We start from the raw sequence: 57,671 nt of genomic DNA, 5'->3' as shown, positions 1-57,671 counted from the left end.
CTCATGTCCCTCACCGTGTCGTCCCCCACTGTCTGCTCCCCCGTTCTCACCACTGGACCAGTGCCGTCTCGAGCGTGGAACCCGGTCCCATGGTCATCAGCACGCCGTAGTCGCCGGGCCGGGTGACCTGCTCGTCGAGCAGCCTTTCGTACGAGAAGATGAACGATCCGCTGGACACGTTGCCGTAGTCCCGCAGCACGCCGACGGTGTGCCGCAGGTCGTGGCGGGTCAGGCCCAGGTTGACGATGACCGCGTCGATGACCTTCTTGCCGCCGGAGTGCACCAGCCAGTGGCGGATGTCGCTGCGGCGCAGTCCGGTGTCGCCCAGCAGGCGGTCCACCACGACCTCGGCGTGCGCGCCGACGACGTACGGGATCTGCGGGTCGAGGTAGAAGCTGAAGCGGTCCAGTTCGCGGTCCCAGTCGTAGCGCATCGCGTCGACCGCTTCGGGAATGATGCAACTGGCCAGCTTGAGGATGGTCGGGCCCTCCGTGGTGCCGGACGCCTCGTCGCCGGGCCCGGACATCAGGGCGATGGCGCCGGCGCCGTCGCCGAAGAGGCTGTTGACGACCGCGGTCCGCATCGAGGAGTCCATCGCGTACGCGGCGGAGCACGCCTCCGTGCAGAGCACCACGGCGAGTTCGCCCGGGTGGGCGGCGGACCAGCCGGAGACGACGTTCACCGCGTTGAGCCCGGCGTTGCAGCCCATGCCGACGATGTCGCTGCGGCTGCAGTGCCGGTCGATGCCCAGCTCGCGGATCATCAGGGCGCTCAGCCCGGGGGTGAGGAAGCCGGTGGAGGTGACGCAGCACAGGTGCCGCAGGTCGGACAGTTCGGCGCCGGCCTGCTTCAGGCAGGCGTTCAGGGCGTCGACGCCCATCCGCACGGCCATGGACTTGTGCTTGTCCAGCAGGTCGCCCTGCGGCTCGGGGCTGCGCACCCCGTCGGCGTCCGGGTCGGGCAGGGTCAGGTGGCGCGTGTCGATGGCGCTGTTGACGAAGACGGAACGGATCTTCGGGTCGGTTATCCCGAAGGCGTCCAGCACTTCCGTCTGGGTGTAGATCGTGTCGGACGCCGCCGTGCCCACCCCGACGATCCGGGGCCGGTACGGCGTCTTGAGCGCGCCGTCACCGGTCAGGACCGGTGTCTCGGCTCGGTCCAGGATGATGGTCATCTGTAGGTCCACCCCCACATGCGCGGCCTGCTGCGCGGTTTTGTCGCATTGATGCTGCCGGTCACTTGCTTCGCCTTTCCGATCGTTTTCCCGATCGCTTTTTCCGGAGAGATCCGGAAGGAATTCCGGATGTCATTCTTCGCGGCTCTGCGCCTCGATGAACCGCGCGAGCCGCGCGGTTCCCTCTTCGATCTCCGCGGTCGTCAGATAACTCGTGGAGAGGCGGAGGGCGTGCTGCCCGCCGCCCTGCGGATAGAAGTAACGCATCGGCGTCCAGATGACGCCGAAGTCCTGTGCGGAACGGGTCAGCGCCGCCTCGTCCGCCCGGAAGGGGACGTGCACGCTGAGGAAGAATCCGCCCGCGGGTTCGTTCCAGCGCACGCCCAGCGCCTCGCGGCGGCCGGCCGGGATGCGGGCGTCCAGGGCGCGGAGCGTGGTGCGCATGGCGTCGCCGTAGTAGGCGGCCGCGTCGGCGTTCAGGGCGGAGATCCGGCCGTCGGCGGCCAGCAGGGCGCCCGCCACCGCGGCCTGGCTCAGGGACGAGGTGTTCACCGTCACCATGCTCTTGATCTTGACGAGTTCGGCGGCGAGCAGTCCGGTCCGCCCCTCGTCGTCCACCACCCGCTGGTCGGCCACGGCGAAGCCGACCCGGGCGCCGGGGAAGACGGTCTTGGCGAAGGAGCCGAGGTGGACGACCGACCGCGAGGTGTCCAGGGACTTCAGCGTCGGCAGCGGCGTACCCGGGCTCACCCGGCGGTAGGGGCTGTCCTCGATGAGGAGGATGCCGTAGCGCTCCGCCAGGGCCAGCAGTTCCCGGCGGGTCGCCTCGTCCAGGGTGGCGCCGGAGGGGTTGGAGTGGTCGGGGATGACGTAGAAGGCGCGGGGGCGGCGGCCGCGGGCGTGCTCGCGCAGGATCGCCGCCTCCAGGTCGGCGCTGTGGAAGCCGTCCGCGCGCTCCTCCACCGCGGTCACCGGCACGTCCAGCAGCTTCGCCGCGCCGGTGATGCCGACGTAGCAGGGGCTCGCCGCGAGCAGGACGTCGCCGGGGCCGGCGCAGAGGGCGCGCAGCACGAGCAGCATGGCCTCCTGCGCGCCGACCGTGATGACGATCGACTCGGGGGGTACGTCGATGTCCTCGTCCACGCGCAGCGAGTCGGCGACGATCTCGCGGATCTGCCCGGCGGTGGGGCCGTACTGGTACATCGCGGTACGGATGTCCTGCGGCGTCCGGCCCTGGGCGGCCAGGTGGTCGAGGTAGCCGCGGACGTAGGTGAAGATCCGCTCGGTCTCGAAGAACCCGTCGTAGGGCCGTCCCGGGGCGAAGGAGATCGCGTCCGGGTAGCGGTGGGTGATCTCGTTGAGGAAGTTCATGGTGTCCAGCACCGGGTCGGACACGCTGGCGTGCAGATCGGCCCTGCGCAGGGGGCGGTCGGGGGACGCGGGGGCGGCGGTGGGCGGGGGCGTGACCGTCACCGGGCGGGGGGCGGTGCGCAGCACGGAAGGGCGGGCCTCGGTGACCGTGGGGGTGCCGGTGAAGGCCATCGCGGCCGCCAGCTCGCCGGCCAGGCCGGTCAGCGCCGCGGCGACGCCGGCCTCGCCGCCGCTGAGCAGGGCGTCCAGGACCGGGCGGCCGAGGAGGACGGCGTCGGCGCCCGAGGCGAGGGCGGTCAGGACGTCGGCGCCCCGGCGGACGCCGCCCTCCAGCAGGACGGGGCGGCCCCCGGTGGTGGCGGCCGCGACGACGGGCAGCGCTTCCAGGCGGTCGGTGACGAGGCCGTCGGCCCCGGCGTCGATGGCCCGGACGGCGTCCGCCGCGGTACGCACGCCGGCCACCAGCAGCGGCAGCCCGCTAGCCGCGCGCAGCCGCTCCAGGTCGGCCCAGTCGGCGCGGTCGCGGAGCCCGGGGAGCCCGGTCCCGGCGGCCGGAGCGGGGGCGGCTCCGTCCTGGGGGCCGAGCGCGAGGACGAGGGCGGTGTACCCGGCGTCCTCGGCGCCGGCGGCGGTCCGCCGCGCGGTGCCGTCGTCCTGGAAGGCGTACGTCCGCAGCCACAGCGGCGTCTCCGGGACCGCCGGGCCGGGGACGGGGGTGAGGGCGCTGACCACGGCGGGCAGTCCCGCCCGGCCCGCCGCGCCGAGCACGGCGGGCAGCGCTTCCGGCCGGACCAGCCCGGCGAGCGGGCCGACGGCCAGCGGCGCCGCCCAGTTGCGGCCGAGGATCTTCGCGGCGGTCTCAGGCGGGCCGGAGTGACTCGGCCCGCCCTGCTTCAGCCCCGCGCGGTCGAACGCCGCGCGGTTCGCGGCCGAGGCGTTTTCCACCCGTGCCAGGAAATCCACGAGAACGGGATCGAGGTCCTCCCGCGCATTGTCTTCCGGACGGCTTCCGGTCATGGATTTCCCCCCGTACGGAACGGTTATGGCAGGGTGATTTCGGCGGCCAGGATCACACGTTCCCGACCACGGTCACAACGCTGTCCAACAGCGCGGTATCCACGGTTGGACGGGCGCCTTCCTCATCGTCCGTTCGGTGAGCAGGAGGCTTCCCCGAGACGGGCGAGCGACGCCGGAAGTTCACCGCGGCTGCGCACGTTCAACTTCCGGTAGATTTTGGTCAGATGCTGTTCCACGGTGCTGACCGTGATGAAAAGGCGGTCGGCGATCTCCCGGTTGGTGCAGCCGGCCGCGGCCAGGGCGGCCACCCGCCGTTCGGCCTCGGTCAGTCCGGTCGGCGGCGCCAGCGCCTCGTCCGGGGCGGACCGGCGTCCCGGGTGTCCGCCGCGCGAGCGCCGCGCCGGGGCGGCCGGTACGTGCGGAGTGTCCCGCGCCGCGTCCAGGTACGTCCACAGCGAGGCGACGGGGCGGGGCAGTTCGGGCGGGAGGTCCCGGCGTACCACGGCGGTCCGCGCGGCCTCCAGCTCCTCCAGCGCCCGGCCCGTCTCCAGCCGGTCGCCGCAGGCTCTGAGTATCCGCACCGCCTCGCGCAGCAGCGGCAGCCGGTCCCGGGGCGGGCTGACCGCCGCGAGGTGGCGCAGCGCGACGCCCCGGGCGTGGCCGGGGCCCTCGCCGAGCCGGGCCAGGTGCTCCACGGTCATGGCGCGGGCCTTGTGCGGGTCGCCCAGGGTGAGCAGGGCGGCGGTCACGTCGTTGCGCCAGTCCACGAACTCCGGCGCGTCCAGCTTCCACTTGACCATGAGTTCCCCGCAGGACTCGAAGTTGCGCAGGGCCGCCCGCGGGCGGGCGATGGCCAACTGGTAGCGGCCGAACGCCTGGAGGTACGGCAGGGTGAACGGCGTCCCGAACATGGCCACCGGCACCGGCAGATCGAGGTACGACCGCGCGGTCTCCAGGTCGCCGAGTTCGGTGGCGGCCCGGACCGCCAGGGACAGCGGCAGCCCGATCGCGATGCCCCACGCCTCGGGGGTGGCCAGGCTCAGGGCGGTGCGCGCGGCCTCGCTCGCGGTGGCCGCGTCCCCGCGCCGCAGGGCGAGGGCCGCGCGGGCCGTCTCCAGCAGCGCCCGGCGCATCGGCACGCCCCGGTTCCAGGGCTCCCGCAGCAGCTTCTCCGCCCAGTCACCGGCCTCCTCCAGGCGGTAGGTGTGGGCCAGCAGGACCAGCGCGGCCAGCACCGAGGCGACGGAGGTGTCGGCCCGCGCGGCCCCCAGCACCCGGTCGGCGAGCCGGTCCCCGTCGTCCCCGGTGAGCCCGGCGGAGAGGGCGAGGAAGGTGCGCGGCGAGAGGGGGGCGGGCTCGGGGGGCTCGGCACCGGGCGGGGGGAGCGGTGCGGGGCCTGCCGCGGGGCGGGGCGGGGTGGTTCCGCCGGTGAAGGTGTCCGGGGTGGCGGACGTGGCCGGGTCGGCCGGGGCTGCCCAGGTGGCGGGCGCCGTCCCGGGCGGCGTGAGCGAGCCGGGCGGGGGTGTCACGCCGAAGGGTGCCGCCGCGCCGGGAGGGCCGACCGGGCCCAGGGGTGCCGCCGCGCCCGACGGGGTGACCGACCCCAGCGATGTCACCGCGCCGGACGGGGTGACCGGGCCGGGCGGGGTCATGCCGGGGCGCAGGCCCGGACAGCAGAAGGAGAGGCCGAGGCGGACCAGGGCGAGGTCGGGGCGGACCGTGGAGGAGGGCCGTCCGGTGCCGTCCCAGACGTCCGCCCCCGAGGCGGCGGCCTGCCGTTCGACGGTCCGCAGCAGCGCGTCGGCCCGGCCGAACTCGCCCCGCCAGATGAGCTGGCGGACCGGCACCAGCGCCTCGGGGCCGGTGAGCAGCCCGGCCCGCACCATGCGGCTGAGCTGGGGCAGGTACCGGGACGCCTTCGCGGGGTCGATGAGCCACTGGGCCTCGGCCAGGGCGGCGGTCACCTCCGCCTCCTGCACGGCGTCCGCGCAGATGCCGGAGGCGTGCCGCAGATACTCGACGCAGGCGGTGATGTCACCGGCGTTGAGGGCCTCGCGGGCGGCCTCGATGAGGATGCCGGGCTGCCAGGGGGCACCGGCCGGGTCACCGGCGGCGAGCAACTGGTCGGCGACCGCGGCGGCGGCGGCACCGCTCTCCAGGAGCAGTTCGGCGGCCCGCGCACGCAGCGCGCCGAGCTGCTGGGCCGGGATGTCGCCGAGCACGGCCGGCCGGACGTGCTCGTGCCGGAACCTCAGGTCCTCCAGGAGTCCGGCGGCGCGCAGGTCGGCCAGGCTCCGGCGGACGGAGGTGGCGTGGTCGCCGAGGAGCCCGGCGATCAGGGACGGGGTGGCCGATTCGCCGAGCACCGCGATCGCGCGGGCCACCGCGAGCAGCGCGGGTTCGCAGCGGTGCAGACAGCGCAGGACGGCCCGGCGGAAGGAGCTGCCGGGCACCGGGGCGCCGGCCGCGTGGGGTTCCGGTGTCCGACCGCCCGTTCCCGGTGCGCCGGGCCGGGTCCCGCGTTCGGTGACGTCCTCGATCAGCGCGTGCAGGAGCAGTGGGTTGCCGCCACTGGTCCGGGCCCACGTTTCGGCGTTCTCCCGTGCCGCCGAACCGATGCCCGGGTGCAGCGCCAGTTGCCCGGCGACCCCGTCGGGGGTGAGCGGGCCCAGACGCATCCGGTGCGCGTGGGGAAGGTGCAGTATCTCCGCGTGGAAGTCGGCGAGCGCCCGTTCGTGGCAGGACGCTTCGGTGAGGACGATCAGGACGGCCGCCGAGTCGATACGCCGTATCAGGTATCTGAGACATCGCAGTGACGCCTCGTCCGCGAAGTGCGCGTCGTCCACGCTGATGACGAGCGGCCGGCGCCGGGCGACACCGGTGACGGCGCGGTGGATGCACTGCATCAGGGTGAGCAGCGCCCGGCTGTCGTCGCCGCCCGGCACGGCCGGGGCCGGGGCGGTGCCGCCGCCCGGCGGGAACTGCTCGCCGATCATGCCGATGGCGCGGATCGCGTCGATCAACTGGTCGACGAGGCCGAGCCGGTCGAGCCGTTCCCCGGCCGAGGCGGTCAGCGGCAGGAAGTAGCCGCCCTGCTGGGTGACCCAGTCGGCGAAGGGACGGATCAGTGCCGTCTTGCCGCACCCCACCGGTCCGTCGGCGACGACGACCGCGCCCCGGCCCTTGGTGGACTCCGCGTAGCGACGCTTCAGCAGTCGCAGTTCTGCATCTCGGTCACTGAGATTCACAGGCACCCCCGTACCTTCCGCACGCCTCGCGGCGTGGAGTTCACGCCCGTCGGCGCCGTTCGACCGGTGCCGTCGGCTTGCAAAGTGTCCAGCAATTGAGAAGAAAAGCGATAGTGGCTGCTGACCTGCGGTGATATCGGAGGTGGGGGGCGGTCTCCGATATCGATCCGAAGAGCCGGACTCGGCCAAAAAATATAGCATCCAATTCGAGCTGGTGCGGGCACTTCTTAACTGCCCCGATCGGATGCGATCGGCCCGCCTTCGGCAGGAGAATGTCCTGATCCCTCACCTTGACCGGGGAGCGGAATTGGCCGTGCCTGGCACCCTGACCCGGCACCCGGCCCAGTCCCCCCAGGCCAACCGGCCGGTTCCCAACGCCCGGAGCCGCCCGCGCTTACCGTGGGAAACAGATAAGACGTTCGATTGGGACGATACTTTTCGGCCATCCTGTGTGTTTCCTGTGAAACGCGGCGGGCCCTCCGCGCGACATCCGCGGCACCGAAGTTCGCATGCGTACTACCGGACCGGTCCGACCGGAACAGGAATGATCAGCTCCGTCCGTGAATGGGCCCATGGAAAAACCGCCGCGAGAAAATTTCTCTCACGGCGGTCGGTGCCCGGCGGTGAGCCGGGCTCAGCTAATCTGTGCGACCTCCTCCTCGACCCGGACGGCGAACTCCGACCAGAGATCGGCGAACTGCCGCGCCAGATCGGCGATGATGTTGCTGCAGTGCGGCGGAACGTTGTCGATGATGGCTTCCCACTCGTCCTTGCTCAGCGAGTGCAGCGCCAGTATCCGGAGCAGATTCCGGCCGGTGTCGGTGAACCGGAGCGCCGGATCGTCCTTCAGCCGTTTCACGAGCGCCGCCCGGTCCGGGACCGCCCTCGGCTGTCCCCGGCCGGCCGGCCGCGCGAGTCCGAGGGCCCTGAATCCCTTGCGGACCACGACGTCCCGCCCCTGCTCGGGGTCCTTCCGGCGACGGTGCTGCCGGGGCAGCGGGTCCTCGCCGTTGCGCAGCCGGTTGCGTACGTCACGGGCCGTCTCCGGCGAGATGCCCGCCGCGCGGGCCACCTGACGGAGCGACAGCTCCGGGTTCTCCGTGAGGAGTTCCCCCGCGATGATGCGGCCGGCGCTGCCGTCGACGGGACGCAGCCGGCCGTCCTGACCCAGCCGGCGACTCACCGCCTCCGGCTCCCGGCCGCCCCGCCTGCGGATATCGCCCACGGTTCCCGGGGAGATCCCGGTGACCGAGGCGACCTTGCGGTCCGACCACTGCGGCCGCGAGGTGATGATGCGCTCCGCGGCGCGCTTGCGGTCCGCGAGCGTCAGCGGCAGACCGTGTGTGACGTTGAGCTTGACCGCCAGGACGAACGCCGCGGCCTCGTCCCCGTCGAAGAACCGGGCGGCGATCGTGCCGTCCCCCCGCGACTGGGCCGCCTTCAGCCTGTGGAAACCGTCGATGACCCGCATGGTCGGCCGGTGCACCGTGATCGGCGGCAGCGGCTCCTGGGCCGCGGCCAGCGCCTCGATGTGCTCCGCCGACTCCCCTGCCGACCGTGGCGATCCTGCCAGGCTCAGCGAGCTGATCTCGATCTCCACGAGCGGTTGCTGATTGATTTCCTCCTCTTCGGGTTCCACCCCGGCTCCTCACTCACCCCGTTGGTGCGGCCGACGATCGCCGTCCGCGAGAGATACTTCTGCCCCACCATGCCTTCCGCAGCGAATCAACGCTCTCTCCCCAAGAGTTGCGGAATTCATTCGGTAAACGACGTGCTGTACAGCGGAATTGCGCTCTCCGAAGACACGCCCGAAATTATCAGGCCGGTTTCCTGGCCGAAACCCCTGTCTGCCGCGGCGACCCCTAAGGGGTTGACGCCGGCCGCGGCGTCCCCACGGCCTGCGGCGGAACGGGAGGGGCCGCCGTGCGGGGACCTCACCTGTGACGGTGTTGTGACCAAAGTGTTGTTAGAACCGGTTCCGGTACATCGAACGTCTCCCTCCACCTTCTCCGACTTGGAGTAGCAGCGGATGACCTACCGTTCCCACACTCTGACCGTCCTGGCGACGACCGCCCTGCTGGCCGTCGCCTCCACCTCCTCCAGAACAGTGCCGGACGCACGGGCCACGCCCGTCGTCATCAGCTCCCCCATCGTCTCCGAGGCCGCCGCCGGCGCCCTGCAGCCCGGCGACCTCGCCGGCACCGGAGTGACCGAACCGCCCGCCCCCGACATACAGGTCCGCCGCCCGGGACTGGCCCGGGGGGACCTCTTCATCGCACCGCAGGCCCTGACGGACGACCCCCGCGGCCCGCAGATCATCGACGACCACGGCCGCCCCATCTGGTTCCGCGAACTGCCCACGACCGCCTTCGCCACCAACTTCCGGGTCCAGGAGTACCGCGGCGAGAAGGTGCTGACCTGGTGGGAGGGCGAGGCCACCAACACCGGCAAGGGCAACGGCATCGGCTACATCGCCAACGAGAACTACGAGATCATCGCCACGGTCCAGACCCCGGACACCGGCGAGGTGCTGGACCTGCACGAGTTCCTGCTGACCCCCCAGGGCACCGCGCTGGTCATCAGCTACCAGGAGAAGCCGCTCGACCTGAGCAGCGTGGGCGGCGACAAGGACGGCACGGTCCTGGACAGCGTCGTCCAGGAGATCGACATCGCCACCGGCAAGAAACTGCTGGACTGGAGCGCCTCCGAGCACGTGCCGCTCACCGACTCCGACAGCCGGGCCCGGGTCGGCGCCCCGATGGCCTTCGACTTCCTGCACGTGAACTCCGTCGGCATCGACACCGACGGCAACCTGCTCATCTCCGGTTACGCGGCCAGCACGGTCTACAAGGTCGACCGGCACACGGGCGAGATCATCTGGCGTCTGGGCGGCCGCAACAGCGACTTCCGGCTCGGGGTGGGCGCCCGCTTCAACTGGCAGCACGACGTACGGGCCGTGGGCGCGAACACGTACCGCATCTTCGACAACGCCACCTTCAACGGACTGAAGGGATACGAGTCGCGGGTGGCCTGGATCAAGATCGACCCCAAGCGCGGCACCGCCTCGCTGGTGCGCCAGCTCACCCACCCGGACCTGATGTCCACCCTCCGCGAGGGCGGCGCCGAGAGCCTGCCCAACGGGAACACCCTCGTCAACTGGGCGGCCGCCACGCCCGGCCGGATCTCGGAGTTCTCCCCCGACGGCAAGCTGCTGTTCGACGCCACCTTCCCGTTCGACGAGACGAGCAGCAGCTACCGCGCCTACCGCCTCGACTGGGACGGCAAGCCGCTGACCAAGCCCAAGCTGCTCACCGAGGACGTCGCCGACGGAAAGGTCCGGGCCAACTGGAACGGCGCCACGGACGTGTCCCGCTGGCGCTTGCTGGCCGGCGGCGCCTCCGGCTCCCTGAAGCCGGTCGCGACCGCGGCCTGGGACGGGTTCGACACCCCGATCACCGTGCCCGCCCGTGCCCGCGACGCCGACCGCCTCCAGGTGCAGGCCCTCGACGCCCGCGGCAAGGTGATCGGCACCTCGGCCGTCACCCCGGCCGGCGCGGACCAGGACGGATGACCGCCATGCCGCACGCGCGCATCACGGACATCGCCTTCCGCACCCCGCCGCTGGTGAGCATGGCGGACCTCGTCGACCATGTCGCGGGCGACACCGGCGGTGACGCCGTCGCCCGGGTCGTCGAGAACTCCGCCATCACCACCAAGGGCATGGCGGTCGACCCGCGGACCGAGGACCCCCGGCAGTGGTCCACCCGGCAGCGGATGGACCGCAGTCTCACCGAGGCCACCCGACTGGGCGCGGCGACGGTACGGGAGGCCCTCGGCGCGGCCGGGCTGCGTCCGCAGGACGTCGGCATGCTGGCCACCGTCACCACCACCACCCACTCCGCTCCCGGCCTGGACGCCCTCGCGCCGGCGCTCGGCATGCGGGAGAACACGGAGATCCTCTCCCTCGGCCCGATGGGCTGTTACGCCGCCGTACCGGCCCTGACCACCTGCGCCAACTGGGTCGCGGCGCGCGGCCGGCCCGCCGTGCTGCTGGCGGTCGACCTGTTCTCGCCGCACCTCCAGCCACCGCCGTACGACAAGGAGGCGGCGGTCGTGCTGACCCTGTTCGGCGACGGTGCCGCGGCGGTCGTGCTGCGGCCGGACGCGCCGGGCGCACCCGGATCGCGGGTGGTCGACGCCGAGCAACTGACCGTCCCCGCGCACGCCGAGGACCTCCAGGTGCACCTCGGTGACCTGGGGCTGCGTATCCGGCTGGCGCCGACCATGCCCGACGTGGTCGCCTCCGCGGTCGGCCTGCCGGCCAAGGAACTGCTCGCCAGGAACGGCCTGGCCTGGGAGGACGTCGCCTGGTGGGCGGTGCACCCGGGCGGGCGGCGCATCCTGGACCGGGTTGAGGAGGCCATCGGCCTGCCGGCGGACTCGGTGGCCGTGGCCCGGTCGGTGATGCGCGAGTACGGCAATACCGCGGCTCCGGCCGTGCTCGGTGTACTCGGACGACTGCAGTGCACCCGGCCGCTGGGCCCCGGCGAGTACGGCGTGGTCCTGGCCTTCGGTCCGGGCGCCACGATCTGGGCGGTCCTGCTGTGCGGCTCCTGAGCCGCCGGCCGCCGCACCCGCACTCCCACCCGCACCCACCACCGCACTCCCGTCCCTACGAGGAGGAACCATGCTGGAGATCTTCGGCGCAGGATTCGGCCGTACCGGAACCCTGTCACTGAGAACCGCACTCGAACGGCTCGGTTACGGGCCCTGTCATCACATGCTGCGTCTCCTGGAGTGTCCGGACGCCCTCGTGCTGTGGCGGGCCGCCGCCCGGGGCGAGTCGGTGGACTGGACGCAGGCGTACGACGGGTACCGGTCGAGCGTCGACTGGCCCGGCGCCGCGTTCTGGCGCGAGATCACCGAGGCGTACCCGGAGGCCAAGGTGATCCTCACCGTGCGGGACCCGGAGTCCTGGTACGCCAGCGCCGCGAGCAGCATCCACGCCGCTGCCACCGCCCCGCTGCCCGAGGACGCCGATCCGGTCTTCGCCGAGGTACGGCAGATGTCGCTGGACGTCGTCTGGAACGGCGTCTTCGACGGCCGGTTCAGCGACAAGGAGTACGCCATCGAGGTGTTCGAGCGGCACATCGCCGCGGTGCGGCGGGAGATCGACCCGAAGCGGCTGCTGGTCTTCGAGGTCGGCCAGGGCTGGGAGCCGCTGTGCGAGTTCCTCGACGTGCCGGTGCCCGACGAACCGTTCCCGCGCAGCAATGACCAGGCCGCGTTCGCCCGGCTCATGGAGGACCGCCGGGCGGCCCACTGAGTGACCTGAACGCAAGACGTCCCCGGCGGGAGATTCCCGCCGGGGACGTTTTACGTCCGGTGGTGCTACGAGGGGTGCTGGCCCGGCTCCCCCGGGCCGCGGCGCACCGGGCCGGGTCCGCCCGGACCACCGGGGCCGGGGCCGTGGAACACCGGGCCGGGACCGCCCGGACCGCCGGGCCCGCCGGGTCCGGGACCGTGGTAGACGGGACCGGGGCCGCCGGGACCGCCGGGGCCGGGGCCGTGGAACACCGGGCCCGGACCGCCGGGACCGCCCGGACCGGGGCCGTGGAACACCGGGCCGGGACCGCCCGGTCCGGCCATGAAGTGGCCCGGGGCGCCCGCCGGTTCGGGGACCCGCTCGGGCTCCGGCTCGTCGCCGTTCAGGGCGGGCCGGCGGGAGAACTGGGTGCGGTACAGCTCGGCGTAGAGACCGTCGAGGGCGATCAGCTCCTCGTGGGTGCCGCTCTCCACGATCCGGCCCTCGTCGACGACGAGGATCTGGTCCGCGTCCCGGATCGTGGACAGCCGGTGCGCGATGACCAGCGAGGTCCGTCCGGCGAGGGCGGTCTTCAGGGCCCGCTGGAGCGCGGCCTCCGACTCGGAGTCGAGGTGCGCGGTGGCCTCGTCGAGGACGACGACCGGCGGCGCCTTCAGCAGCAGCCGGGCCATCGCGATGCGCTGCTTCTCACCGCCGGACAGGCGGTAGCCGCGGTCACCGACCATGGTGTCCAGGCCGTTGGGCAGCGACTCGACCAGCTTCCAGATCTGCGCCGCCCGGCACGCCTCGATCAGTTGCTGCTCGGTGGCGTCGGGGCGGGCGTACAGCAGGTTCTCGCGGATGGTGGTGTGGTACAGGTGCGAGTCCTGGGTGACCATGCCGACCGTGTTGTTCAGCGACTCCAGCGTCAGGTCCCGCAGGTCGTGGCCGTCGATGCGCACCACGCCCTCGTTCGGGTCGTAGAGCCGGGGCACCAGGTGGGTCAGCGTGGTCTTGCCCGCGCCGGACGGGCCGACCAGTGCGGTCAGCTTGCCGGCGGGCGCGGTGAAGCTGAGGTCGCGCAGCGTCCAGTCGTTGTCCGTGTCGCGGTCGTGCGAGGGCATCGCGATGGACTCCAGGGAGGCCAGCGAGACGTCGGCGGCCTTCGGGTAGCGGAAGGACACGCCCTGGAACTCGATCTCGGGTGCCTGCACGTGCTCGCCCTGGGCCCTCGGCAGCGCGACGGCGCCGGGCTTCTCGGCGATCAGCGGCTTGAGGTCGAGCACCTCGAAGAGCCGGTCGAAGCTGACGAGCGCCGTCATCGCGTCGGCCTGGGCGTTGGACAACTGCCCGACCGGGCCCATCAGCCGGGTGAGCAGCGTCGCGAGGGCGACCAGGGTGCCGATCTGGAAGGAACCGTCGATCGACAGCACACCGCCGATGCCGTACACCGCCGCGGTGGCCATCGAGCTGACCAGCATGGTGGCGAGGAACATCATCTTCATGGAGACGGAGTTGCGTACGCCCACGTCCCGTCCCCGGGCCGCCAGCTTGGCGTAGGCGCGGGTCTCCTTGTCGGGCCGGCCGTAGAGCTTGGCCAGCAGCGCGCCGCTGACGTTGAAGCGCTCGTGCATCATCGAGCCCATGTCGGCGTTGGCCTGCATGTGCTGGCGGACGAGCCCCTGGATGCGGCGTCCGATGAGCCTGCCGGGCAGGACGAAGAAGGGCACCAGGACCAGGGAGATCAGCGTGACCGACCAGGACAGGTAGAACATGGTGACCAGGATGAACAGCATCGTCAGGCCGGCGGACACCACAGTGGACAGCAACTGCGTGACCGCCTGCTGGGCGCCGATGACGTCGGTGTTCAACCTGCTGACCAGGGCGCCGGTCTGGGCGCGGGTGAAGAAGGCCAGCGGCTGGCGCTGTACGTGGTCGTACACCTTGGTGCGCAGGTCGTAGATGAGCCCTTCGCTGACCTGGGCCGAGTACCAGGCCTCGCCGAGTCCGACGATGGCGGCGACCAGGGCGACGATCCCGACCGTCACGGAGAGCCAGATGACGACCGAGGTGTCCCCGGCCAGGATTCCGTCGTCGATCAGGTACTTGAGCAGCAGTGGCGGAGCCACCGCGCAGCCGGCGTTGAGCGTGGTGAGGATCAGGAGGAAGCCGATGCTGCGGCGGTGCGCCCGGGTGTAGGGAATGACCCGTTTCGCGGTGCCCGGCTTGGCTCTCTGGTTCTTCACTGAGGAGTCGGGCCCGTCTCCGGTGATGATCATCGGCCCCGGGCCACCCATCATGGCCACAGATACCACCTCTGTTTCGTCGTCACTGTCGGGTGGCCTTTGTCAGTGGGCCGCTTCGATACGGTCGATGAGACTCTGCGGACGCATGTCCGTCCAGTTCTCCTCGATGTATTCCATGCATTCCTTGCGCGAGTTCTCCCCGAATACCACTCGCCAACCCGCCGGAACTTCGGCGAAAGCAGGCCAGAGGGAGTGCTGGTTCTCGTTGTTGACCAGAACCAGGAAAGTGCCGTTTTCATCGTCGAACGGGTTCGCCATGACTGCTCCCGCCAATCGGTTTTCACGTCGATGCGTGAAACACGGTATCCGACCGCCCAAAGGGCGAACAAGGACAGGGCATTCGGATCAGGAATGGCAAAGAAATGGACGATGCGCGGAATTTGACGATCCGATTTCTCGGCGAGGAAGATCCGGTGCCGCTGGGGGTTTCCCGGGGCCCAGAATCACACAGCTCCGGCGGACCCGGCATCTGTCCAACCGGCCGGTCCGGGCACTTGGACGGGCCGGCCGGCCCCTCGACGCACAGAGCGGTGCCCCCGTCGGCGGGGGATTGCGACGGAGGCACCGCGGTTCTGAGGGCTGGTCACGTGGTGGCCAGGGCCTCCGTGGGAGGCAGCCGGGCGGCCCGGACGGCGGGGTAGAAGCCGGCCAGTCCGCCGATGATGAGAGTGGCGCCGATGCCGCCGGCCATGGCCCACAGCGGAACCACCGTCGCCCAGCCCTGGTAGGTGGCGTACGAGATGGTGACGCCGATACCGAGCAGGACTCCGCCGAGCCCGCCGAGGGCGGACAGCAGCAGCGCCTCGGCGAGGAACTGGGTGCGGATCTGGCCGCGGGTGGCTCCCAGCGAACGGCGCAGACCGATCTCGGCCCGGCGTTCCAGCACCGAGATGACCATGGTGTTGGCGACGCCGACCCCGCCGACCAGCAGGGCGACTCCGCCGAGGCCCAGCAGCAGACCGCTCAGCGCGTCGTCGGTGGCCTCCTTGGCGGCCAGTACGTCGGACGGCCGGGAGACGTCCGCCTCGCTGGGGTTCTCCGGGTTGGCGGTGGCGCCCAGGATCGTCTGGACGTCCTCGACCGCCGACTCCTCGGCCCGGGTGTAGATCGTCGTGGGGTATCCCTCGAAGCCCAGCTCGTCCTCCGCGACGGTCCAGCCGACGAACGCGCAGGAGTCCAGGTCCGGGACGAGTTCGTTGGGGGCCAGCAGACCGACCACGGTGAACCACTGGTCGCCGATCCAGACCCGCGAGTCGGGCCCCGCGGCGTGGATGCCGAGGTGCTTGGCGGCCACCGAACCGAGCACGACCGCCGGGTACTTGCTGTTGGCGGCGTTCAGCCACTGCCCGTCGACGACCTCGGAGCCCACGGACCGGGGCAGGTCGGTGCGGGCCGCGTTGACGGTGAGACCGCCCGACTCCGCCTCCGGGATGTGGTCGTTGCGGTAGATCTTGGCATCGGTGCCGCCGATGGCGGAGACCGACTCCACGTCCGGGATGTTGCCGATCATCGAGACGGATGCCTTGGGCAGGTGGGCGGTGTCCCCCGCGAAGGACGTACCGGGGCTGACCGTGAGCAGGTTGGTGCCCAGCGCGGACAGCCGGCGGTTGAGGTCCTCGGTGGAGGAGGTGGAGATACCGACCACGCCGATCATCGCCGCGATGCCGATGGCGATGCCGAGCGCCGACAGGAACACCCTCATCGGGCGCGAACGCAGTCCCCAGCCGCCCACGCGGATCACGTCGGCGGCGCTCATCCGGGCCGCCCGGGGCCGCGGCGGCGGGGGCAGCGCCGGCTCCGGGACCGGGGACATCTCCGTGGTGGCGTGCGGTGCGCTCACTGTGCGGCCCCCTCGGGCATCAGCGCGGTGGAGCCCGCGCCGACGGCGGTGTCGTGCTCGATCAGTCCGTCCCTGACCCGGACCTCGCGGGGCAGTGCGCTCGCGATGTCCCGGTCGTGGGTGATGACGACCACGGTGGTGCCGGCATCGTGCAGTTCGTGGAGCAGTTCCATCACGACCGCGCCGGAGCGGGAGTCCAGTGCGCCGGTGGGCTCGTCGGCCAGCAGCAGCGGAGGATCGCCCACCACCGCGCGGGCGATGGCGACACGCTGTTTCTCGCCGCCGGACAGTTGGTGCGGCTCGTGGTGGAGCCGCTTGCCCAGGCCCACCCGGCGCAGCGCGCGCTCGGCGACCTGCCGCCGCTCGCGCCGCGGCCGGCCGCTGTAGAGCAGTCCGTCCGCGACGCTGTCCAGCGCGGGGACGCCCCGCGCCAGGTGGAACTGCTGGAAGACGAAGCCGATCGTGGTGGCGCGCAGCGCGGACAGTTCACGGTCGGTCAGCGACTCCACGTCGTGACCGGCGATGCGTACCCGGCCGGCCGTCGGGCGGTCGAGGGTGCCCATGATGTTGAGCATCGTGGACTTGCCCGAGCCCGACGGGCCCACCACCGCGAGGAGTTCGCCGCGCTGGATGACCAGGTCCGCCGACCTCAGGGCGGTCACGTCTCCGTAGGTCTTGGAGACCCCGGTGAGTTCGACGACGGGGTGGGCGAGGCCGGTCACTCCGGGACCCCCACGACCAGTCCCTCGGTGATGCCCTTGCCGGACACCTCGACCATGTTGTCGGCGAACATGCCGAGTTCCACCGGGCGGTACTCGGTGCCGTCGGCCGTGACCACCTCGATGACGTAGCCGCCCTTGCTGTTGGCCAGCAGGGCGTTGATCGGCACCGCGAGGACGTCCTTGCGGGTCTCGTCCTTCAGCTCGACGTCGACCGAGGCGGCCTGGTAGCGGCCCAGCTTCTTCTGGTCCTTCACCGTCAGCTCCACGGGGAGCGTGGCCGTCTTGGACTCCTTGTCGGAGGAGTCGTCGCTCGGGGTGGAGGGCGTCCCGACATCCGACACCACGGCGGTGACCGAGGTGTCGTCGGGCAGGGTGACCGTGGCGGTGGTGCCCTCCTTGACGGAGTCCTCGTACTGCACGTCCAGGTCGACGGTGATGAGCCGTTCGGTGCCGGTCCAGGTGAGGATGTCCCCGCTGAGGCCGTCGCCGGGCGACAGCAGGGTCTTGTCGACGCGGCGGGCCCCGTCGGCGACGACGGCGTCCCCGGCCTCGACCTTGCCGGTCTCCTCCCGGTCGAGGTCCTCCTGCCACTCCTCGACGGCGGCGGCGGTGGTGGAGGTGTACTCGTCGTCGACGGTGAAGCCGTCGTAGCCGAGCTTGGAGAGGTTCTCCTCCAGCATCTTGACGTCGCTGCCCTCGCTGCCGTCCTGGAGCGTGCGGTAGAAGGGCGTGGAGCCGTAGAGCAGCGGGACCTTCTCCTGGTCGACCTTGTACACGGACTCGCCGCGTTCGATGGTCGTGCCGTCCTCGGGCAGCCAGGTGACGATGCCGGCGGAGGCGCCGCTGCCGGAGTCGGCGGCGCCCTGTCCGGCCTGGCCGCCGCCCGGCTGGGACTGGCCGCTGTCGGAGGAGGAGCCGGCCGGGGCCCGGACGGTGGTCTCGGCACCGTAACCGAGGGTGCCGTCCACCGTCTCGGTGCTGGTCAGCGTGGTGCGCTGGATCTTGGCGGTCGCCGCCGGGCCGGAGGGGGCGTCGCTGGCGGTGTCGCTGCCGTCGCCGCCGAGGACCCCCGTCGCGGCGAGCCCCGCGGCCGCCGCGACCACGATCGCGACGGCCACGATCAGGGAGGTGCGGCGGTGGCGCTTGCGCCGGGCGTGGTCCGGGCCGTCCGCGGTGCCGGCACCGTCGTCCGTGACCACGGGGACGCCGGGTTCGCCGCCGGATTCCTCCGGGGCGACCTCGCCGGCCGAGCGGACCTCCAGCGCCGCGGACGACGGACCGGGCTGCCCGCGCAGCTCACCGGTCCCGTCCGGGGCGGTCACTCGGAACCACCCGGACCCGGACCCTGGAGCCGCAGCATGCCGCCGGGGAACTTGTCCTGGCAGGCCTGCTGAGCCTTGGAGAAGGAGTCGTCCTGCGGGCTGATCCCGGCCGCCTCGGCGTCGATCCTCAGCTCGTTGCCGCTGAGCTGCGGGTCCGGGAACTTCGGCACGCCGTTCTCACGGATGCACTTCGCCCATTCCGCGACCTTCTCGGGGTCGATCTCCGCGCCGCCGGCGGGGCCGTTGCCCTGCGGCTGGAGGTCGCGGCACTTCTCGCTGGCGTCCTTGAACTCCTGGGAGTTCGGGTCGACGCCCTCACCCGGCTGGATGTTGACGCGCCCGTTGGCGTCCTGCTTGGGGTCCGGGTAACCGGGTACCCCGTTCTCCCGCATGCACTGGGCGTGGGCGACCGCCTGGTCGAAGCCGCTCTTGGGTGAGGCGCTCGAGTCGGACGACACATTGTCGGCGGAGTCGTCGTCGGACGAGCAGCCGGTGAGCAGTGCCCCGGCGAAGAGGGCGGAAACAGCGAGCAGCGTATGCGCTGAGGCGCGCTTTCGTGTCGTGAACATGGGTTATGTTTTACGGCCCTTCAGGTCACACCGGGGATACAGGCGACCCCCCGTGCATGAGAGACCGATGAGGAACCAAGAGGCAACGGAAAAGGGCGCCGCCGGCCCCCTCCGCGGGGTGTCGGCGGCGCCCTGTTCACGCAGGTCGGTCACCAGGTGAGGGGCAGTTCCTCCACGCCGTACTGAGGGGCGAACGGACGGAAGCGCAGCTCCTCCTCGGGGACCGCCAGCGCGAGGTTCGGGAAGCGCTGTATCAGGCCACCGAAGGCACTGCGCAACTGCATCCGGCCGAGGGAGGCCCCGACGCAGAAGTGGATGCCGTGCCCGAAGGCGAAGTGACTGGTGTTCTTGCGGGTGATGTCGAAGCCGTCGCGGGAGTCGTTCCCGGCGTCGGCGCGGTTGGCCGCGATGAGGGAACAGGCCACCACCTGCCCGGCCTTGATGACCTTGCCGGCCATGGGTACGTCGACGAGGGCGGTGCGCGGTGAGGCGGTGGAGACGACCGACACGTAACGCAGCAGTTCCTCCACGGCCTGGTCGATCAGCTCGGGGCGTTCGCGCAGCAGGGCCAACTGGTCGGGGTGGCGCAGCAGCACCAGGGTGCCCAGGCCCAGCATCTGGGTGGAGCCCTCCAGGGCGGCGGCCACGAACGAGGAGCAGATACCGGCGAGTTCCGCGTCCGTCACACCGTCGCCGTGGTCCTGGACGAGCATGCCGAGCAGGTCGTCACCGGGCGCGCGCCGTTTCTGCGCCACGGTCTTGATCAGGTAGCTGTCCAGCGCCTTGGTGGCCACCATGCGTCTCTTGCCGCGGCTGCCGGCCCGGATGTCGAACATCCGGGCGAGCTGGGGCAGGTCGTCGCGGGGCAGGCCGAGCAGTGCGCAGGCCACCAGGCCGGGCACCGGCCAGGCGAAGTGCCGCATCAGGTCGGCCGGCCGGCCGGCCCGTTCCAGGGTGTCGAGCTGATCGGTGACGATCTTCTCGACGAGCGGCTCCATCCTGCGCATCCGCCGGACCGTGAACTCGGGCGTGATGATCTTGCGGAGCGCGGTGTGGTCGGGCGGGTCGTACTGGAGCAGGTTGCCCGGCTCGACCAACTGCCGTGAGTCGGTGGCACTGACGGTGGGCGGCCGGGTGCTGAACCGCTCGGCGTCGCCGAGGATCGCCCGCACCTCCTCCCGTCCGGTGGCGAGCCAGTCGATCTGCTGCCCGGGGATGACCAGCTCGGCCAGGGGTTCCTCCCGGCTCAGCCGGATCAGCTCCGGGGTGGGGTCCACTCCGACGCGGCGGTTGAACACGGGGATGTCCGAGGGCTTCGGCATGCACGGAGTCCTTTCGTCTCTTGCGGGCGGGCCGCCGTACGGCTACCAGGCCAGGGGCAGTTGTTCCACGCCGTAGGCGGCCAGCGTCAGCGGCCGGAAGCGCAGGTCCTCGGGCGGCACCGCCAGCCGCAGCCCGGGGAAGCGGTCCAGCAGCGCCGTGAGGGCGGCGCGCATCTCCATGCGGGCCAGGGCCGCTCCCGTGCAGAAGTGCACGCCGTGCCCGAACGCCATGTGGGTGGTGTCGCTGTCGCGGGTGATGTCGAAGCCGTCGTCGGCGGTGCGGTTGACCGCCAGCAGGGAGCAGGACACGATCTGGCCGGCCTTGATCACGCGCCCGGCGAGGGGGACGTCCACCAGGGCGGTGCGGGGCGAGGCGATGGGCACCACCGTGATGTAGCGCAGCATCTCCTCCACCGCCTGGTCCATGCGGTCGGGCTCCTTGCGCAGCAGGGCCAACTGGTCGGGGTGCTCCAGCAGGGCCAGCACGCCGAGGCCGAGCATCCCGGCCATGTTCTCCAGGCCGGCGGCGAGCAGGGAGGCGCAGAAGCCCACGAGTTCCTTGTCGTCGACGTCGTCCCCGTGGTCCCGGATCAGGGAGCTGATGAGGTCGTCGGCGCTGGGGTCCTGCCGTTTGCGGGCCACGAACCGCTTCAGGTAACCGTCGAAGGCGTTCGCCGCGGCCAGGACCAGTTTCCGCGGCCGGTCGGTGCGCCGGCTCAGGTCCATGCTGCGGGCCAGTTCGGGCTGGTCGTCGCGGGGGATGCCGAGCAGGGAGCAGCCGACCAGGCCGGGCACGGGCCAGGCGAAGTGCCGCATCAGGTCGGCGGGCTGCCCGGCGCGTTCGAGGATGTCGAGCCGGTCCGCGACGATCTTGTCGATCACCGGTTCCAGGCGGCGCAGGCGGCGCACGGTGAACTCCGGCCGCAGCATCTTGTGGATGCGGGTGTGCTCGGGCGGGTCGTACTGGAGCGGGTTGCCGGTCTGGGTGAGCCGGCGGGAGTCCTCGTCGCTGTCGGCGGGCGGCCGGGTGCTGAAGCGTTCGGTGTCCGCGAGGATCGCCCGTACCTCCTCGCGGCCGGTGGCGACCCAGTCGTTGATGCCGGGGCCGTCGTCCTCCACGAGCGGGGTCCGCTCGCTCATCCGGTTCAGTCCGGGCAGCGGGTCCATCCGGACGCGCTGCTGGTGCACGGGCAGGTCCGACGGTTTCACCCCGGCCCGGTGCCGGCGCGCGGGCATGTCTCCTGGCCTGGTCATGCGGGCCCCTTTCGGTCCTTCGTCCCGCCCTGCGCCCGGCAGGGGGTCATGGTCGTGGCGCTGTGGCCGGTCATGCCCGGCCGGTCTTCCGGACGGCGTCGGCGACGACGCGGCCGATCCCGGAGAGGTGTGCCGTCTGCAGCATGTCGTTGTGGTTGACGGCGACTTCGTGGCTGACGATCTCCCCGCCGGTGTGCGGCCGCCAACTGTCGATCGCGGCGGGCACCGGCAGGTCCGCCGGCCGCTCCTCGGTGGCGACGAAGAGCAGCATGTCGCCGTCGAACCGGTCCGGGGTGTGGTCCTGCGCGATCTGGACCGTGTTGCGCATGATCTCCTGCATGTTGGTGACGAGCGGGCCGCTCACCCCCATCGGGAACGGGCCGCCGCCGCCCTCTCCGGGGGTGGTGCGCAGTTCGGGGCTGTCGGGTGCCGCGCCGCCCGGTTCGGCGCCCGGGTTCTCGGTGCCGGTGAAGGTGGCCCGGCCGAGGACGCCGGGGTAGCCGTCCAGCAGGGCGAGTACGGCCACTTCCTCGCCCAGTTCCTGGAGCCGGGTGGCGAGCGCCTGGGCGATCACCGCGCCGACGGACCAGCCGAGGAGGTGGTAGGGCCCGGAGGGCTGCACGGAGCGTATCTGCTCGGCGTAGTCGTCCACCATCTCCGCGACGCTGCGGGGCAGGGTCTCCGGTCCCGCCAGTCCGCGCGCCTGGATGCCGTAGACCGGCTGGTCCTGCGGCAGGTGCTGGAGCAGGGCCGCCCAGCCCCAGCTCAGGCCGGTGCTGTGGTGCAGGCAGAACAGCGGCGGCCGGTCACCGGTGGCGCGCAGCGGCAGCAGTACCTGGAGGTCGTCGCGGCCCCGGACGGGGCGCAGCGGTGACACGGGCCGGCCGCTGTCGTCCGCGTCGAGCACCGCGAGGGTCCCGTCGGAGGCCCAGGTCGCCCGTTCGCCGGTACGGAGCATCCGCTCCCCCTCCGGTCCGAACGGGCACGCCACGAACCGGCCGGCCGTGGTGCCGGGCGCGCCGGCGAGTCCCCGGGCCAGGGAGGCGCCGGCGACGTACAGGTCTCCGGGTGCGCCGGCGGGGACGGGGCGCAGCAGGTCGTCCAGGACGAGGGCCCGGGTGTTGGAGACCGGCCGTCCGGTGGGTGTCCGCAGCGGCAGCGGCAGTTCGGGCCGGTCGTGGTGGCTCAGCCACCGGCCCGCCGTCTCCGCCGTGCCGTGGTCGCCGGCCAGCGCGGTCCCCGGGCGGTGGTACCGCCATGCCGCGTAGTCGTCCATAGTGACCTCGCCGTCGGCGACGCGGACCTGGGCGTACGGCAGGGTCGCCGGCGTTTCGGCCAGGTCCTGGAGCCGGTCCCGGGTGGTGACGAGCGCGGCGGCCTCGGGCGTGCCGGCGGTGTCCCGGGGGAGCCCCAGGTGCACGGGGCCGCCGATGGACAGGCCCGCCAGCAGCGCGGTGACCAGGGCGGGGACGGGGACGCCGGCGTCGAGGACCATGCCGCCGTCCTCGGGCGAGGTGCGGACGTCGTGGGTCACCTGATTGAGCAGCGCCCGGTGTTCGACCACCACCTTGGCGGTGTGGTCCTCGGTGCCGCCCGCGGCCGGCGCGGGGAGGACGAGGGCCGCCTGGCCGGGCAGCGGGGCCCGTCCGCCGGGGTGCCGTTCGGCCGGGGTGCCGTCATCGACGCGTACGACCGGCACGGTGGTGTCGGCGGGCAGCGCCGCGGCGTACTCCGACGTGCACAGCAGTGCGGCGGGCCTCGGGTCGCGCAGTACGGCGTTCAGCTCGTCCGCGGAGCCGTCCGGGTCGGCGAACACGCAGGCGGCGCCGGCCTTGAACGCCCCGAGCACGGCGGCCGCGAGGCTGCCGGTGGCGGGCAGCGCCACCGCGACGAGGTCCTCGGCCCCGATGCCCTGGGCGGCGAGCCGCCCGGCGATCGCGTCGGCCTCGGCGTCCAGCGCGCCGTAGGTGAGGGCGCCGTCCGGGCCGGTGAGGGCCACCGCGTCGGGGGTGCGGCCGGTCTGCCGGGCCAGCAGGTCGACGACGGTGCCGTCCGGCAGTCCCACCCCGGTGTCGTTCCAGCTCTCCACCAGCCGCCGGCGTTCGTCGGCGCCCAGCAGGACGTCCACCTGGCTCAGCCGGAGGCCGGGGTCGGCGGCGACCTGCCGCAGGACGTGTCCGAGCCGTTCGGCGAGTGCCGCGGCGGTGTCCCGGTCGAACAGTTCCGGCGCGTAGCGCAGCGAACCGTCCAGGCCGGCCGGGCTGCCGTCGTCCTCCTGCCGTTCGATCAGGCTGAACCACAGGTCCACCCCGAGCGTTCCGGTCTCCAACGGCAGCTTGGCGGTGGACAGGCCCGGCAGTTCCGAGGTGTCCCACTTCTCGGCGATGTCGTCCTGGACCTCCAGGAGTACCTGGAACAGCGGGTGGAAGCCCCGCGCCGGGGGCAGTTCCAGGGCCTCCACCAGGTGTTCGAAGGGCACGTCCTGGTACGCGTACGCGGACAGGTTGGTCTCCCGGGCCCGGCCGAGCAGGTCGAGGAAGGTGGGGTCGCCGGAGGTGTCGGTGCGCAGGGCCAGTCGGTCGGTGAAGGGGCCCATCACGCCGTCGAGTCCCTCCTCGTCGTCCTGTCGCGGCCGCAGGGTGCCGAGCGTCAGGTCGGTGCCGGCGCCGAGGCGGGTGAGCAGCAGCGCGAGCGCGGCGTGCACGGCCATGAAGGCGGTGGCGCCGTGTTCCTCGGCGACCTCCATGAGCTGGTCGTGGGCCTCGGCGTCGAGCGTGACGGGTACGGAGTCGACGGGCCGGTTGGCGCCCGGCATGTCGGGCCGGGGGCGGTCGGCGGGCAGCCGTATCGCCTCCGACACCCCGGCGAGGGTGTTCTTCCAGTAGGCGATCTGGTCGCTGATGAGGCTGTCGGGGTCGTCCTGGCCCGCGATGAGTTCCCGCTCCCAGAACGCGAAGTCCGCGAACTGCAGGGGCAGCGGGGCGCGTTCGGAGATCCGTCCTTCCCGGCGGGCGCCGTAGGCCGCCGCCAGGTCACGGACGAGGACGTCCAGGGACGCGTCGTCGGCGGCGATCCGGTGCACCAGGATCAGCAGCACATGCTCGGTCCCGGAGAGTCGGAACAGGTACGGCGCCCACGGCACGCCCCGGGTGATGTCGAACGTGTACTGGGCGTGGGTGGCCAGCAGGCCGGGCAGTTCGGCCTCGGTGGTGGACACCACCGGCAGCCCCGGGCGGGCCACGTCGGCGTCGAGGATGTGCTGGCGCAGGCCGCCGTCCTCGGTGCCGACGAAGGTGGTGCGCAGGATCTCGTGCCGGGCGGCCAGGTCGCCGAGGGCCGCTTCCAGCGCGGCGGGGTCGAGGTCGCCGCCGAGCCGCAGCGCGACGCCGCCCTGCTGGTCGGCCGCGTTCACGTGCATGGCGGCGAGCTGCCAGGTGCGGCGCTGGCCCACGGTGAGCGGGACGTCGTCCCGGGACTCGACGGCTTCGAGGGCCGGGCGGACCTTCGATTCGAGCATCCGGGCCACGCCGAGCGGTGTCGACGCCCCGAAGAACTGGCGCATGCTCAGTTCGGCGCCCATCTCGGTCCGGATGCGTCCGGCGAGGCGCATCGCCAGGGTGGAGTTTCCGCCCAGGTCGAAGAAGTTGTCGTCGACCCCGACCCGTTCGAGGTCGAGGACCTCGGCGAACAGGGCGCACAGGGCCTTCTCGGTCTCCGTCTCCGGGGCCCGCCCGGAGGCCCGTTGGGCGACGTCGGGCACCGGCAGGGCGCCCCGGTCGAGCTTGCCGTTGGCGGTCAGCGGCAGGGCGTCCAGGACCATCACGGCCGCCGGGACCATGTAGTCGGGCAGCGCCTTGCCCACGTGCTCGCGCAACTGCTGCTGGTCGAGGTCTCCGTCGCCGGAGACGACGTACCCGATGAGGCGCTTGTCGCCGGGGCGGTCCTCGCGGACCACGACGGCGGCCTGGGCGACGTCGGGGTGGGCGGCGAGGACGGACTCCACCTCGCCGGGCTCGACGCGGAAGCCGCGGATCTTGACCTGCTCGTCGGCGCGTCCGGCGAACTCCAGCAGCCCGTCCGGCGTCCAGCGGGCCAGGTCGCCCGAGCGGTACATGCGGGTGCCCTCGTCGAACGGGCAGGCCACGAACCGCTCGGCCGTGAGGTCGGGGCGGTTGTTGTAGCCGCGGGCCAGACCCGGGCCCGCCACGTACAGCTCCCCCACCGCGCCGACCGGGGCCGGCTTGAGGAAGTCGTCCAGGACGTAGACCTGGGTGTTGCCGATGGGCGAGCCGATGGCCGGGGGCGCGTCCTGGGGGGTGATCCCCTCGTCCAGCAGCGTGGCCGTGGAGATGACGGTCGCCTCGGTCGGGCCGTAGGTGTTCCACACCCGGGACCCGGCACGCCAGCGGGCGGCCAGGTCGGGGGTCAGGCGCTCGGCGCCCAGCACCCAGTTCGCCACGCCGGGCACGTCGGCCGGGTCCAGGACGCCGAGGAGGGACGGGACGACGCTGGCGACCTGGACGCCGGCCGTGCGGATCATCTCCGCGAGGGCGCCCGGTTCGATGCGTTGTTCGCTGGTGGCGACGGCCAGGGTGCCACCGCCGCCGAGGGTGACCGCGACGTCGAGCACGGCCGCGTCGAAGCTGAACGACGCGAACTGCAGTGCCACCGTGCCGGGTTCGACGCCGAGCACCGGGCGCATGACCTCGGCCAGGTTCGCCACTCCGCCGTGCGCGACGGCGACACCCTTGGGGCGGCCGGTCGAGCCCGAGGTGTAGATGACGTAGGCGAGCTGTCCCGGGTCCACGGCGGTGTCCAGCGGCTCCGCCGACGCGTCGGCCGATTCCAGCAGCACCACCTCCGCGCCGGGCGGTACCGAGTCCGCCGTCTCCGCCGTGGCCAGCACCACCGACGCGCCGCTGTCACCGACCATGTACGCCAGCCGGTCCGCCGGGTACTGCGGGTCCAGCGGGACGTACGCGCCCCCGGCCTTCCATACCGCGAGCAGCGCCACGACCATGTCGACCCCGCGCGGCAGGAACAGGCCGACGCGGCTCTCCCGGCCGACGCCGAGGCCGGCCAGGTGCCGGGCCAGGCGGCCGGCGCGGGCGTCGAGTTCGGCGTAGGTCAGGGTGTCGGAGCCGCCGCGCACCGCGATGGTGTCGGGGGTCCGCTCGGCCCAGTTCCGGAACAGGTCCAGCACGGTGTCCGCCGGGACCGGCTGTGCCGTGTCGTTCCAGTCGCGGACGACCTGGGCGCGTTCGGTCTCGTCCAGGACGTCGATGTCGCTGAGGCGGAGCCCCGGGTCGGCGGCGACCTGCTCCAGGACCCGGGCGAGCCGTCCCGCGAGGGCCTGTACGGTCGGGTCGTCGAAGAGGTCGGCGGCGTACAGGATGCCGCCGCCGATGCCGGCCGGGGTGCCGTCGGCTCCGCGCCGCTCGTTGAGCGTCACGGACAGGTCGAAGCGGGCCGGCGGCGCGGACTGCGGCGGAACGGCCTCGACGTCGAGGCCGGGGAGTTCCCAGCGGGCCTCGGGGACGTTCTGGAGGGCCACCATCACCTGGAACAGAGGGTTGCGGGAGGAGGTCCGCGCCGGGTTCAGCTCGTCCACCAGCCGCTCGAACGGCACGTCCTGATGGGCGTAGGCCGCGAGGTCGGTCTCCCGCACCCGCGCCAGCAGCTCCGTGAAGGTGGGATCGCCGCTCAGGTCGGTGCGCAGCACGAGGGTGTTGACGAAGAAGCCGGACAGCTCCTCCAACTGCGCGTCCGAACGGCCCGCGATCGGCGTGCCCAGCGGGATGTCGTCGCCGGCGCCCATCCGGGACAGCAGGACCGCCAGCGCCGCGTGCACGACCATGAACATCGTCGACCGGCCCCGCGCGGCCACCTCCACCAACCGCCCGTGCGTCCCGGCGCCGACGTCGACCGGAGCGAGACCGCTGCGGAAGGACGGCGTGGCGGGGCGGGGGCGGTCGGCGGGCAGGACGAGTTCCTGCGGGGCGCCGGAGAGGGCCTCCCGCCAGTGGGCGAGCTGGTCGCTGATCAGGCTGTCGGGGTCGTCGAGGTCGCCGAGGACCTCGCGCTGCCACAGCGCGTAGTCGGCGTACTGCACGGCCAGCGGACGCCAGGACGGCTCGCCTCCGGTACGACGGGCCGTGTACGCGGCCTCCAGGTCACGCGCCAGCACACCCATCGACCAGCCGTCGGACGCGATGTGGTGCGCCACCAGCAGCAGCACGTACTCGTCCGCGCCCAGCTTCAGCAGCCGTGCCCGCCACGGCAGGTCGACGCGGACGTCGAAGCCGCGCCCGGCGTGCTCGGCCATCACCTCACGCCAGTCCTCGGCCGGGTCCACCTCCACCGTCACCAGCGGCGGCCGGCCCACCTCGCCCTCCAGCACCCGCTGGTACGGCACACCCTCCACGTCCGGGAACACCGTCCGCAGGCTCTCGTGCCGGTCCGCCATATCACCGAGCGCCGCCTCCAGCGCCTGGACGTCCAGTTCGCCCGAGATCCGCAGGGCGAGGGGGAGGTTGTAGGCGCCCGCGGCGGCGGAGCCGGGTTCGTCGGCATCCATCCGGTTCAGCAGCCACATCCGGTGCTGGGCGAAGGACAGCGGCAGCTTCTCCGGGCGTTCCCGCCGTGCCAGCGGCACCCGTGAGCCGTCGTCCGCGGCGTCGATCACCCGGGCCACACCGGCGACCGTCGGCGCGCTGAACAGGTCGCGGATGCTGACCTCCGCGTCCAGCACCGACCGCACCCGGGCGATCAGCCGCATCGCCAGCAGCGAGTCACCGCCGAGATCGAAGAACGACGCCTCCGCGCCCACCCGCTCCAGCCCCAGCACCTCACCGAACAGGCCGCTGAGGACCACTTCGGTGGGTGTCTCGGGGGCGCGGCCCTCGGCCGACGCGGCCATCTCGGGGGCGGGCAGGGCGCCCCGGTCGAGCTTGCCGTTGGCGGTCAGCGGCAGCGCGTCGAGGACCATCACGGCCGCCGGGACCATGTAGTCGGGCAGGCGGTGTCCGGCGTACTCCCGCAGCGACGCCATGTCGAACTCGGTGTCGCCGCCGACGGGGACGGCGTAGGCGACGAGCCGCTTGTCGCCGGGGCGGTCCTCGCGGACCACGACGGCGGCCTGGGCGACGTCGGGGTGGGCGGCGAGGACGGACTCCACCTCGCCGGGCTCGACCCGGAAGCCGCGGATCTTGACCTGCTCGTCGGCGCGTCCGGCGAACTCCAGCAGCCCGTCCGGCGTCCAGCGGGCCAGGTCACCGGAGCGGTACATGCGGGTGCCCTCGTCGAACGGGCAGGCCACGAACCGCTCGGCGGTCAGGTCGGGGCGGTTGTTGTAGCCGCGGGCCAGACCCGGGCCCGCCACGTACAGCTCCCCCACCGCGCCGACCGGGGCCGGCTTGAGGAAGTCGTCCAGGACGAACACCTGGGTGTTGCCGATGGGCGAGCCGATGGCCGGGGGCGCGTCCTCGGACCCGATCCCCTCGGGGAGCAGTGTGGCGGTGGAGATGACGGTCGCCTCGGTCGGGCCGTAGGTGTTCCACACCCGGGACCCGGCACGCCAGCGGGCGGCCAGGTCGGGGGTCAGGCGCTCGGCGCCCAGCACCCAGTTCGCCACGCCGGGGACCTCGGCCGGGTCCAGGACGCTCAGCAGCGACGGGACGACGCTGGCGACCTGGACGCCGGCCGTGCGGATCATCTCGGACAGCGCGGCGGGCTCCGTCCGCTCGTCGCTGGTGGCGATGGCCAGGGTGCCACCGCCGCCGAGGGTGACCGCGACGTCGAGCACGGCCGCGTCGAAGCTGAACGACGCGAACTGCAGTGCCACCGTGCCGGGTTCGACGCCGAGCACCGGGCGCATCGCCTCGGCCAGGTTCGCCACTCCCCCGTGCGCGACGGCGACACCCTTGGGGCGGCCGGTCGATCCGGAGGTGTAGATGACGTAGGCGAGCTGGTCGGGAGACACCTGTGTGTCCAGCGGCTCAGCCGAACCGTCGACCGGCCCGTCAACCAGCACCACGTCGATACCGGACGGAACCAACTCCACGGTGGTTGACGCGGTCAACACCACCGACAGGCCGCTGTCGGAGATCATGTACGCCAGCCGGTCCGCCGGATACTCCGGGTCCAGCGGGACGTACGCGCCCCCGGCCTTCCAGACCGCGAGCAGCGCCACGACCATGTCGACCCCGCGCGGCAGGAACAGGCCGACCCGGCTCTCCCGGCCGACGCCCAGACCGGCCAGGTGCCGGGCCAGAGCGTTCGCCCGCGCGTCCAGTCCGGCGTACGTCAGGGTCTCGGCGCCGCCGCGCACGGCGACGGCCTCCGGGGAACGCTCCACCCAGCTCTCGATCAGTGCGGGGACCGTGTCCGTGGGCACCGGCCGGTGGGTGTCGTTCCACAGCTCGGTGACGAGGGCGCGCTCCGACGCCTCCAGGACGTCGATGTCGCTGAGGCGGATCTGCGCGTTGACGGCGACCTGCTCCAGGACCCGGGCGAGGCGTCCGGCCAGCGACCGTGCCGTGGTGTCGTCGAAGAGGTCGGCGGCGTACAGGATGCCGCCGCCCAGACCTGCGGGCGAACCGTCCGGACCGCGCCGCTCGTTGAGCGTCACCGACAGGTCGAAGCGGGCCGGGGGCGCCAGCAGCGCCGGTACGGCCTCGACGTCGAGGCCGGGGAGTTCCCAGCGGGCCTCGGGGACGTTCTGGAGGGCCACCATCACCTGGAACAGCGGGTTGCGCGAGGAGGACCGCGCCGGGTTCAGCTCGTCCACCAGCCGTTCGAACGGCACGTCCTGGTGCGCGTAGGCCGCGAGGTCGGTCTCCCGCACCCGCGCCAGCAGCTCCGCGAACGTCGGGTCGCCGCTCAGGTCGGTGCGCAGCACCAGGGTGTTGACGAAGAAGCCGGACAGCTCCTCCAACTGCGCGTCGGAACGGCCCGCGATCGGCGTGCCCAGCGGGATGTCGTCGCCGGCGCCCATCCGGGACAGCAGGACCGCCAGCGCCGCGTGCACGACCATGAACATCGTCGACCGGCCCCGCGCGGCCACCTCCACCAACTGCCCGTGCGTCGCCGCGTCCACGCCGACGGGCACCGCGCCGCTGCGGAACGACGGCACCGCCGGGCGCGGTCGGTCGGCCGGGAGCGCGATCTCCTGGGGGCTGCCGGAGAGGGCCTCCCGCCAGTGGGCGAGCTGGTCGCTGATCAGGCTCTTGGGGTCGTCGAGGTCGCCGAGGACCTCGCGCTGCCACAGCGCGTAGTCGGCGTACTGCACGGCCAGCGGACGCCAGGACGGCTCGCCGCCGGAACGGCGGGCCGTGTACGCGGCCTCCAGGTCACGCGCCAGCACACCCATCGACCAGCCGTCGGACGCGATGTGGTGCGCCACCAGCAGCAGCACGTACTCGTCCGCGCCCAGCTTCAGCAGCCGTGCCCGCCACGGCAGGTCGACGCGGACGTCGAAGCCGCGGCCGGCCTGCTCGGCCATCACCTCACGCCAGTCCTCGGCCGGGTCCACCTCCACCGTCACCAGCGGCGGCCGGCCCACCTCGCCCTCCAGCACCCGCTGGTACGGCACACCCTCCACGTCCGGGAACACCGTCCGCAGGCTCTCGTGCCGGTCCGCCACATCACCCAGCGCCGCCTCCAGCGCCTCGATGTCCGGTCGGCCGGTGATCCGCAGGGCGAAGGGGAGGTTGTAGGCGCCCGCGGCTCCGGGGCCGGCTTCGGCCTCCTCCATGCGGTTGAGGAACCACATGCGCTGCTGGGCGTACGACAGCGGCACCCGCTCGGGGCGTTCCTCCGCCCGCAGGGGGATGCGGGAGGCGCCGTCGGCGGCGTCGATCGTCCGGGCCACGCCGGCGACCGTCGGCGCGGTGAACAGGTCGCGGATGCTCACCTCCGCGTCCAGCACCGACCGCACCCGGGCGATCAGCCGCATCGCCAGCAGCGAGTCACCGCCGAGGTCGAAGAACGACGCCTCCGCGCCCACCCGCTCCAGCCCCAGCACCTCGCCGAACAGGCCGCTGAGGACCTCCTCGGTCGGGGTTGCGGGGGCGCGGCCGGTGCGGGCCGCGAGGTCGGGGGCGGGCAGGGCGGCGCGGTCCAGCTTGCCGTTGACCGTGAGCGGGAGGGCGTCCAGGGTCACGACCGCCGCGGGGACCATGTACTCGGGCAGGTGGGCGCCGGTGGACTCGCGCACGGCCGTGGTGTCGAGGGTGCGGCCGGTGTGGGCGACGACGTAGGCGACGAGCCGCTTGTCGCCGGGGCGGTCCTCGCGGACCACGACGGCGGCCTGGGCGACGTCGGGGTGCGCGGCCAGGACGGACTCGATCTCGCCCAGCTCCACGCGGAAGCCGCGGATCTTGACCTGCTCGTCGGCGCGTCCGGCGAACTCCAGCAGCCCGTCCGGCGTCCAGCGGGCCAGGTCGCCCGAGCGGTACATCCGGCCGCCCTCGCCGAACGGGCAGGCCACGAACCGCTCGGCGGTGAGGCCGGGGCGGTGGTCGTAGCCCCGGGCCAGGCCCGAGCCCGCGACGTACAGCTCGCCCACCGCGCCGACGGGGACGGGGCGCAGGAAGGCGTCCAGGACGTAGACGCGGGTGTTGCCGATGGGCGAGCCGATCGGCGGCGGCGCGTCCTCCGGGGTGATGCCCTCCTTCAGGGGGGTGGCCGTGGAGATGACGGTCGCCTCGGTGGGGCCGTAGGTGTTCCACACCCGGGCCCCGGCGCGCCAGCGGGCGGCCAGCGGGGCGCTCAGGCGCTCGGCGCCCAGGACCCAGTTCTCGACGCCGGGGACGGTCTCCGGTTCCAGGACGCCGAGGAGGGACGGGACGACGCTGGCGACCTGGACGCCGGCCGTGCGGATCATCTCCGCGAGGGCGCCGGGCTCGGTGCGCTCCTCGCTGGTGGCGATGGCCAGGGTGCCGCCCGCGCCGAGGGTGACGGCGACGTCGAGCACGGCCGCGTCGAAGCTGAACGACGCGAACTGCAGTGCCACCGTGCCGGGTTCGACGCCGAGCACCGGGCGCATGACCTCGGCCAGGTTCGCCACTCCCCCGTGCGCGACGGCCACGCCCTTCGGGCGGCCGGTGGAGCCGGAGGTGTAGATGACGTAGGCGAGCTGGGCCGGGTCGGGGACCGTGCCCAGTGGTTCGGCGGACTCCTCGGCCGGCTCGTGCGTCAGCACCACGTCCACGCCGTCCGGGACCTGTCCGGCGGTGTCGGGGGTGGCCAGCACCAGGGAGGCGCCGCTGTCGTCCACCATGTAGGCGAGGCGGTCGGCCGGGTACTCCGGGTCCAGGGGTATGTACGCGCCGCCGGCCTTCCAGACCGCGAGCAGCGCCACGACCATGTCGACCCCCCGCGGCAGGCAGAGGCCGACCCGGCTCTCCGGGCCGACGCCCAGGCCGGCCAGGTGCCGGGCGAGGCGGTTCGCCCGCGCGTCCAGCTCGCCGTAGGTGAGGGCCTCGGAGCCGCCGCGTACGGCCAGTACCCGCGGGGTGCTCGCGGCGCGTGCGGTGAACAGCTCCAGCGCGGAGCGGGCCGGGACGGGCCGGGCCGTGTCGTTCCAGCGCTCGGTGACCAGGGCGCGCTCCGCCGGGCTCAGCAGGTCCACGTCCGCGACCGTGGTGTCCGGGTCGGTGACGATCCGGGTCAGCACCCGCACCAGGCGTTCGTGGATCGCCCGCGCGGCGTCCTCGTCGAAGACGTCCAGGCGGTGGTCGAGCTTGCACTCCATGCGGTCGTCGCCGGGGACGACCAGGAGGGTGAGCGGGTAGTGCGCGGACTCCTGGGCGCCGACGAAACCGATGGCGAAGCTGGTCTCGGTGGGCGGGTCGGTGGGGGTGCGCGGGTAGTTCTCGTAGACGACGAGGGTGTCGAAGGTGGCGCCGGGGCCGGCGACCCGCTGCACCTCGGGCAACCCCAGGTGCTGGTGGGACATGAGCGCGGACTGGCGTTCCTGGAGGTCGGTGAGGAGGTCCAGGAAGGGCCTGCCGCCGTCCAGGGCGACGCGTACCGGCAGGGTGTTCATGGTCAGGCCGACCATCGACTCCACGCCGGGCAGTTCGGTGGGGCGGCCCGCCGAGGTGGCGCCGAACACGACGTCACGGCGGCCGGTGAGCCGGGCCAGGACCAGGGCCCAGGCGCCCTGGACGACCGTGTTGACGGTGAGGTCGTGGCGGCGGGCCAGTGCCGTGAGGCCCTGGGCCACGTCCTGGGGTATCTCGGCGGTCAGGGCGCCGAAGGCCGCGGACTCCGCGGGCGGGCCGGCCGGTGCGACCAGGGTGGGTTCCTCGGCGCCGGCCAGTTCCTGGCGCCAGGCGGCGCGGGCCGCGTCCTTGTCCTGGCGGTTCAGCCAGGCCAGGTAGTCGCGGTAGGAGGTCGTCGGGGGCAGCCCGGTGGTCGTGCCGCCGGCCAGGTAGGCGGCGTACATCTCGTTGATGAGGATGGGCAGGGACCAGCCGTCCATGAGGATGTGGTGGCTGGTGAGGACCAGGTGGTGCCGGTCGCCGGGGAGGCGGACCAGCAGCAGCCGCAGCAGCGGCGCGGTGGCCAGGTCGAAGCGCCGTTCCTGTTCCTCGGCGGCCAGCTCGTCGCGGGCGGCGAGGGCCTCGGCCTCGGGCAGTGCCGAGAGGTCGGCCTCGCGCCAGGGCAGGGTCACCTCCCGGGCGATGACCTGGACCGTCTTGCCGGACTTGCGGCGCCGGAAGCCGGCCCGGAGCACGGGGTGCCGGGCCAGCAGCCCCTCCCACGATCTGCGCAGCCGGCCGGCGTCGACCGGTCCGGTCAGTTCGAGGGTCCGCTGGCCCTGGTAGGCGTCGGGTCCCTGGTCGTCGAAGGTGGCGTGGAACAGCATCCCCTCCTGCAACGGCGACAGCGGCCACACGTCTTCGACATGGGATCGGGTCATCGCTTGTCTTCTCCTCACAACGACTGGTTCTGCAGCGGGACTGACTGTTCTTCGGCGAACTCGGCTTCCAGGTCGTCCACTTCGTCCTGGGCCAGGGCGAGGAGGGGGAAGTCGGAGGGGGTGTGGCCGCCGGCGGCGGGGTCGGTGGTGTGGGCGGCGAGACCGGCGAGCAGGTCCAGCCAGGTCCGGCCGAGCCGCTCCGCCTCGTCCTCGGTGAGCAGCTCTCCGGGCCAGCTCAGCGTGAGGGTCAGCTCGGTCTCGTCAGGGGCGTCCCGGACGACCGCGACCGCCTCCAGGGCGTGCGCGGCGGGCCGGTCCGGGTGGCCGGAGCCGCCGAGCGCCCGTTCCCCGGCCGGCTGCCAGGGCCGGACGGGTCCGGCCGGTCCGCCGGCGGGGAACCGGCCCAGGTAGTTGAACCCGATCTGCGGTGCGGGCAGTTCGGCCAGCACGGGCGCGGTCTCGGGGTTGAGGTGGCGCAGCAGGCCGTACCCGAGTCCGTCGCCCGGCACCTTCTGCAGTTGTTCCTTGACGGTCTTGAGCAGGGCGCCGGCCGCCGCTGCCCCGGCCCTGGCCCGGGGCAGGTCCAGGCCGGTCAGGTCGAGCCGGGCCGGGTGGCCGCTGGTGAACCAGCCCACGGTGCGGGAGAGGTCGGCTCCTTCCAGCGGTTCACGGCCGTGGCCCTCGATGTCGACCAGGACACCGGGGTCGGTGCCCGGCCGCCAGTGTGCGACAGCACCGGCCAGCGTGGCCAGCAGCACCTCGTGGACACCGCAGTGGAAGAGGGCGGTGGTCCGTCCGGTGAGCGTGGCGGCCTGCTCCGGCGGTACCGTCCAGGAGCGGGCCCGCAGGGTGCGGGCGGTGTCCCGTACGGGGTCCAGCGGGCGTCCGCCCACGGTGGGTTCGGGGCGGCCCAGCAGGGCGGTCCAGTCGTCGAGTTCGGCGCGGCGCCGCTCGCCGCGGGCCTGTTCGGCGAGGAGCCCCGCCCACCTGCGGAACGAGGTGCCCACCGGGTCCAGGTCGGGTGCCCGGCCGGCCGCCGCGGCCTCGCAGGCGGCCTGGAGGTCGGGCAGCAGGACCCGCCAGGACACCCCGTCCACGGCCAGGTGGTGCACGAGCAGCACCACGCGGCCGACCCGGTGCGGTCCGGCGTCCAGCCACACCGCCCGCAGCACCGGCCCGGTCCTGGGGTCGATGTCCTCGGCCGCCTCGCGGGCGGCGTCCCCGGCGAGCCGGTCCAGGTCGGCGTCGGCGGCGGCCACCGCGTCGACGCGGCTCACCAGTGCCGCCGCGTCCAGCGAGCCGCGCTCACCGACCGTCAGCACCGGCTCGTCGGCCCGCTCGGGGGTGTCGACCCGGGCCCGCAGCATGTCGTGCGTGTCCAGTACGGCGCCCAGGCCGGCGGCGAGCGTCTCGGTGCCGAGTCCCGGCGGGGCGCCGACCACCGTCCACTGGGTGAAGCGGGCGGCGGTCGCCCAGGGCCCCTCGGCGAGCATCGCCGGTGTCCACGGCACCTCGCCGGTGCCCACGTCGGCGCTGTCCGCGCGGTCCGCGTCGGCCGCCTCCACCACGTGGGCGAGCCGCTCGGGCGTCTTGTGCTCGAACACCTGCCGAGGGGTGATCGTCCAGCCCGCGCGCCGGGCCCTGGACGCCAACTGCATCGACATGATGGAGTCGCCGCCCAGCTCGAAGAAGGAGGAGTCGGCGCCGACCCGTTCCACCCCGAGGACCTCGGCGAACAGCTCGCACAGCGCCGTCTCCAGCGGTCCGTTCGGGGCCCGTCCGGCGCTGTCGCCGCCGTACTCGGGGGCGGGCAGGGCCTTGCGGTCGACCTTGCCGTTGACCGTCAGCGGCAGCGCGGGCAGCGGCACGACCGCCGACGGCACCATGTACTCGGGCAGCAGGCCCGCGGCGTGTTCCCGCAGCCCGCCCGGGTCGGCCTCCGGGACGACATAGGCGACGAGCCGCTTGTCGCCGGGCCGGTCCTCCCGTACGACGACGGTGGCCTGGGTGACGTCGGGGTGCGCGGCGAGGACGGACTCCACCTCGCCCAGTTCGACCCGGAAGCCGCGTATCTTGACCTGCTCGTCGGCGCGTCCGGCGAACTCCAGCAGCCCGTCCGGCGTCCAGCGGGCCAGGTCGCCCGAGCGGTACATCCGGCCGCCCTCGCCGAACGGGCAGGCCACGAACCGCTCGGCGGTCAGGCCGGGCCGGTGGTCGTAGCCCCGGGCCAGACCGGCGCCGGCCACGTACAGCTCGCCCGTCGTACCGGGCGGGACGGGGCGCAGGGTGTCGTCCAGGACGTAGACCCGGGCGTTGCCGATGGGCGAGCCGATGGCCGGGGGCGCGTCCTCGGACCCGATCCCCTCGGGGAGGAGCGTGGCGGTGGAGATGACGGTCGCCTCGGTCGGGCCGTAGGTGTTCCACACCCGTGCCTGGGCCCGCCAGCGGGCGGCGAGGTCGGCGGTGAGCCGCTCGGCGCCCAGGACCCAGTTCTCGACGCCGGGGACCTCGGCGGGGTCGAGGGCGCCCAGGAGGGACGGGACGACGCTGGCGACCCGGACCCCGGCCGTGCGGATCATCTCCGCGAGCGCGGCGGGCTCGGTGCGCTCCTCGCTGGTGGCGATGGCCAGGGTGCCGCCGCCGCCGAGGGTCACCGCCACGTCGAGCACGGCCGCGTCGAAGCTGAACGAGGCGAACTGGAGGGCGACCGTGCCGGGTCCGACGCCGAGGACCGGGCGCATGGCCTCGGCGAGGTTCGCCACCCCGCCGTGCTCGACGGCCACGCCCTTGGGGCGGCCGGTGGAGCCGGAGGTGTAGATGACGTAGGCGAGCCGGCCGGGGTCGACGACGAGGTCCGGCGGCACCCGCGGCCCGTCGGCGGGCCGGTCCAGCAGGACCGTCTCCACCCCGGCCGGCACGTGGGCCGCCGTCCCGGAGGTGGCCAGCACCAGGGACGCGCCGCTGTCCTGCACCATGTAGGCGAGCCGGTCCGCCGGGTACTCCGGGTCCAGCGGCACGTACGCGCCGCCGGCCTTCCACACCGCCAGCAGCGCCACCACCATGTCGACGCCGCGCGGCAGGCACAGCCCCACCCGGCGCGCCCCGGTGAGCAGCCGGGCCAGTGTGTCGGCCCGCGCGTCCAGTTCCACGTAGCTGAGCGCCTGGGCGCCCGCGCGCACCGCCACCGCGTCCGGTGTGCGGGTCACCCACTGCCGGAACAGGTCCAGCACGGTGCCCGGGGTGACGGGCCGCCGCGTGTCGTTGAAGCGCTCGGTCACCAGGGACCGCTCGGCCGGGTCGAGGAGGTCGATGTCGGCGACCCGGACCTCGGGGTCGGCGACGAGCTGTTCCAGTACGCGGACGAGCCGGTGCCCGATCCGGGCCGCGGCCTCCTCGTCGTACAGGTCGGGCCGGTGGGTGACCACGATCTGGAGGGCGTCCTCGGGGACGATGCCCAGGGTGAGGGGGAAGTTGGTCGCCTCGTGGGTGTCCATGCCGAAGAAGGTGAGGGCGTCGGGCGCGGGTTCCTCGATCGGGGGGCGCGGATAGTTCTCGTACACCATGAGGGTGTCGAAGGTGGCGCCCGGTCCGGCGAGCCGCTGGATCTCGGCGAGGCCGAGGTGCTGGTGGGCGAGGAGCGCGGACTGGCGGGCCTGGAGGTCGGCCAGGAGGCGCAGGACCGGCCGGGCGCTGTCGAGGGTGACGCGGACGGGCAGGGTGTTGATGAGCAGCCCGACCATCGACTCGGCGCCCGGCAGTTCGGCGGGGCGGCCGGCGACGGTGGTGCCGAAGACCACGTCGTCGCGGCGGGCGAGCCGGGCCAGGACCAGCGCCCAGGCGCCCTGGACGACGGTGTTCATGGTGAGGCCGTGCCGGCGGGCCAGGTCCGTCAGCGCGGTGGTGGCCGCCTCGGAGAGCCCGACCTGGGTGTCGCGCGGGAGGACGGCGGCTCGGGCGGGGTCGGCGGGTGCCACCAGGGTCGGCTCGTCCAGGCCGGCCAGCTCGGTCCGCCAGGCGGCGCGGGCCGCGTCCTTGTCCTGGCGGTGCAGCCAGGCCAGGTACTCGCGGTAGGAGGTGACGGGCCGCAGGACGCGGACGTCGCCGCCGGCCTCGTACACGGTGGCGAGTTCGTCGAGCAGGACGGGCATCGACCAGCCGTCCATCACCATGTGGTGGGTGGTCACCACCAGCCGGTGGCTGCGGTCGCCGAGGCGGACCAGCAGCAGCTTCAGCAGCGGCGGGATGGCCGGGTCGAGACGGTGCTCGCGTTCGGCGGCGGCGAGTCTTCGGACCTCGGCGTCCGGGTCGGGTCCGGGGTGGTCGCCGAGGTCGGCCTCGCTCCAGGGCAGGGCGACCTCGCGGGTGATGAGCTGGACGGCCTCGCCGGTCTTGCGCTGGTGGAAGCTGGCCCGCAGGGCGGCGTGGCGGCCGAGGAGGGCTTCCCAGGAGGCGCGGTAGCGGGCGACGTCGAGGGGGCCTTCGATGCCGATGATCGACTGCATGCCGTAGACGTCGGGGCCTTCGTCGTCGTAGGCGGCGTGGAACAGCATCCCCTCCTGGAGGGGCGACAGCGGCCACACTTCCGCGAGGGCGGAGCCCTTGGCGGGTGTTGAAGACTTCACAGGGACCGTCCTCCATCGAGTTCTTGCGCTATCGCTTCGAGTTCGTCGACTTCGTCCTGTCCGAGTTCGAGGAGCGGGAAGTCGGAGGGTGTGTGGCCGCCGGCGGCGGGGTCGGTGGTGTGGGCGGCGAGACCGACGAGCAGGTCCAGCCAGATCCGGCCCAGTTCCTCCGCCTCGTCGTCGGTCAGCAGTGCCGCGGGCCAGCCGAGGGTGATCGTCAGTTCCGGGCCCTCGGGGGTGTCGGTGACGACGGCGGTGGCGTCCAGGGCGTGCATGGCGGGCATGGCCGGGTCGACGGCGCCGCCCAGGGCGGTGTCACCGGCGAGCTGCCAGGGGCCGACGGGGCCGGTGCGGGTGCCGGCGGTGAACCGGCCGAGGTAGTTGAAGCCGATCTGGGGGCTGGGCAGTGCGGCCAGGACGGGTGCGGTCTCGGGGTTGAGGTGGCGCAGCAGTTCGTAGCCGAGGCCGTCCCCGGGAACGGCCTGGGCCTGTTCCTTGACCGCCTTGAGCAGGTCGCCGGCGGCGGGCAGGCCCGCGAGGGCGGCGTCGAGGTCGGTGTCCCCGGCGCTCAGCCGGACGGGGTGGCTGCTGGTGAACCAGCCCACCGTGCGGGAGAGGTCGACTCCTTCCACGGGTTCGCGGCCGTGTCCTTCGACGTCCACGAGGACATCGGCCGGGCCGCCGGGCCGCCAGTGTGCGACGGCTCCGGCCAGGGTGGCCAGCAGGACTTCGTGGACACCGCAGTGGAAGAGGGCGGTGGTGGCTGCGGTGAGGGTGGCGGAGCGGTCGGCGGGGACGGTCCAGGAGCGGCGGCGCAGGGTGCCGGCGGTGTCCTGGGCGGGGTCCAGCGGCCGTCGGCCGAGGGTGGGTTCGCCGTGCCGGAGCAGGGCGGTCCACTCGTCCAGTTCGGCGCGGCGCTCGCTGCTCCGGGCCTGTTCGGTGAGGAGGTCGGCCCAGCGGCGGAACGAGGTGCCCGTCGGGTCCAGTTCGGGCTGCCGTCCGGCGGCCGCGGCCTCGCAGGCGGCCTGGAGGTCGGGCAGCAGCACTCGCCAGGACACGCCGTCCACGGCCAGGTGGTGCACGACCAGCACCACGCGCCCGACCCGGCCGGGACCGGCGTCCAGCCACACCGCCCGCACCATCACCCCCGCCCCCGGATCGAGCAGCTCCACGGCCTCCCGGGCCGCGTCACCCGCCGCCCCGTCCAACGCCTCCTCGGTCACGTCGGCGGCGTCGACCCGGACGACCAGCGCCGCCGCGTCGACCGCACCCCGCTCCCGCACCGTCAGCACCGGTTCGCCCTCACCGGTGACGACCTGGGCCCGCAGCATGTCGTGCGCGTCCAGCACCGCCCCCAGACCGGCCGCCAGCGTCTCGGTGCCGAGGTCCGCCGGCGCGCCGACCACGGTCCACTGCGCGAACCGGGAACCGGCGCTCTGGGCGCCGAGGGCACGCATCACCGGCGTCCAGGGGACCTCGCCGACGCCGATGTCCTCCGGGGTGTCCGGGCCGGTGCCCGCGGCGGCCACGACCAGGGCGAGACGCTCGGGGGTCTTCTCCTCGAAGACCTGCCGGGGGCTGATCTCCCAGCCCGCGCGCCGGGCCCGGGACGCCAACTGCATCGACATGATGGAGTCGCCGCCCAGGGTGAAGAAGTCGTCCTCGGCACCGACCCGTTCCAGGCCCAGCACCTCGGCGAACAGGGCGCACAGCGCGGCCTCGGTGTCCGTCCTCGGCTCCCGCGCGGAGACCAGTCCGCCGAAGTCCGGGGCGGGCAGCGCGGCCCGGTCGACCTTGCCGTTGACGGTCATGGGCAGGTGGTCCAGCGGCATGACCGCCGCCGGCACCATGTACTCGGGCAGGACCGCGGCGACATGTTCGCGCAGCTCGGCCCGCAGGGCGTCCAGCGGCCCGCCGCCGGTGGTGTCCGTGACGACGTAGGCGACCAGGCGCTTGTCGCCGGGCCCGTCGCCGGAGGCGAGGACCACGGCCTGGGCGACCCGGGGGTGGGTGGCGAGCACGGACTCGATCTCGCCGGGTTCGACGCGGTAGCCGCGTACCTTCACCTGGGTGTCGGCGCGGCCCACGAACAGCAACTGGCCGTCGGCGGTCCAGCGGACCAGGTCGCCCGTGCGGTACATCCGCTCGCCCGGCAGGTACGGGCAGGGCACGAACCGTTCGGCGGTCAGCCCGGGGCGGCCGTGGTATCCGCGGGCCAGGCCGGGGCCGGCGACGTACAGCTCACCGGCGGCGCCGGGCGGGACGGGCTGGAGGAACTCGTCCAGCACGTACGACCGGGTGTTGGTGACCGGGCGGCCGATGGGGACGCTGTCGCCGAGGCCGGGCGCGAGCGGCAGGCTCATCGCCGCGCAGACGGTCACCTCGGTCGGACCGTAGGCGTTGACCATCCGCAGCCTCGTCGACCAGCGCTCGGCGAGCGGCACCGGGCACGCCTCACCGGCGACGGCGACGGTCTCCAGGGCGTCCGGGAGGGTGTCCTCGACGGCGAGCACGCTCGGCGGGACGGTCACATGGGTGGTGCCGGTGCGCCGTACGACGTCGCCGAGGGAGGCGCGCGGCGGCAGGTCCTCGGTGCCGACCACCACCAGCGTCGCGCCCGACAGGAACGCCATGCACAGCTCGGAGACCGCCGCGTCGAAGCTGAGCGACGCGAACTGCAGCACCCGGGCCCGGGGATGGACGCCGAACCGGTCGATCTGGGCCTCGGCGAGGTTGGCCAGCCCGGTGTGGGAGACCACGACGCCCTTGGGGCGGCCGGTGGAGCCCGAGGTGTAGATGACGTACGCGGCGTGCGCGAGGGCCAGCGGCGCGCCGCGTTCGGCGTCGGACACATAGCCGGGGGTGCGCCGGGCCACGTCCCGGGCGGTCTCCGGGTCGTCCAGGAGCATCACCCGGCCCTGGGTGTCCGCCGGGAGCACGTCGTGGGTCGTGCGGGTGCACAGGACCACGGCGGGGTCGGCGTCGTCCAGGACGTAGGCGATGCGCTCGGCCGGGTAGTTGGGGTCGACGGGGACGAAGACCCCGCCGGCCATGGAGACCGCGAGCAGGGCGATCACGACGGCGGCCGACCGTTCGACGACGACGGCGACCCGGCGCTCCGGTGCGACGCCCGCGGCGACGAGGTGCCGGGCCAGGCGGCCCGCCTCGGCCTCCAGCGCCGCGTAGGACAGGGTGCGGCCGCCGGCGTCGAGGGCGGTGGCGTCCGGGGTCAGCCGCACCTGCCGGGCGAACAGCTCGGGCAGCGGCGCCCCGGGCACCCGCCCGGTGATGTCCTGCCACTGCCGCGTCACCCGGTCCCGCCAGGTGTCGTCCAGGACGCTCACCCGGGCCACGGGCACGGTCGGGTCGGCCGCGAACTGCTCCAGCACCCGCCGCAGTTGGCCGAGGATGTCCTCGGCGCGGGCCCGGTCGTACACGTCGGGCCGGTAGTCGAGCTGGGTCTCCAGCCTGGCGCCGGGGCCGACGATCAGGCCGAGCGGGTAGTGGCTGGCGTCCCGTGACTCGCCGCCGGGTCGGATGGTCAGGGCGTCGGGGTCGGGGGCCTCCTCGGGGGTGCGCGGGTAGTTCTCGTAGACGACCAGGGTGTCGAACTCGGCGCCCGGACCGGCGAGCCGGTTGATCTCGGCCAGGCCCACGTGCTGGTGGCCGAGCAGGTCGACCTGCTGGCGCTGGAGCGCGCTCAGCATGGCCAGGACGGACTGTCCGGCCGACAGCGGCACCCTGACCGGCAGGGTGTTGATGAACAGGCCGATGGCGGTCTCGGCGCCGGCCAGCTCGGGCGGCCGGCCGGCGACGGTGGTGCCGAACACCACGTCGGTACGGCCGGACAGGCGGGCCAGGACCAGCGCCCAGGCGCCCTGCACGACCGTGGCCATGGTCAGGCCGTGCCGGCGGGCCAGCGCGTCCAGTTCCGCGGTGAGTTCCTCGTCGCACTCGGTGCGGACCATGTCGGGCCGGACCGGGGTGGCGACCGTGTCGGTGGGCACCACGAGGGTGGGTTCGTCGGCGCCGGCGAGCTGGGCCCGCCAGGCGGTGTGCGCGGCCGTCCGGTCCTGCCGGTGCAGCCAGGCCAGGTAGTCCCGGTAGGAGGTCGCGGGCGGCAGCGCGCTCGCGTCGCCGCCGGCCGCGTACACCCGGGACAGGTCATCGAGCAGCACCGGCAGGGACCAGCCGTCCACGATGATGTGATGGGTGGTCATCAGCAGGCGGTGGCGGCGCTCGCCGAGGCGGATGAGCAGCAGTCTCAGCAGGGGCGGCCGGGTCAGGTCGAAGCCGGCGGCCAGTTCGGCGTCGCCGAGCCGGGCCGTCTCCGCCGCCGCGTCGGCCTCGCTCAGTGCGCTGAGGTCGGCCTCCCGCCAGGGCAGCGCGGGGTCGCGGACGACGACCTGGACGGCCTCGCCGGTGGTACGGCGGTGGAAGCCGGCCCGCAGGATCGGGTGCCGGGTCAGGACCGCCTCCCACGAGGCCCGCAGCCTGGCCACGTCGAGCGGTCCGTCGAGGGCGAGGGCGCGCTGTCCGGCGTACACGTCGGCGCCGGACTCGTCGTACGCCGCGTGGAACAGCAGACCTTCCTGGAGGGGCGACAGCGGCCAGACGTCGTCCAGCCCGGCCACCGTGGCCTCCAGTTCGTCGACGGTGTCCTGGGTCAGGCCCGCCAGCGGGAAGTCGGACGGGGTGCGGCCGCCCGCGCCGGGGGCGGTGGTGTGGGCGGCGAGTCCGGCGAGCAGGTCCAGCCAGACCTGGCCGAGCCGGGTCACCTCGTCCTCGGTGAGGAGCGCGCCGGGCCAGCTCAGGGTGAGCGTCAGCTCGGGTCCGTCCGGGGTGTCCCGGACGACGGCGCCGACGTCGAGGGCGTGGGTGGCCGGCACGTCGGGGTCGGCGGCGCCGCCGACCGCGGACTCGCCCGCCATCTGCCACGGCCCGGTCCGCCCCGCCGGGGCGCCCGCCGTGAACCGGCCCAGGTAGTTGAAGCCGATCTGCGGGACCGGCAGCGCGGCCAGCGCCGGGCCGGTCTCCGGGTCGAGGTGGCGCAGCAGCCCGTGGCCGAGTCCGTCGCCGGGCACGGCCCGCAGTTGCTCCTTGACGGCCTTCAGCAGCAGCCCCGCCGCCCGGCCGCCGCGCGCCGCCTCGGCGGTGTCGGTTCCGGCGATGTCCAGCCGGATCGGGTGCACGGTGGTGAACCAGCCGACCGTCCGGGACAGGTCGATCCCGTCCCCGGGCTCCCGGCCGTGGCCCTCGATGTCGAGCAGGGTGGCGGTGCCCGTGCCGGGCCGCCAGTCGGCGACGGCCGCCGCCAGGGTGGCCAGCAGCACGTCGTGGATCCCGCAGTGGAAGGCCCCGGGGGTGCGTCCGGTGAGGACGGCGGTGTGCGCGGCGGGCACGGTCAGGGTGTGCCGGCGCAGGGTGCGCACGGTGTCCCGGGCCGGGTCCAGGGGGCGCCGGCCGAGGGTGTCCTCGGGCCGGGCGCCGATCAGGGCGGTCCAGTCGTCGAGTTCGGCGCGGCGGTCCTCGGTGCGGGCCTGCCGGGCGAGTTCGAGGGCCCAGGAGCGGAAGGAGGTGGGGACCGGGTCGAGTTCCGGCTGCCGTCCGGCGGCCGCGGCCTCGCAGGCGGCCTGGAGGTCGGGCAGCAGCACCCGCCAGGACACCCCGTCCACGGCCAGGTGGTGCACGACCAGCACCACGCGCCCGACCCGGCCGGGACCTGCGTCCAGCCACACCGCCCGCACCATCACCCCCGCCCCCGGATCGAGCAGCTCCACGGCCTCCCGGGCCGCGTCACCCGCCGCCCCGTCCAACGCCTCCCCGGTCACGTCGGCGGCGTCGACCCGGACGACCAGCGCCGCCGCGTCGACCGCACCCCGCTCCCGCACCGTCAGCACCGGTTCGCCCTCCCCGGTGACGACCTGGGCCCGCAGCATGTCGTGCGCGTCCAGCACCGCCCCCAGACCGGCCGCCAGCGTCCCGGTGCCGAGGTCCGCCGGCGCACCGACCACGGTCCACTGCGCGAACCGGGACCGGGTGACCGCCTCTCCCATCCAGCACATGATCGGCGTCCACGGCATCTCGCCGGCGTCCTGCCCGGGGCGCCGGGCCGCGTCCTCGGCCCGCGCGTCGGTGTCGTCCCGCCGGGCGACCAGCGCCAGGCGTTCCGGGGTCTTCTCCTCGAAGATCTGCCGGGGCGTGAGCACCCAGCCGGCCCGCCGGGCCCGGGTCGCCAACTGCATCGACATGATGGAGTCGCCGCCCAGGGCGAAGAAACTGTCGTCGACGCCGACCCGTTCCAGGCCCAGCACGTCGGCGAGCAGCGCGCACAGCTCCGCCTCCGCCTCCGTCCGGGGCTCGCGGCCGGTCGTCAGCCCGCCGAAGTCGGGGGCGGGCAGGGCGGCCCGGTCGACCTTGCCGTTGGCGGTCACCGGGAGGGCGTCGAGCACCAGCACCACCGCGGGCACCATGTGTTCGGGCAGTTCCCCGGCGAGCCCGGCCCGCAGTTCCTCGCCGTCCGGGTGCGCCCCGGCGGCGGGCACGGCGTAGCCCACGAGCCGCTTCTCGCCCGGCCGGTCCTCGCGGACCACCACCGCGGCCTGGCCGACCTCGGGCCGGGCCGCGAGCACCGCCTCGACCTCGCCGGGCTCGACCCGGAAGCCGCGCAGCTTCACCTGCGCGTCCACCCGGCCGGCGAACTCCAGCAGTCCGCCGTCGGTCCAGCGGGCCAGGTCACCGGTGCGGTACATCCGCTCACCGGCGGCGAACGGGCTCGCCACCAGCCGCTCGGCCGTCAGCCCCGGCCGCCCGGCGTACCCGCGGGCCAGCCCCGCGCCCGCGATGTACAGCTCGCCGGGCACACCGGCCGGCACCGGCCGCAGGAACCCGTCCAGCACATACACCCGTACGCCGTCCAGCGGGCTGCCGATCGGTACGGCCGCCGGCAGTACGGCGTCCGGCTCCATGCGGTACGAGGTCGCGAACGTCGTCGTCTCCGTCGGCCCGTACCCGTCGACCACCACGATCCCCGGGCACGCCTCGCGCACCCGGCGCACGGCCTCCGCCCGGACCACGTCACCGCCGGTCCACACCTCGCGCAGGCCGGCCAGGCTGCCCGGGTCCTCCTGCGCGAACAGGTGGAACAGGGCCGCGGTGAGCCACATCGCGGTGACGCCGTGCCGGGCCACCGTCTCGCGCAGCACGGCCGCCGTCAGCACACCCGGGGGCGCGACGACGACCCGGCCGCCGGACAGCAGCGGCGCCCACATCTCGTACGTCGACGCGTCGAACGTCTGCGGCGAGTGCACGAGCACGCACTCGTGCCCCCGCGCGAACCGGCTGTCCCGGGCCAGCGCCACGACATCGGCCTGGGTGATCTCCACGCCCTTCGGGATTCCGGTGGAGCCCGAGGTGTACATCACGTAGGCGAGGTCGTCGGGGGCCGGGCGGGCCGAGGCCGGCACCGGCGCGCCGGGCCGCTCCGGGTCCGCCAGCAGGTCTTGTACGCCGGTGATCCAGGTCCCGGTCAGGTCGGGCAGGTCGCGGTCCGTGACGGTGAGCGCGGCGCCTTCGAGGACCAGCCGGGTGCGGGTGACGGGCCAGTCCGGGCTGGCCGGGACGTAACCGGCGCCGGCCTTGGCGATGCCGAGCAGTACGGCGACCACCTCGGCCGAGCGTTCCATGACCACGCCGACCCGGTCTCCCCGGCGGACGCCACGGTCGAGCAGCCCGCGGGCCACCCGGTCGGCGAGCCGGTCCAGTCCGGCGTACGACCACTGCCGGTCTCCGTCGACCACGGCGACGGCGTCCGGCGAACGCTCCGCCTGCTCCGCGAAGACGGCGGGCAGGGTGCCGGGCGCGCGGTCCCGGCCGGTGTCGTTCCACCGGTCCAGGAGCAGCGACCGCTCGTCGTCGCCGAGGGTGTCGATCCGGGCGAGGGGCGTGCCGGGTGCGGCCGCCATCCGCTCCAGCAGGCGCATCAGCCGGTCGGTCAGCGCCTCGGCGCCCTCGGCGGTGAGCACGTCCGACCGGTAGGTGAGCCGGACCCGCAGCCCGCCGACCGGGTCGACGACGACCCAGAGCGGGTAGTTGACCGACTCGCGTGTCCCGGCCTCGGTGACCCGCACCCCGGCGGCGCCGAACTCCCGGGTCTGCTCCGCGGTGCCGTCCGGCTCCGCCTTCGCGCCCGTGGGGAAGTTCTCGTAGGCGAGCAGGGTGTCGAAGCTCGCGCCGGGCCCGGCCAGCCGCTGGATCTCGGTGAGCCCGAGGTGCTGGTGGTCCAGCAGCGCGGACTGCTGCGCCCGCAGCGCGGCGAGGACGTCGGCGAAGGTGTCCGCCGGGTCGAGGGCGACCCGCACCGGGACGGTGTTGATGAACAGCCCCAGCATGTCCCGCATGCCCGGCAGCTCGGCCGGCCGGCCCGCCACCGTGGTGCCGAACACCACGTCGTCCCGCCCGGTCAGTTGGCCGAGCACGACGGCCCAGGCCGCCTGGAACACGGTGTTCACCGTCACGTCGTGGCCCCGGGCCAGATCGTCCAGGGCACCGAGGAGTGCGCCGCTCGCCCGCCGCTGCACGGAACCGGTGCTCGTCCCGCCGTCCGCGTCGGCCGGCGCCACGAGGGTCGGCTCCTCCGCGTCGGCGAGCGCCCGCCGCCAGGCGTCTCGGGCGGCGTCCTTGTCCTGCCGCTCCAGCCAGGCCAGGTAGTCCCGGTACGGCGCCACCGCCGGCAGTCCGCTCGCGCTGCCGCCCGCCTCGTAGCAGGCCCACAGCTCCCGCATCAGGATCGGCAGCGACCAGCCGTCCAGCAGGATGTGATGGAGCGTCACCATCATGCGGTGCCGTTCGGCCCCCACCTTGACCAGCAGGACCCTCAGCAGCGGGGGCTGCGCGAGGTCGAAGCGCCGGGCGCGTTCCTCGGCCGCGATCCGGTCCGACTCGGCCTGCGCGCTCTCCTCGTCCAGGTGCGCGAGGTCCTCCGCCCGCCAGGGCAGCGCCACCCGCCCGTGGATCACCTGCACCGGCTCCGACACGCCCGCGAGCTGCCGGAAGGCGGCACGCAGGGTCGGATGCCGGTCGAGCAACGCCTGCCAGGACGCCCGCAGCCTCGCCGCGTCGACCGTGCCTTCCAGGGTGAGGACCATCTGCTCGACGTAGACGTCCTCGGCCTGCTCGTCGAAGAGGGCGTGGAAGAGGAGACCCTCCTGGAGGGGGGAGACAGGGAGTACTTCGGTGAGGTCCGGGGCGGCTGCCTCCAACTCCTCGATCCGGTCCTGGTCGAGGGCGATCAGGGGGAAGTCGGACGGGGTGTGCCCGCCGTCGTCCCCGGTCGCCGCCAGGGCGGTGAGCATCTGCGCCCAGGTGTCCAGCAGGGCCTGGGCATCGGCCTGGTCGAGCAGCCGCTCGGGCCAGGCGAGGGTCAGGGTCAACTCCGGACCGGTGGGCCGGTCGTGGACCATGCCGAGGATCTCCAGGGCGTGCATCACCGGAGCGTCGGAGTCGCTGCCGTTGCCGCCGCCGCCGGCCATGGCCTCGTCGGTGGGCTGCCACGGCGCAAGGCTGCTGCCGTTGCTGTTGCCTCCGGGGACCCGGCCCAGGTAGTTGAAGCCGATCCTGGCATGGGGCAGGGCGGCCAGGGTGTCATCGGAGCTGAGGTAGCGCAGGATGCCGTACCCCAGGCCATCACCCGGGACGGCCCGGATCTGCTCCTTGACCCGCTTGAGCAGACGCCCCGCGGCCGCGTCGTCGGTGCGGAGGGTGTGGGGGTCGAGGCCGCCGACGTCCAGGCGCACGGGGTGCACGTTCGTGAACCAGCCCACCGTCCGGGAGAGATCCATCTCCGGTGTCAGCGGCAGGCGCCCGTGGCCCTCGACGTCGACCAGGAACCCACGCGTCCCCCGCCACGCGGCAACGGCCGCGGCGAGACCGGTCAGCAGCACATCATCGACACCGGCATGGAACGCGGCCGGAACCTGCGTCAGCAGAGCCGAGGTCACCTCGGCGGGCACGGTCACCGAGACGTCCGTGACCGTGGACTGCACATCACGCTCGGCATCGACGGCCAACGGCAGGTCGTCACCGCCGAGGAGTTCCGCCCACCCGGGCAGCTCGGCCAGCCGGTCCTCAGCCTGCGCCGCCAGCTCACGCGCCCAGTTCCGGAACGACGTCGGCACCACCGCCGGCTCCGGCACCCGCCCCGCCGCCAGCGCCTCGTACGCCTCAGCCAGGTCCGGCACCAGCGCCTGCCAGGAAACGGTGTCCACCACCAAGTGGTGAACGACCAGCAGCAGCCGACCGGCCTCGTCCGGCCCGGCATCCAGCCAGACGGCTTGCAGCATGACACCGGCCGACGGAGAGATCCGGTCGATGGCTGATGCCAGTTGTTCGTCCAGGACGGTCGGCAGGTCCGCTGCGGACACCTCGACCCGGCGCACCCACTCCTCGACGGGAGCCGCACCCGGCTCCGGCACCACCAGGTGCGGTTCCGCCTCCAGCCTGGCCCGCAGTACGTCGTGGTGGTCGACCACCGCACGCACGGCCCCGACCAGGGCGTCGAAGTCCAGCCCGGCCGGCGTCCTCACGGCACCGGTCTGTACGACGGCGTGCAGCCGGTCGGTGCCGGTGCGCTCCAGGAGTTCGCGCATGACCGGTGTCAGGGGGATCTCACCGGTGCCGGAGAGCCCGGTGCCGGGACGGACGCCGTCCGTCGTCGTGGCCACCGCCGCCAGTCCGGCCGGCGTGCGCTGCTCGAACACCTGCCGGGAACTGATCACCAGCCCCGCCCGGCGGGCGTTCGACACCAGCAGCATCGACATGATCGAGTCGCCGCCCAGCTCGAAGAAACTGTCCTCGACCCCGACCTCCGCCAGACCCAACACCTCGGCGAACAGGGCACACAGCGTCTCCTCGGCCGCCGACACGGGCGCACGGCCCGCACTGTGGGCGGTCGTCTCGGGCACGGGCAGCGCCTTGCGGTCGACCTTGCCGTTCACCGTCAACGGCAACGCCGCCAGCGGCATGATCACGGACGGCACCATGTACTCGGGCAGCAGGCCCGCGGCGTGTTCCTGGACCTGTTGGCCATCGACCTCCGGGACGACGTACGCGACGAGCCGCTTGTCCTCCTGGACGGTCACCACCGCCTGCCGCACCTCCGGGTGGGAGGCGAGGACGGACTCGACCTCACCCAGCTCCACCCGGAAGCCACGGATCTTCACCTGCTCGTCCGCCCGACCCGCGAACTCCAACAGACCGCCGGCCGTCCACCGCGCCAGGTCACCCGAGCGGTACATCCGACCGCCGTCGGCGAACGGGCACGCCACGAAGCGCTCGGCGGTCAGGTCAGGACGGTTGTTGTACCCGCGCGCCAGACCGGCGCCCGTCACATACAACTCACCCGTCACACCGGGCGGCACGGGACGCAGGAAGTCGTCCAGCACGTACACCCGGGTGTTCCCGATCGGCCCACCGATGGCCGGGGCCGCGTCCTCGGACCCGATTCCCTCGGGAAGGAGCGTGGCCGTGGAGATGACCGTCGCCTCGGTCGGCCCGTACGTGTTCCACACCCGGGACCCGGCACGCCAGCGGGCGGCGAGGTCGGCGGTGAGGCGCTCGGCGCCCAGGACCCAGTTCTCCACGCCGGGGACGTCGGCCGGGTCCAGGACACCGAGGAGGGACGGGACGACGCTGGCGACCTGGACGCCCGCGCTGCGGATCATCTGCGTGAGCGCACCGGGTTCCGTACGTTCCTCGCTGGTGGCGATGGCCAGGGTGCCACCGCCGCCGAGGGTGACCGCGACATCGAGTACCGCCGCGTCGAAGCTGAACGACGCGAACTGCAACGCCACCGTCCCCGGCTCCACGCCGAGCACCGGACGCATCACCTCGGCCAGGTTCGCCACCCCGCCATGGGCGACCGTGACACCCTTCGGCCGGCCCGTCGAACCCGACGTATAGATCACGTAGGCAAGCTGATCGGGAGACACCTGTGTCTCCAGCGGCTCCGCCGAACCGCCGACCGACCCGTCAACCAGCACCACATCGATACCAGGCGGAACCAGCTCCACGGTGGTTGACCCGGTCAACACCACCGACGCACCACTGTCCGCGATCATGTACGCCAGCCGGTCCGCCGGATACTCCGGGTCCAGCGGAACGTACGCGCCCCCGGCCTTCCACACCCCGAGCAGCGCCACCAGCATGTCGACGCCCCGTGGCAGGAGCAGACCGATCCGGCTCTCCGCACCGATCCCGAGGTCCACCAGATGCCGGGCGAGCCGATTGGCCCGCGCGTCCAGCTCCCCGTACGACAGGGCCTCGGCGCCGCTGCGAACCGCCACCGCGTCCGGGGTACGGGCCACCCAGCCCCGGAACAGGTCCAGCACCGTGCCCGCGGCCACGGGCCGGCCCGTGGTGTTCCACCGCTCGACCACCAGTGAGGTCTCGGCGGAGTCCAGCAGCTCTATCCCGCTCGTCCGGGCCGTCGGGTCCGCCGCGAACTGCCGCAGCACCCGCACCAGCCGGTCGACGACGGCGTAGGCCGCCTCCTCGCTGAACAGGTCCGGCCGGTAGTCGAGCCGCAGGGCCAGGTCGTCGGCCGGGTTCACGCCGAGCGCCAGCGCGAAGCTGGTCGACTCCCGCATCCGGCTGTCCGTGAGGGTCAGCCCGGCGGCGGTGGGTGGGCCGGCCGGGTCCTCGGGGAAGTTCTCGTAGGCGAGCAGGGTGTCGAAGGTCGCGCCCGGCCCGGCGAGCCGCTGAATGCCGTTGAGCGTCAGGTGCTGGTGGTCGAGGAGCGCGGACTGCTGGGCCTGGAGCGCGGTCAGCACGTCGGCGACGGTGTGCGCCGCGTCGAAGGTGACACGCACCGGAACCGTGTTCAGGAACAGACCGAGCATGTCCTCCATGCCTGGCAGCTCCGCCGGGCGACCGGCCACCGTCGCGCCGAAGACGACATCGCGCCGCCCGGCCAACTGCCCCACGACCAACGCCCACGCGGCCTGCACGACCGTGTTCAGGGTCACGCCTCGGGCCCGTGCGAGGGCGTCGAGGGCACCGGCCAGTTCGGCGCCGACTCTGCGGGACACGGCGAGGGAGGTGGTGATCGTCTCCCGGTCGGCCGGCGCGACGAGGGTCGGCTCCTCCAGACCGGCGAGCGCCCGCTGCCAGGCGTCTCGGGCGGCGTCCTTGTCCTGCCGCGTCAGCCAGGCCAGGTAGTCCCGGTACGGCGCCACCGCGGGCAGTCCGCTCGCGCTGCCACCGGCCTCGTAGCAGGCCCACAGCTCCCGCATCAGGACCGGCAGCGACCAGCCGTCGAGGAGCGAGTGGTGCAGGGTGATCATCATGCGGTGCCGGTCGGTCCCCAGCTTGACCAGGAGGACCCTCAGCAGCGGGGGGTGTGCGAGGTCAAAGCGCCGGGCGCGTTCCTCGATGCCGATCCGGTCCGACTCGGCCCAGGCCGCGTCCTGGTCGAGCCCGGACAGGTCCTCCGCACGCCAGGGCAGCGTCGCCCGCCCGTGCAGCACCTGCACCGGCTGCGGCATCCCGGCCAACTGCCGGAACCCGATCCGCAGCGTCGGGTGCCGGTCGAGCAGGGTCTGCCAGGACGCCCGCAACAGGTCGGCGTCCAGCGGGCCGTCGAGAGTGTGCACGATCTGCTCGACGTAGACGTCCTCGGCCTGCTCGTCGAAGAGGGCGTGGAAGAGGAGACCCTCTTGGAGTGGGGAGACAGGGAGTACTTCGGTGAGGTCGGGGGCGGCTGCCTCCAACTCCTCGATCCGGTCCTGGTCGAGGTTGACCAGGGGGAAGTCGGACGGGGTGTGCCCGCCGTCCTCCCCGGTCGCCGCCAGGACGGTGAGCATCTGCGCCCAGGTGTCCAGCAGGGCCTGGGCATCGGCCTGGTCGAGCAGCCGCTCGGGCCAGGCAAGGGTCAGGGTCAACTCCGGACCGGTGGGCCGGTCGTGGACCATGCCGAGGATCTCCAGGGCGTGCATCACCGGAGCGTCGAGGTCGCTGCCACCGCTGGCCATGGCCTCGTCGGTGGGCTGCCACGGCGCGGGGCTGCTGCCGTTGCTATTGCTGTTGCCTCCGGGGACCCGGCCCAGGTAGTTGAAGCCGATCCGGGCGTGCGGCAGGGCGGCCAGGGTGTCGTCGGAGCTGAGGTAGCGCAGAATGCCGTACCCCAGGCCATCCCCGGGGACGGCCCGGATCTGCTCCTTGACCCGCTTGAGCAGACGCCCCGCGGCCGGGCCGCCGGTACGTACGTCGGTGAGATCGAAATCGCCGACGTCCAGGCGCACGGGATGCACGTTCGTGAACCAGCCCACCGTCCGGGAGAGATCCATCTCCGGTGTCAGCGGCAGGCGCCCGTGGCCCTCGACGTCGACCAGGACCCCACGCCTCCCCCGCCACGCGGCAACGGCCGCGGCGAGACCGGTCAGCAGCACATCATCGACACCGGCATGGAACGCGGCCGGAACCTGCGTCAGCAGAGCCGAGGTCACCTCGGCGGGCACGGTCACCGAAACGTCCGTGACCGTGGACTGCACATCACGCTCGGCATCGACGGCCAACGACAGGTCCTCACCGCCGAGGAGTTCCGCCCACCGGGGCAGCTCGGCCAGCCGGTCCTGGGCCTGCGCCTCCAGCTCACGCGCCCAGTGCCGGAAAGAGGTCGGCACGACGGCCGGCTCCGGGATGCCACCCGCCGCCAGCGCCTCGTACGCCTCGGCCAGGTCCGGCACCAGCGCCTGCCAGGAAACGGTGTCCACCACCAAGTGGTGAACGACCAGCAGCAGCCGACCGGCCTCGTCCGGCCCGGCATCCAGCCACACCGCCTGGAGCATCACACCGGCGTGCGGGTCCAACCGGCCCACCGCCGCACGAACCTCCTCGTCCAGGACGGTCGGCAGGTCCGCTGCGGACACCTCGACCCGGCGCACCCACTCCTCGACGGGAGCCGCACCCGGCTCCGGCACCACCAGGTGCGGTTCCGCCTCCAGCCTGGCCCGCAGTACGTCGTGGTGGTCGACCACCGCACGCACGGCCCCGACCAGGGCGTCGAAGTCCAGCCCGGCCGGAACGACCACCACACCCGGCTGGACGACCCGACGGAGGTCATCCCGGCCGACCCGCTCCAGCAGTTCGCGCATGACCGGCGTCAGGGGGATCTCACCGGTGCCGGGCGCACCGGCACCCGGTCGCGCCCCGTCCGTCGTCGTGGCCACCGCCGCCAGTCCGGCCGGCGTGCGCTGCTCGAACACCTGCCGGGAACTGATCACCAACCCCGCCCGGCGGGCGTTCGACACCAGCAGCATCGACATGATCGAGTCGCCGCCCAGCTCGAAGAAACTGTCCTCGACCCCGACCTCCGCCAGACCCAACACCTCGGCGAACAGGGCACACAGCGTCTCCTCGGCCGCCGACACCGCGGCACGGCCCCGGGAACCGGTCTCGACCTCGGGCGCGGGCAGCGCCTTGCGGTCGACCTTGCCGTTCACCGTCAACGGCAGCACTGCCAACGGCATGATCACGGACGGCACCATGTACTCGGGCAGCAGGCCCGCGGCGTGTTCCTGGACCTGTTGGCCATCGACCTCCGGGACGACGTACGCGACGAGCCGCTTGTCCTCCTGGACGGTCACCACCGCCTGCCGCACCTCCGGGTGGGAGGCGAGGACGGACTCGACCTCACCCAGCTCCACCCGGAAGCCACGGATCTTCACCTGCTCGTCCGCCCGACCCGCGAACTCCAACAGACCGCCGGCCGTCCACCGCGCCAGGTCACCCGAGCGGTACATCCGACCGCCGTCGGCGAACGGGCACGCCACGAAGCGCTCGGCGGTCAGGTCAGGACGGTTGTTGTACCCACGCGCCAACCCGGCGCCCGTCACATACAACTCACCCGTCACACCGGGCGGCACGGGACGCAGGAAATCGTCCAGCACGAACACCCGGGTGTTCCCGATCGGCCCACCGATGGCCGGGGCCGCGTCCTGCGACCCGATCCCCTCCTCCAGCAGCGTGGCCGTGGAAATGACCGTCGCCTCGGTCGGCCCGTACGTGTTCCACACCCGGGACCCGGCACGCCAGCGGGCCGCCAGGTCGGCGCTCAGACGCTCCGCGCCCAGCACCCAGTTCCGTACGCCCGGTACGTCGGCCGGGTCGAGCACGCCCAGCAGCGACGGCACGACACTCGCCACCTGCACACCCGCACGGCGGATCATCTCCACCAGCGCGCCCGGCTCGGTGCGCTCCTCGGTCGACGCGATGGCCAGGGTGCCACCGCCGCCCAGCGTCACCGCCACGTCGAGTACCGCCGCGTCGAAGCTGAACGACGCGAACTGCAACGCCACCGTCCCCGGCTCCACGCCGAGCACCGGACGCATCACCTCGGCCAGGTTCGCCACCCCGCCATGGGCGACCGTGACACCCTTCGGCCGGCCCGTCGAACCCGACGTATAGATCACGTAGGCGAGCTGATCGGGAGACACCTGTATCTCCAGCGGCTCCGCCGAACCGTCGACCGACCCGTCAACCAGCACCACATCGATACCAGCCGGAACCAGCTCCACGGTGGTCGACCCGGTCAACACCACCGACGCACCACTGTCAGAGATCATGTACGCCAGCCGGTCCGCCGGATACTCCGGGTCCAGCGGAACGTACGCGCCCCCGGCCCGCCACACCGCGAGTTGCGCGACAACAAGGTTCACACCACGCGGCAACAGCAGCCCGACGCGGCTCTCCGCACCGACGCCCAGGCCCGCCAGATGCCGGGCCAGCCGATTGGCCCGCGCGTCCAGCTCCCCGTACGACAGGGCCTCGGCGCCGCTGCGGACCGCCACCGCGTCCGGGGTGCGGGCCACCCAGCCCCGGAACAGGTCCAGCAGCGTGCCCGCGGTCACGGGCCGTTCCGTGGCGTTCCACCGCTCGGTGACGAGGGCGCGCTCCGCCGGCAGCAGCGCGTCGAGGTCGCCCACCCGTACCTGGGGGTCGGCCGCGAACTGTTCCAGTACGCGCATCAGCCGGTCGGTCACGGCGCGGACGGTGTCCTCGTCGAACACGTCGGGCCGGTAGTCCAGCCGCAGGTGGAGGCCGTCGGCCGGGTTGACGCCCAGGGCGAGGGCGAAGTTGGTCGACTCCCGCATGGCGGTGTCGGTGAGGGTGAGTCCTTCGGCGGACGGCGGGCCGGCCGGGTCGCCGGGGTAGTTCTCGTAGGCCATCAGGGTGTCGAAGGTGGCGCCCGGCCCGGCGAGCCGCTGGATCTCGGTGAGGCCGAGGTGCTGGTGGTCAAGCAGCGCGGACTGCTGGGCCTGGAGGGCGGCCAGGACGTCGGCCACCGTGCGCCCGGCGCCGAGGCCGACCCGTACCGGGACCGTGTTCAGGAACAGGCCGAGCATGTCCTCCATGCCCGGCAGTTCGGCCGGGCGTCCGGCCACCGTGGCGCCGAAGACGACGTCACGTCGCCCGGCCAACTGTCCGACGACCACCGCCCACGCGGCCTGCACCACCGTGTTCAGGGTGACGCCCCGCGTGCGGGCCAGGTCGTCGAGTGCCTCGGCGAGCCGGTCGTCCGCCGTCGCGCCGACCATGCGGGTCAGGGCCGGGTCCGTGCCGGTCGTCTGCGCGGCGACGAGGGTCGGTTCGTCCACCCCGGCGAGCGCCTGCCGCCAGGCGTCGCGGGCGGCGTCCTTGTCCTGCCGCGTCAGCCAGGCCAGGTAGTCCCGGTACGGCGCCACCGCGGGCAGCCCGCTCGCGCTGCCACCGGCCTCGTAGCAGGCCCACAGCTCGCGCATCAGGATCGGCAGGGACCAGCCGTCCAGCAGGATGTGGTGGAGCGTCATCACCATGCGGTGCCGGTTCGGGCTGAGCTTGACCAGGGCGATGCGCAGCAGGGGCGGCCAGGTCACGTCGAGGCGCCGGGCGCGTTCCTCGACGCCGATGCGGTCCGATTCGGCCCAGGCGGTGTCGGCGTCGAGGTCGGACAGGTCTTCCGCGCGCCAGGGGAGGTCGGCGCGGTCGTGCACGATCTGGACCGGCCGTTCGAGGCCGGCCACCTGGCGGAAGCCGACCCGGAGCGTCGGGTGCCGGTCGACGAGCGCCTGCCAGGACGCCCGCAGCCGTGCCGGGTGCAGGGGTCCGTCGAGGGTGAGGACGATCTGCTCGACGTAGACGTCCTCCGTCTGCTCGTCGTAGAGCGCGTGGAACAGGAAGCCTTCCTGCAACGGTGACACCGGCAGCACTTCGGCCAGGTCCGGTACCGCGATCTCCAGTTCCTCCACCTGTGCCTGGTCCAGCGCCACCAGGGGGAAGTCCGACGGGGTGCGGCCGCCGCCGCGGTGGGCCGCCAGGCCGGTGAGCATCGCGGCCCAGGTGTCCAGCAGGGCCTGCGCGTCGGCGGCGTCGAGGAGTCGCTCCGGCCAGGCGAGCCGCAACGTCAGTTCGGGGCCGGCCGGGCGGTCGTGCACCATGCCGAGGACTTCCAGGGCGTGCATCACGGGGGCCTGCGGGTCGCCGCCCTTGCCCAGCACCTCGTCGGTGGGCTGCCACACCCCGCCGCCGCTCGCCGGGACACGGCCGAGGTAGTTGAACCCGATCTGCGGGTGCGGGAGTTCGGCGCCGGCGAGATGGCGGAGCATGCCGTAGCCCAGACCGTCACCCGGGACCGCCCG

19 protein-coding genes (1 of these 19 running past the window's edge) are annotated in these 57,671 nt (G+C 73.3%); 3 read left to right on the top strand and 16 right to left on the bottom strand.

Going from position 1 to position 57,671, the window contains the following annotated elements:
• From dpgB to ACFY32_RS27945, 5 genes are all read right to left on the bottom strand, one after another.
• Window positions 1–5: the 5' end (the start) of an enoyl-CoA-hydratase DpgB gene (gene dpgB / locus ACFY32_RS27965; RefSeq protein ID WP_359200751.1), read on the bottom strand. Its footprint begins 658 nt before the window's first position; 5 of the gene's 663 nt are visible here — the first part of the coding sequence; its start codon is at window positions 3–5; the stop codon falls past the left edge of the window.
• Window positions 6–46: 41 nt separating this feature from the next.
• Window positions 47–1,174, bottom strand: a complete 1,128-nt coding sequence (gene dpgA / locus ACFY32_RS27960; RefSeq protein WP_359200749.1) for a 3,5-dihydroxyphenylacetyl-CoA synthase DpgA — start codon at window positions 1,172–1,174, stop codon at window positions 47–49.
• 132 nt (window positions 1,175–1,306) lie between these two features.
• Window positions 1,307–3,490: an aminotransferase class I/II-fold pyridoxal phosphate-dependent enzyme gene (locus ACFY32_RS27955; protein ID WP_390675608.1), complete on the bottom strand. Its 2,184-nt coding sequence runs from the start codon at window positions 3,488–3,490 to the stop codon at window positions 1,307–1,309.
• A 194-nt stretch (window positions 3,491–3,684) separates the two neighbouring features.
• On the bottom strand, window positions 3,685–6,810 hold the full coding sequence (locus tag ACFY32_RS27950; protein ID WP_390675607.1) for an AAA family ATPase: 3,126 nt from the start codon (window positions 6,808–6,810) through the stop codon (window positions 3,685–3,687).
• Window positions 6,811–7,444: 634 nt separating this feature from the next.
• On the bottom strand, window positions 7,445–8,449 hold the full coding sequence (locus ACFY32_RS27945) for a ParB/RepB/Spo0J family partition protein (protein WP_359200743.1): 1,005 nt from the start codon (window positions 8,447–8,449) through the stop codon (window positions 7,445–7,447).
• Window positions 8,450–8,839: 390 nt separating this feature from the next.
• On the opposite strand from ACFY32_RS27945, the gene ACFY32_RS27940 reads away from it, so the two are divergent.
• The 3 genes from ACFY32_RS27940 (at window position 8,840) to ACFY32_RS27930 (ending at window position 12,136) form a co-directional block, all read left to right on the top strand.
• Window positions 8,840–10,381, top strand: a complete 1,542-nt coding sequence (locus tag ACFY32_RS27940; RefSeq protein ID WP_390675606.1) for an arylsulfotransferase family protein — start codon at window positions 8,840–8,842, stop codon at window positions 10,379–10,381.
• A gap of 5 nt (window positions 10,382–10,386) precedes the next feature.
• Entirely contained in the window at window positions 10,387–11,427 is a 1,041-nt protein-coding gene (locus tag ACFY32_RS27935; protein ID WP_390675605.1) for a type III polyketide synthase, read from the top strand.
• Between the two features lie 70 nt (window positions 11,428–11,497).
• Window positions 11,498–12,136: a sulfotransferase family protein gene (locus ACFY32_RS27930; RefSeq protein WP_359200737.1), complete on the top strand. Its 639-nt coding sequence runs from the start codon at window positions 11,498–11,500 to the stop codon at window positions 12,134–12,136.
• 65 nt (window positions 12,137–12,201) lie between these two features.
• Here ACFY32_RS27930 and ACFY32_RS27925 read toward each other — a convergent pair whose 3' ends face one another.
• From ACFY32_RS27925 to ACFY32_RS27875, 11 genes are all read right to left on the bottom strand, one after another.
• Window positions 12,202–14,415 carry an ABC transporter ATP-binding protein gene (locus ACFY32_RS27925; RefSeq protein ID WP_390675641.1) on the bottom strand — a complete coding sequence of 738 codons (2,214 nt, stop codon included), beginning with the start codon at window positions 14,413–14,415 and terminating at the stop codon, window positions 12,202–12,204.
• 48 nt (window positions 14,416–14,463) lie between these two features.
• On the bottom strand, window positions 14,464–14,679 hold the full coding sequence (locus tag ACFY32_RS27920) for an MbtH family protein (protein WP_359200733.1): 216 nt from the start codon (window positions 14,677–14,679) through the stop codon (window positions 14,464–14,466).
• A 325-nt stretch (window positions 14,680–15,004) separates the two neighbouring features.
• On the bottom strand, window positions 15,005–16,234 hold the full coding sequence (locus tag ACFY32_RS27915) for an ABC transporter permease (RefSeq protein ID WP_359200875.1): 1,230 nt from the start codon (window positions 16,232–16,234) through the stop codon (window positions 15,005–15,007).
• 23 nt (window positions 16,235–16,257) lie between these two features.
• Entirely contained in the window at window positions 16,258–16,983 is a 726-nt protein-coding gene (locus tag ACFY32_RS27910; protein ID WP_359200731.1) for an ABC transporter ATP-binding protein, read from the bottom strand.
• On the bottom strand, window positions 16,980–18,305 hold the full coding sequence (locus ACFY32_RS27905; protein WP_390675604.1) for a peptidoglycan-binding protein: 1,326 nt from the start codon (window positions 18,303–18,305) through the stop codon (window positions 16,980–16,982). Before ACFY32_RS27905 ends, ACFY32_RS27910 begins: the two co-directional genes overlap by 4 nt.
• A complete protein-coding gene (locus ACFY32_RS27900; protein WP_359200727.1) occupies window positions 18,302–18,874 on the bottom strand; it encodes a hypothetical protein in 573 nt (190 codons plus the stop codon). The genes ACFY32_RS27905 and ACFY32_RS27900 overlap by 4 nt, the downstream gene beginning before the upstream one ends.
• A 149-nt stretch (window positions 18,875–19,023) precedes the next feature.
• On the bottom strand, window positions 19,024–20,196 hold the full coding sequence (locus ACFY32_RS27895) for a cytochrome P450 (RefSeq protein WP_390675603.1): 1,173 nt from the start codon (window positions 20,194–20,196) through the stop codon (window positions 19,024–19,026).
• A gap of 42 nt (window positions 20,197–20,238) precedes the next feature.
• Entirely contained in the window at window positions 20,239–21,450 is a 1,212-nt protein-coding gene (locus ACFY32_RS27890) for a cytochrome P450 (RefSeq protein ID WP_359200723.1), read from the bottom strand.
• A gap of 70 nt (window positions 21,451–21,520) precedes the next feature.
• Window positions 21,521–34,378 carry an amino acid adenylation domain-containing protein gene (locus ACFY32_RS27885; protein WP_390675602.1) on the bottom strand — a complete coding sequence of 4,286 codons (12,858 nt, stop codon included), beginning with the start codon at window positions 34,376–34,378 and terminating at the stop codon, window positions 21,521–21,523.
• 14 nt (window positions 34,379–34,392) lie between these two features.
• Window positions 34,393–39,000, bottom strand: a complete 4,608-nt coding sequence (locus ACFY32_RS27880; RefSeq protein WP_390675601.1) for an amino acid adenylation domain-containing protein — start codon at window positions 38,998–39,000, stop codon at window positions 34,393–34,395.
• Window positions 38,997–57,671 (bottom strand): amino acid adenylation domain-containing protein (locus ACFY32_RS27875; protein WP_390675600.1); only part of this gene is annotated, 18,675 nt, incomplete at its 5' end. The genes ACFY32_RS27880 and ACFY32_RS27875, both read right to left, overlap by 4 nt.

It is taken from the genome of Streptomyces sp. NPDC000134 (genome assembly GCF_042899225.1).
Lineage (GTDB): Bacteria > Actinomycetota > Actinomycetes > Streptomycetales > Streptomycetaceae > Streptomyces.
This window is presented reverse-complemented; position numbering and strand designations above follow the sequence as displayed.

Excerpts from the sequence above, each read along its gene's own strand:
- ACFY32_RS27935 (WP_390675605.1), top strand. The coding sequence starts at position 10,387 with ATGCCGCACGCGCGCATCACGGACATCGCCTTCCGCACCCCGCCGCTG.
- ACFY32_RS27920 (WP_359200733.1), bottom strand. The coding sequence starts at position 14,679 with ATGGCGAACCCGTTCGACGATGAAAACGGCACTTTCCTGGTTCTGGTC.
- ACFY32_RS27895 (WP_390675603.1), bottom strand. The coding sequence starts at position 20,196 with ATGCCGAAGCCCTCGGACATCCCCGTGTTCAACCGCCGCGTCGGAGTG.
- ACFY32_RS27940 (WP_390675606.1), top strand. The coding sequence starts at position 8,840 with ATGACCTACCGTTCCCACACTCTGACCGTCCTGGCGACGACCGCCCTG.
- ACFY32_RS27925 (WP_390675641.1), bottom strand. The coding sequence starts at position 14,415 with ATGATGGGTGGCCCGGGGCCGATGATCATCACCGGAGACGGGCCCGAC.
- ACFY32_RS27930 (WP_359200737.1), top strand. The coding sequence starts at position 11,498 with ATGCTGGAGATCTTCGGCGCAGGATTCGGCCGTACCGGAACCCTGTCA.
- ACFY32_RS27915 (WP_359200875.1), bottom strand. The coding sequence starts at position 16,234 with ATGTCCCCGGTCCCGGAGCCGGCGCTGCCCCCGCCGCCGCGGCCCCGG.
- dpgA (WP_359200749.1), bottom strand. The coding sequence starts at position 1,174 with ATGACCATCATCCTGGACCGAGCCGAGACACCGGTCCTGACCGGTGAC.
- ACFY32_RS27900 (WP_359200727.1), bottom strand. The coding sequence starts at position 18,874 with ATGTTCACGACACGAAAGCGCGCCTCAGCGCATACGCTGCTCGCTGTT.
- ACFY32_RS27890 (WP_359200723.1), bottom strand. The coding sequence starts at position 21,450 with ATGACCAGGCCAGGAGACATGCCCGCGCGCCGGCACCGGGCCGGGGTG.
- ACFY32_RS27885 (WP_390675602.1), bottom strand. The coding sequence starts at position 34,378 with ATGACCCGATCCCATGTCGAAGACGTGTGGCCGCTGTCGCCGTTGCAG.